Raw genomic sequence first — 57671 nt, 5'->3', positions numbered from 1 at the left:
CGTCGACGTCGAATTCCTCGGCCAGGGCCCGCACCTGATCAGCGGCCTCGGTCGGCGAACCGACGACGGCCCGTTGCAGGCCGGCCTGCACGACGGCCTGCGCCTGCGGCGTCATGGTGGTCGCCTCGGCGTCCTCGACGAGGTCGAGCGCGCCGAGCGGTTGCCCGGTGCGCAGCCGGCCCATCATCTGCAACTGCGGCAGCAGTAGCGCCTTGGCTTCCTCGCTGGTTTCGGCCACGACCGCGTTGACGGTCAGGAACGTGACGGGCTCGGCCGCCAGGTCACTCGGCTGAAACTCGTCGCGGTACACGGCCAGCGCCTCGGCCGTGCCGTGCCCCGAGAAGTGGTGGGCGAACACGTACGGCAGGCCCTTCGCCGCCGCGAGGTGAGCGGAGTACATCGACGAGCCGAGCAGCCACAGCCGCGGTTCGGTGACCGCAACCGGAGTGGCCTTGAGCACATAGTTCTCCCGCAGCAGATCACGCGGCAGCGGCACTCGAACACCACGCGCGCTCATGAGCGCGCGAACGTCGTCGAGATACTGCGGGAACGCCTCGATATCGCGATCGTCACGGCCTGCGGCCCCGCGCAGGGCCAGCGAGGTCACCGGATCCGATCCCGGTGCCCGCCCGATGCCGAGGTCGATGCGCCCCGGATGCGCGGCCTCGAGCAGCGCGAACTGCTCGGCCACCGCCAGCGGCGCGTGGTTGGGCAGCATCACGCCACCCGAACCGAGCCGCAGCTGGTCGGTGTGCGCGGCCAGATGTGCGATCACGACGGGCGGGCTGGTGGCCGCTACCGCGGGCATGTTGTGGTGTTCGGCGATCCAGTACCGGGTGTATCCGAGCCGGTCAGCGGTCTGCGCGAGGTGTGTCGTGGCGGTCAGGGCGTCGGCGGTGGTCTGGTCGGTACGCACCGGGACGAGGTCGAGGACAGAAAGCCGCATGACAGCGTCAACGTCATCGCCCGCCGGGTTCGTTCCCGAGGTCGCCGAGCGATTTGGCCGTGGTGAAGATGTCGTCGAGCATCGCCTCGGTGAGCCGGCCGGTGAAGGTGTTCTGCTGGCTGGGGTGATAGCAGCCCAGCAGCGTGACCTCGCCGTGCGCGGTGGTCAACGTCGCGGTGGCCCCGTGACCGAATTTGGGCGCGGGCTTCGGACGGTCGGCGATCAGGTCCAGTGCGGCCCGCCAGGCGAAGGTTCCGAGCGCGATGACGACCGCCACCGACGGCCCGACGAGACGCCATTCGGCCGCCATCCACGGCGCGCACGTGGTGCGCTCGGCCGGGTTGGGCGCATTGGCCGGCGGGGCGCAGCGCACCGCGGCCGCCATCCGGGTGCCGATCAACTGCATTCCGTCGGCGGCGTCGACGCACACCGCCTGGTTCGCGAGCCCCGCCCGGTGCAGCGCGGCGAACAGGAAGTCACCGGACCGGTCGCCGGTGAAGACGCGTCCGGTGCGGTTGGCACCGTGCGCGGCCGGGGCCAGGCCGACGATCATGATGCGGGGCGCCTCGGCTCCGAACCCTGGCGCCGGCCTCCCCCAGTACGGCTGGTCGGCGAAGGACTTGCGCTTGGCCACCGCGACCTCTTCGCGCCAGCCGACCAGCCGCGGGCAGGCCCGGCACACCGAAACCAGGGCATCGAGTTCGTCGACCGAGTTCGCCCGGGCGGCCAGGCGGCGCACCTGGGCGGCCGTCTTCGCCTGCGGTGTGGCTGGGCTCGCCGGATCACCTGGCCAGCCGCTGCCGGGCGGAACCGGCGAGGTGAACAAGTCCCCGGTCCGGGGGTGAGCCAGCTGCATCCCGTCCACTCTGCCCGAAAATCCGTCGCAAGACGCGTAGGTGCGCTGTTAGATTCGGCCGCGATACCCCATGACCGACACCAAACGCGGCCCACTGCTGCTGATTCTGTTCGCCGCGTTGATGGCAGGCGCCGGAAACGGTATCTCGATCGTCGCCTTTCCGTGGTTGGTGTTGCAGCGCAACGGATCCGCGCTCGACGCCTCGATCGTCGCGATGGCGGGCACGCTGCCGCTGCTCGTCGCGACCGTGATCGCGGGCGCCGCAGTCGACTATCTGGGCCGCCGACGCGTGTCGATGATCTCGGATCTGCTGTCGGCGCTGTCGGTGGCCGCCGTGCCGGTGCTGGCCCTGACGTTCGGCGTCGACGGGGTCAACGTCGCGGTGCTGGCGGTCTTGGCCGCGCTCGGCGCGTTCTTCGATCCGGCCGGGATGACAGCGCGCGAGACCATGCTCCCGGAAGCCGCCGGACGCGCGGGCTGGACCCTCGACCACGCCAACAGCGTGTACGAGGCGGTGTTCAACCTCGCCTACATCGTCGGGCCCGGAATCGGTGGCCTGCTCATCGCCACGGTCGGCGGGATCAACACCATGTGGGTGACCGCGCTCGCGTTCCTGTTCTCGATCGCGGCGATCTCGGTGCTGCGACTGGAAGGCGCCGGTAAGCCCGATCGCACCGAACTGCCGGAAGGCGTGTGGTCGGGCATCGTCGAAGGCCTGCAATTCGTCTGGCGCACACCGGTGCTGCGCACGCTGGCGATCGTCGATCTGGTGGCGACCGGACTGTACATGCCCATGGAGAGCGTGCTGTTCCCGAAGTACTTCACCGATCGCGATGAGCCGCAAGAACTGGGCTGGGTGCTGATGGCGCTCAGCATCGGCGGCCTGCTGGGTGCGCTGGGCTACGCCGTGATGAGCAAGTACATGAGCCGGCGCGCGACGATGCTGACGGCGCTGCTGACCTTGGGCGTGGCGATGACGGTCATCGCGTTCCTGCCGCCGCTGCCCCTGATCCTGTTGCTGTGCGCGGTGGTCGGTTTCGTGTACGGACCGATCGCCCCGATCTACAACTACGTGATGCAGACCAAGGCCCCGCAGCATCTGCGAGGGCGCGTGGTCGGCGTGATGGGCTCACTGGCCTACGCCGCGGGCCCGCTCGGTCTGATCGTGGCGGGCCCGCTCGCCGACTCGGTCGGTCTGCACGCGACGTTCCTCGCGCTGTCGCTGCCCATGCTGGTGCTCGGCCTGGTCGCCGTCGGGCTGCCCGCGCTGCGTCAGCTCGACCGGAACTAGCGGATCTCTTTCCAAAGTGCTTCGTACTGCTGGGCAGCCGAGCTCTGCGGCGCGAAAGCGGTGACCGGAGCCCGTTTTTCGGCCATCTGCTCGATGACCGAAAGCGCCGGGATGTCGGTGCTCAAGATCCCCTGGCGTTCCTGCGACAGTTGCGCGACGACGTCGCGGTGAAGCTTCTTGCGCCGGTCCACCATCGAGAAGAACGCCTTGACCGCCGGCTGCCTGCCGTCGAAATCGCCGACGAAGTCGACCAATTGGTCGTATGTACGCACCGAGAGCGTCGCCGGGATCATCGGGACGAGGAGCGTGTCCACCGCGTGCAGGACGCTCTCGGACACCAGCGAGATGCTCGGCGGGCAGTCGAGGAACACGACGTCGTACTCGTCTTCGAGTGGGGCGAGCAACTGCCGGATCCGGCGCGTCGGCCGCTTGGCGCTGTCCAATTGCACGTCCATGTTGCGGTATGTGAAATCCGCGGGCACGAGGTCGAGCAGATCGAAATCGGTTGCCTTGATGGCCTCGTCGAGAGTTCTGGTCCCCCGCACCAGCGCCTTGCTGCCGCCCTTGACCTTCGGCCGGATCCGGAACAGATACGTCGCCGCACCCTGCGGATCGAGATCCCACAGCAGCGTGCGATTACCGTCGCGCCCCGACAGGTGAGCCAGGTTCACCGCAGCCGATGTCTTGCCGACGCCGCCCTTGATGTTGTAGGTCGCGTAGATTTTCACCGGCGGATCAGCGCTTTCACTCGGTCTCTGTTCTCTTTTGCCAGGAATGGCTGCAGCCGGCCCACCAAGGCCGACCGTGCGCGCAGTTGATGCGCATCGAGTTGAGCGGCCAACTCGCCCATCGCCAGTACGGTGGCGGGAGGCGCCGAGCCTTCGTCCATCATGGCGGCCGCGAATTCGCGGACCGCCTCACGCTGCACCTCGCCGTCCTGGAAATCCCCGAGGGTGTCCTGCAGCGCCTTGAGTTCTTTCACGAGCCGGCGATGCGGTTCCTCGGCGTGCAGCGGCCGGAAAACTTCGAGCAGGTATCGCAGCTCCTTGCATCGCTTGCGCAGCGAATGCACGTCGTCGCTCGGTGATTCGGCAGTGATGGCCTCGCCGCGCTTGGCGACTTTGCGAAACACCTTGCCGACACGTTCCTGTGCCAGGTCCGAAACGGTTCGGCCGGAAGACGTTTCCTCGGCCACCCGGGCCAACTCGGCTTGCCAGTCCTGCATCAGCCGCTCGAAGCGGCGGGAACGCAGACCCCGCACGAGGATTCGGCGCTCGGCCGTGCGGTGCTTGCGCAAGAACGTTTGGAACGGCGCGAGATCTGCCGGATCGGCCGAGGTGAGCCCAGCCGCCATCCCGTCGAAATCGTGCAGGTAGACGTCGAGATCGCGCACCGGTGTGGTGAGGTCACCGAGCCACTTGAACTCGGGCACGAACCGTTCTGCCAAACCGTCTGGAAGCACATCGCCGACGAGCTTGAGAATCGACCGCGTGCGCCGCACCGCGACCCGCAGGTCGTGTAAGAACTCGATGTCGATGGCCGCGATGGTGCCGTCGACGTTGTCGGCGATGGCCTCGGCGAAGCGTTGCAGGACGGCCGCAACCGCCACTGCCGCGGGAGTTTCCGGCGTGAACTGTTCGGCCCGGCCTTGCGGTTTGCGCTCGGCGTGGGCCAGCGCGTCGTCGTACGACGTCGACTGCGCCGGGGTGAGACCGTCGACAGCCGACAGCCCCGCGGCGATGCGCTCACCGTCGCTGTCATAGCCGCGCAACGGCAGGACCTGAAGCCAGCCCACGCCGTTGTCGCTGTGTTCGATCAGCAGCCGTGCGACCGTCTTCTCGTCGGAATTGAGCACGCGGCACTCCTGCACGGTCCCCTGTACCGCGACCACCGGTATCAGCGCTCGGGGCTCGATGATCGGCGACAGCACCTCACGCAGCCGCCCGGCGGGCAGGTTCTCGGCCATCGCGGGCCACTTCGGCGCCACCGGACATTGCAGTTGCGTGCCATCCGGTAGTTGAGCGGTCAGCGGACGGTCGTCGACGAACCGCAGCGAGATACCCGCATCGTGCAATCGCCAGTCGAACGTGTCGATCCACGTGCGCGAGACCGCCCGGGCGGGCTCGGCGTTGAGCGTGTACTTCGGCTGCAATGCCTCGGCGACAGCGTCGATGGTGACCGCGCCCTGTGTGCTGAAGGCACGGGAGATCGTGACCATAGGGCAGAGATACTAGACATACTTCGTTAACGAACAGTTCATTCACGCTCGTAGCATCGAGGAGTGAGCAACGACGCATTGACCGGTCTGATCGCCCAACTGCCCGACGGCGTCGTCGTCACCGATCCCGACATCCTCGCCTCCTACCGGCAGGACCGGGCCGCCGACCCGGACGCAGGCACTCCCCTGGCGGTAGTCCGGCCGCGCCGGACCGAAGAAGTGCAGACGGTGTTGCGCTGGGCGAGCAAGCACCAGATCGCGGTGGTGCCGCGCGGCGCCGGTACCGGCCTGTCCGGTGGCGCGACCGCCCTCGACGGCGGCATCGTGCTGTCGACCGAGAAGATGCGCGACATCACCGTCGACACCGTCACGCGCACTGCCGTGGTGCAGCCCGGGCTGCTCAACGCCGAGGTAAAGAAAGCCGTTGCCGAACACGGCCTGTGGTATCCGCCCGATCCGTCGTCGTACGAGATCTGCAGCATCGGTGGCAATGTCGCCACCAACGCGGGTGGACTGTGTTGCGTCAAGTACGGGGTCACCACCGACTACGTCCTCGGCCTACAGGTCGTACTGGCCGACGGCACCGCTGTCCGGCTCGGCGGGCCGCGACTCAAGGACGTGGCGGGGCTGAGTCTGACGAAGTTGTTCGTCGGCAGCGAGGGGACGCTCGGCGTCGTCACCGAGGTCACGCTGCGGCTGCTGCCGCCTCAACATTCGCCGTGCACGGTGGTGGCCACGTTCGACTCCGTCGAGGCCGCCGCCGGTGCGGTGGTCAAGATCACCGGCCGGATCCGGCCGTCGATGCTGGAGTTCATGGACGCGGTGGCGATCAACGCCGTCGAGGACAAGCTCAGGATGGGGCTGGACCGCACCGCGGCCGCGATGATGGTGGCCGCCTCCGACGACCGCGGCGCCGCCGGTGCCGACGACGCCGCGTTCATGGCCGAGGTGTTCACCGAATGCGGTGCCACCGAGGTGTTTTCCACATCCGATCCGGATGAGGGTGAAGCGTTCGTCGCGGCACGACGGTTCGCCATCCCGGCAGTCGAGGCCAAAGGCTCGCTACTGCTCGAGGACGTCGGTGTACCGCTGCCGGCATTGGCCGATCTGGTGAGCGGAGTGGCCAAGATCGCCGAACAACGGGATCTGCTCATCTCGGTCATCGCGCATGCCGGCGACGGCAACACCCACCCGCTGATCGTGTTCGATCCGGCCGATGCCGACATGGCCGACCGCGCCCAGCTCGCGTTCGGCGAAATCATGGATCTCGCCGTCGGATTGGGCGGCACGATCACCGGCGAACACGGCGTGGGCCGGTTGAAGCGGCCATGGCTGGCGGGTCAGATCGGCCCGGACGCTATGGAACTCAACCAGCGGATCAAGCGCGCGCTCGATCCCGACAACATCCTCAATCCGGGCGCCGCGCTCTGAGCGTCATGCGTAGCCGAACGTCGTGAGCAGGTCGTTGGTGCGCCACCACACGGCCGCGGCGAACAGCAGCGCAAAGGCCACCGACACCCCCGCCTGAATGACGTTGCGGCGTTCGCGCGGGGCATATACGAAGGCCGCCGCGACGAGCGCGCCGGTGACCAGACCGCCGATGTGCCCCTGCCAGCTGATCGCGCCCGCCCCTAGCGCCGGCCCGGCGAACGTGAACACCAGGTTGAGGACGACGACCGCACCGATCCAGCGCACGTCAAGATTGAGTTGGCGGGCCACTATGAAGATCGCGCCGAACAGGCCGAAGATCGCGCCCGACGCGCCCGCGGTCGCGGACTCCAGCGGCGAGAGCAGGTAGACCAACACCGAGCCGCCCAGCCCGCTCAGCGCATAGAGCACGCCGAACCGCAGGCGGCCCAACCACGCCTCCAACGGCGGTCCGACGACATAGAGCGCCCACATGTTGAACAGCAGGTGCATCGCGCCGTAGTGAAGGAACATCGAGGTCACCAGGCGATACCACTGGTCGTGCAACGCGATTCCCGGCGGCCAGAGTGTGAACTGGCTCTCCAAGTTGCCCGAGGCCATCTGCAGCACGAACATCACGACGTTCACGGCGATGAGGCCGTACGTGAGCAGCGGCGCGCCGGAGCGCTGCACTCCGCCGAACTGCGTGCGCGGCGCCCGCACGGATTTGGCGCCCTCGTTGACGCACTCCACACATTGGTGGCCGACGGCCGCCGCCCGCATGCACTCCGGGCAGATGTAGCGGCCGCAGCGCGTGCAGCGGACGTAGGTCTGCCGGTCGGGATGCCGGTAACACGTCGGCGTCTCGGCAGGTGACTGCGGCGGGTAGGGGTAGCTCACCGGCCCGAGCCTAATGCGACGACACGAATAACTCGTTGCCCTATTGACACTCCACCGCTGACTGTCGTAGCAATAAGACATGACGGCTTATTTGTCTCACACCGCCTCCGACGCCCCGGCCCAGTTCGAGCTCGCGAACGCCGACACCTGGGCGAGCCCATGGGCGATGTATGCCGCGCTGCGCGACCACGATCCCGTTCATCACGTGGTCCCGGCCGAGCAGCCCGATCGGGACTATTACGTGCTGTCCCGGCACGCCGACATCTGGGCCGCCGCGCGTGATCACGAGACCTTCTCGTCGGCCCAGGGCCTCACGGTCACCTACGGCGAGCTGGAGATGATCGGGCTCGCGGACAATCCACCGTTCGTCATGCAGGACCCGCCCGTGCATACGCAGTTCCGCAAGTTGGTGTCACGGGGTTTCACGCCGCGCCAGGTGGAGGCGGTCGAGCCCAAGGTGCGCGAGTTCGTGGTGGAGCGGCTCGAACGGTTGCGGGCGAACGGGGGCGGCGACATCGTCACCGAGCTGTTCAAGCCCCTGCCGTCGATGGTCGTCGCGCACTATCTCGGGGTGCCCGAGGAGGACCGCGCGCAGTTCGACGGCTGGACCGAGGCGATCGTCGCAGCCAACACTGCCTCCGGCGGTATCACGGCGGCGATGGGTACCGCGGGTGAAGCCGTCGCCTCGATGATGGGCTACTTCTCCGAGCTCATCGAGCGCCGCCGCCGTGAACCGCAGGACGACACGATTTCGCACCTGGTGGCAGCCGGGGTTGGGGCTGACGGTGACATCGCGGGCGTGCTGTCGATCCTCGCGTTCACCTTCACGATGGTGACCGGCGGAAATGACACCACCACCGGAATGCTCGGCGGCGCAGTGCAATTGCTACATCAGCGGCCCGATCAGCGGCAGCTTCTGGTCGACGATCCCACGCTCATCACCGACGCGGTCGACGAGTTCCTGCGGCTGACCTCCCCGGTGCAGGGCCTGGCCCGCACCACCACGCGCGACGTCACGATCGGCGACACGACGATTCCCGCCGGACGCAAGACCCTGCTGCTGTACGGCTCGGGCAATCGCGACGAGCGTGAATTCGGCCAGGACGCAGCCGAACTCGACGTCCGCCGCAAGCCACGCAACATTCTCACCTTCAGCCACGGCGCCCACTTCTGCCTGGGGGCCGCGGCCGCACGCATGCAATCACGGGTAGCCTTGACCGAATTGTTGTCGCGCTATCCGGATTTCGAGGTCGATGTGGACGCTGTGGTGTGGGCCGGCGGCAGTTACGTCCGGCGGCCGTTGTCCGTCCCGTTCCGGGTGGGTACCTGATGGCCCGTGACTGGCTGGCCGCCAAGCGCACCGAAGTCGCCGCCGACGCGATCCTCGACGCGGCCGACGAGCTGTTCACCCGCCAGGACGCGGCGACCGTCGGCATGCACGAAATCGCCTCCGCCGCAGGGTGTTCCAGGGCCACTCTGTACCGCTACTTCGAAAACCGGGAAGCCCTCTACACCGCATACGTGCACCGCGAGGCCCGCAGGCTCTACCAGGAGGTCAGCGAGCAGGTCGGCGGCGTGACCGATCCCGCGCAGCGGTTGATCGAAGGCGTCGTCACCGCGCTGCGGGCAGTCCGCGAAAGCCCGGCGCTGTCGTCGTGGTTCGCGACCGCCCAGCCGCCGATCGGCGGTGAGATGGCCGAGCATTCGGAGGTGATCAGGGCGCTCGTGGAAGGGTTCGTCCGATCCCTCGGCGCCGACAACACCGACGACGGCATCGGCCGGCGAGCGCGGTGGCTCGTCCGGGTCATGGTGTCGCTGCTCGTGTTTCCCGGCGGCGACGAGGCCGACGAACGCGCGATGCTCTCGGAATTCGTCGCACCGCTCGTGGTGCCGGCAGCTCAGGCCACCCAGTAGGCCTGTGCCTTGATGGATTTGCGCGGGATGTTGTACTGCTCGCGGAACACGCGGGCGACTGCGCGGGTGGTGCGGTTGTTGCACGCGACCCAGCCGAAGTGGTCGGCCGCGTCGAACGCCGATGAACTGACCGCTTCCACGAGCGCCTCGTCGTCGCGGTCGACCCAGGTGATGTCGGCGCCACCGGCCACCGGAAGCTCACGATCGTCGTCATGCCCGGCCTCCAGGAACACCCGTGCCGGGGCGTCCCCGATCGCGTCGAGCAGCGAGTTGATCGCGGGCAGCGATGCGGTGTCACCAACGATGACGTAGCCCGCGGGCTGCGGATCGGGCAGCGCGAAGTTGCTGCCGAGCACCGTCACCTCAAGGACATCGCCAGGCTGTGCTGCGCGCGCCCAGCGGGTGGCCACGCCGTCGTGCATCGCGAAATCGATGTCGACGGTGCCCGCCTCCCGGTCGGGATTGGCCAGCGTGTAGCCACGCTGATGCGCCCTGGCTCCGTCCGGGAACCACCCACGCACCCACATCGTCGGATGCAGACGCTGCTCGGCGAGGAGCCGTTCCGCACTGAAGTGCAGTCGCAGGTAGTGCGGGGTGAGCTCGGTGCGGCCGGTGACCGTCAGCTGATAGTCGCCACCCCGCCACAACTTGACCAGCGCACCTTCGATCCCGCGCGACGCCTTCTGCTCGGCCATACCCTCACAACCTTTCACCGCTTTCTTAGGTTAGCTTACCCTAACCTTGCAGTTGCGGGTCAGGACCGAACGCGCGTGAACCGGTGCAGCAGCCAGGCCGCCGGAAGAGTGAACGCCATGGTGAGCACGAACAGGTTGACGATCGACCCGGTGTAGACCGGCGTTCGCATCACCTCGACCATCACGAGTTCCATGATGATCAGGTGGATCAAGAAGATCTCGTACGAGATCTCGCCGAGGAACACCATGGGCCGGCTGGCCAGGAAGCGGGTGTACCAGCCACGGTCGCCGAGCGCGGGCGGAGCCACCAGCAGGGCCGCGATGACCGCGTAGAAGCCGGTCTTGACCAGAGCCTCGCTCAGCACCGCGGGTGATGTCGTCGGCTCCCCCGCGATCGGTGTCGACGCGATGAAGTAGCTCACGACCGCCAGCGGCACACACACCATCGCGTACCCGCGCAGCTTCATCTGTGCGAGCACCGTCAGCGCCATGCCCGCGACGAACCACGCCAGATAGGTGGGCAACCACAGGCGTGCACCGTCGGGCAGCCCGGTGGTGTGGTGCACGATGATCAACCACACCGGCGACACCGCAGCCGTCACGGCCAGGCCCGTCAACAGCAGCCACGGCCGCCACTTCCGCCGGCACAACACGACCAGCAGCACGTACGCCAGCACGGGCAGCACCACGTAGAAGGCGGCCTCGACGGCCAGGCTCCACATCTGCGTAAGCCCTTGGTGCAGGAACGAATACAGGTAGTTGTCGGCGTAGATCTGCGTCAGGGTCAGGTTGCGGAACAAGCCCTCCCACGTGTGCCCGGGATTGGGCCCCGCCGTGCGGAAGTGGTACACGAGGTAGGCGATCAGGACCGTGACGACGTAGGCCGGCATGATCCGTCGCACGCGGTGCCAGGCGTAGCGGCGCACCGACGGTGCGGGTCCGCCCGTCGCGGACGCCTTCACCCACGGCCGGAACAAGAGAAACCCGCTGAGCACGAAGAAGATCGGCACGCCGATCTCGGCGCGCGAGTACACGAGACCCAGATAGCCCTGCGGGTATTTGCCCGTGGTGTAGGCCGCGTGCGTCAGCACCACGAGCAGCGCCGCGACCGCGCGGATGCCCGTGAGAGACGCGACCCGGCCGGACGGGGATCGCGGTACGTCAGCTGATTCCAGGCCGCCCTGCACGGGCGGTTCGTTCACGTCTTTCGAAAGCGTCACTTCGCCTTCCGGCGAGGCTTGCCCGACCCACCCGTCCGGTCCCGGTGCTCCGGCCGCTCGCGCCGCGGCGCACGATCCGGTTGCAGATTGATCAGGACGCCGGAGATGCGGGTGTTCTCCAACGCTTTGAGCGTCTTCTTCGGCAGCTTCTCCGGCAGCTCCACCAGCGAATGGTCGAGCCGGATGGTGATGTGGCCGAACTCGTTGCGATGCAGGCCGCCTTCGTTGGCGATCGCGCCGACGATGTGGCCCGGCCCGACCTTGTGCCGCTTGCCCACCGCGATGCGGTAGGTGGCCATGCCCTCACGCGGCGGCCGCTCCTTGCGCGGCGGGCGCTCCCCGCGGTCCTCACGCTCGCGACGCTTGTCCGGTGGCGGCTCGGTCATCAGGAACTCTTCGCCGTTGCGCGACTGAAGCGCCAGCGCCGCGGCGATGTCGGCCAGCGGCACATCGTTGTCGCGCTCGTAGTCCTCGATGAGGCGACGGAACAGCTCGATGCCGGGCGCGTTCAGCGTCTCGGAGATCGAATCGCGGAACTTGGACACCCGCTGCGCATTCACGTCTTCGACACTCGGCAGTTCGGCCTCGACGAGCTTGGACCGGGTGGCCTTCTCGATCGACTTGAGCAGATGGCGTTCGCGCGGCGTGACGAACAACAGCGCGTTACCCGACCGGCCGGCCCGTCCGGTGCGGCCGATGCGGTGCACGTAGGACTCGGTGTCGTGTGGGATGTCGTAGTTGAGGACATGCGAGATGCGCTCGACGTCGAGCCCGCGCGCGGCGACGTCGGTGGCGATCAGGATGTCGATCGTGCCGTCCTTGAGCGCGGTGATCGTGCGCTCGCGCTGCGCCTGCGGGATGTCACCGTTGATGGCGGCCGCCGCGAAACCACGGGCCTTGAGCCGCTCGGCGACCTCCTCGGTGGCCTGCTTGGTGCGGACGAACACGATCATCGCGTCGCCCTGCTCGACCTCGAGAACCCGCGTCAGCGCGTCCATCTTGCGCGGGCCGGCCACCTGGATGAACCGCTGCGTGATGTTCTCGGCAGTCGCCGTCTTGGCCTTGACCGTGACCTCGACCGGGTCATGCAGGTACTTGGTCGTGATCTTGCGGATGGCCGGCGGCATCGTGGCCGAGAACAGGGCCACCTGCTTGTACTCCGGGGTGTCGGCGAGGATCCGCTCGACCTCTTCGGCGAAGCCCATCGTGAGCATCTCGTCGGCCTCGTCGAGCACGAGGTAGTCGAGATTCGACAGGTCGAGGGTGCCCTTTTCCAGATGGTCGATCACGCGGCCGGGTGTGCCGACGACGACCTGCGCACCTCGCCTGAGCCCGGCCAGCTGCGGACCGTAGGACGCGCCGCCGTAGATCGCGAGCACATTGACCTCGGGCAGATGTGTGCCGTACCGGCCGAACGCCTCGGCGACCTGCAGGGCCAGCTCCCGCGTCGGGGCCAGCACGAGAGCCTGCGTGGCCTTGCTCGTGACGTCGATCTTCGACAGGATCGGGATCGCGAACGCCGCGGTCTTGCCGGTACCTGTCTGGGCCAGCCCGACCACATCCGAGCCGGCCAGCATCGGCGGGATCGTCGCGGCCTGGATCGCCGACGGCGACTCGTATCCGACGTCGGTGACTGCCTGCAGCACCGCGGGGTGAATCTGCAGGTCGGCAAAGGTTGGGTTGGTGTCGGCCGGATCCGAGTTGTTTTCCGGGCTCGGGTCCGGTTCTTGCGAGGTCATCAGGATCTGCAGTCTAGTGCCAATCCGGCGGTTAACCCGCAACGCCGATACGGGCCCCGGCGCCGCGCGCCTGCCCAGACCCGGCACCCGATCGCGGTAGGTTGCCCAGTTGTGAAACAGGTCGGACTGATTTTCGTGACCGTTTCAACGGCTCTGGTCACGCTCACCGGATGCGGCTCGGGCGATTCCACCGTCTCCAAGACCCCCGACGCCACCGCGAATCCGCCGGCCGCGGCCACCCCCAGTGCGGCCCCGATCGTGGCCGCGCCGACGTCCGCGGCGCCCGAGGCCGACCCGTGCGCGGTGAACCTCGCCGCCCCCGAGATCGCCAGGGCCGTCTCCGAGCTGCCCCGCGACCCGCGCAGCAATCAGGCCTGGAGCCCCGAACCGGTCGCCGGCAACTACAACGAATGCGCACAGCTGTCAGCGGTGATCGTGCGCGCCAACACCAATGCCGAACACCCCAACACCAGGGCCGTGATGTTCCACCTCGGCAAGTTCATCCCGACCGGCGTGCCCGACACGTACGGCTTCAACGGCATCGACAAGTCCGCCACCACCGGTGACACGGTGGCCCTGCAGTACTCGGGCGGCTTCCACGGCCTCGCCAGCGTCGTGAAGTTCCGGTGGAACGGCAACGGCGTTGAGCTGATGGGCAATACCGGCTGATCGTCCCCGCGGCCGTTTCGCAGGCCGAAAGTGTCGGGCCGCTCGCCTACAGTGGCAGCGTGTTCGTCACCGACGACGGCGTTGTGATCTACAGCGCGTCGGATCTCGCAGCGGCCGCCCGGTGCGAGTACGCGCTGTTGCGCTCGTTCGACGCTCAACTCGGCCGTGGCCCGGCCGTGGCGTCGGAAGACGAATTGCTCGCCCGCACCGCACAACTGGGTGGTGAGCATGAGCAACGTCATCTCGACGAGCTGCGCTCCGGCTCCGGTATCACGGTGATCGGCAGGCCTGCCTACACCGTGCCCGGGTTGACCGCGGCCGCGCACGCAACCCTGGCCGCCGTGGAGCGCCGCGAAGCGGTGATCTATCAGGCCGCGATGTTCGACGGCAGGTTCGCCGGCTTCGCCGATTTCCTGGTGTACGACGGCGAGCGCTACACGCTTCGCGACACGAAGCTCGCCCGGTCGGTCAAGGTCGAGGCGCTGCTGCAGCTGGCCGCCTACAGCGAAACCCTCGCGGCTGCGGGTGTGCCGGTCGCGCCCGAGGTGCAACTCGTGCTCGGCGACGGCGCCACCGCCGGCTACCCCGTCGACGAACTGCTGCCGGTGTATCGGCCCCGGCGTGCGGCGCTGCAGCGGCTGCTCGACACCCATCTGGCCTCCGGTGCGCCGGTCAATTGGGCCGACACCGGCGTGCGGGCCTGTTTCCGTTGCCCCGAGTGCACCATCCAGGTCCGCAGTCATGACGATCTCCTGTTGGTGGCCGGGATGCGGGTCACCCAGCGCGCCCGGTTGATCGATGCCGGGATCACCAGGGTCGACGAGCTCACCGCGCACGAAGGCCCGGTCGACGGGCTGCATCCACGCATCCTGACCGGGCTGAAAGCGCAGGCCCGGCTGCAACGCGCACCGCGCATCGACGGCAAGCCGCCGTACGAGGTCATCGACGCACAGCCGCTCATGGGATTGCCGAACCCCGACAAGGGCGATCTGTTCTTCGACTTCGAGGGTGACCCGCTGTGGACCGACGACGGCGTGCAGTGGGGCCTTGAGTACATGTTCGGGGTGCTCGGCACGGGCACGAAGGGGCAGGACGACTTTCACCCGCTGTGGGCACACAACCGCCCCGAGGAGCGCCAGGCGTTGCGCGATTTCCTGGCGATGGTCCGCAAGCGGCGCAAGCGTTACCCCCACATGCACATCTACCACTACGCCGCCTACGAGAAAACGGCCCTGCTGCGGCTGGCCGGGCGTTATGGCGAGGGTGAGGACGCCGTCGACGAACTCCTGCGCAACGGCGTCCTCGTCGACCTGTATCCGTTGGTGCGCAAGAGCATTCGCGTCGGCACCGAGAACTACAGCCTGAAGTCGCTCGAACCGCTCTACATGGGCGCGCAGTTGCGCAGCGGCGACGTCACCACGGCGACCGATTCCATCACCCAGTACGCGCAGTACTGCGCGCTGCGCGCCGAGGGCCGCGAGGACGACGCCGCGATCGTGCTCAAGGAGATCGAGGATTACAACCGGTACGACTGCACGTCGACCCGCAAACTGCGCGACTGGTTGATCAACCGCGCCATCGAATGCAGCGTCCCGCCGCTGGGCGCGCAACCGGTCGGCCCGAGTGTCGCGGTGGAACCCGAGGATCAACTGGCGCGCACGTTGCGCCGATTCGTCGGTGACGCCGATCGCAGCCCCGAACAGCAGGCGGTCGCGATGATCGCGGCGGCAAGGGGCTATCACCGCCGCGAGGACAAACCGTTCTGGTGGAGCCACTTCGACCGGCTCAACCATCCCGTCGAGGAATGGGCCGACGGCACCGGTGTGTTCGTCGCCGACACCGCGGTCGTCGAAACCGACTGGCACACGCCGCCGCGCGCCCGCAAGCCGCAGCGCCGGGTGCGGTTGACCGGCGCGCTGGCCACCGGCGAACTGAGCCGCGAGATGTACGCGCTGTACGAGCCACCCGCGCCGGAGGGTCTGCGCGACGATCCCGAGCGGCGGGCGTTCGGCTCGGCGCAGGTACTCGAAGCCGACGACCCGTCCGCGCCGACCGAGGTGTTGATCTGCGAACGGGAACCCAAGGGCGGCACGGTGTTCGACCAGTTGCCGTTCGCGTTGACGCCCGGTCCGCCGATCCGCACGACCGCGCTGCGCGAGTCGATCGAGGCCACCGCCAACCAGATCGCTGCCGGGCTCCCCCGCCTGCCCGACACCGCCGTCATCGACATCCTGCTGCGCCGGCCGCCACGCACCCGCAGCGCGGGACCGTTGCCGCACGGCGGCGACCGCGTCGAAGACCTGATCACCGCGGCGCTTTTGGAGCTGGACTCGTCGTACCTGGCGGTACACGGGCCGCCAGGCACCGGCAAGACCTTCACCTCGGCCGCCGTGATCTCGCGCCTCGTCAACGACCACCGCTGGCGCATCGGGGTCGTCGCGCAGTCACATGCGGTGGTGGAGAACCTGTTTCGCGATGTCATCGCCGCCGGAGTGGACGCGGCCGTCGTCGCCAAGAAGCCGCACGGCGCCGACGCATGCTGGACCGAACTCGACGAGAAGGACTATCCGGCGTTCATCTCGGACCACGCCGGGTGCGTGATCGGCGGTACCGCATGGGATTTCGCCAATCCCACGCGAGTGGAGCCGGGCAGTCTCGACCTCCTGGTAGTCGAGGAGGCCGGACAGTACAGCCTGGCCAACACGATCGCGGTGGCGCCGGCCGCGGCCAATCTGCTGCTGCTCGGCGACCCCCAGCAGCTGCCCCAGGTCAGCGCGGGCACGCACCCGGAACCGGTGGACACCTCGGCGCTGGGCTGGCTCGTGAACGGCCGCCACACCCTGCCCGCCGAACTGGGCTATTTCCTCGATTGCTCGTACCGCATGCACCCCGCGGTGTGCTCGGCGGTGTCGCGGCTGTCCTATGACGGGCGTTTGCGTTCGGTCGACGCGGTGACGGGCGCCCGCCGCCTCGACGGCTACGAGCCGGGCGTGCGGGTGCTGCTGGTCGACCACGACGGCAACGGCACCGACAGCCCCGAAGAAGCGCAGGTGATCGTCGACGAGATCGGCCGCCTCCTCGGCGCGCCGTGGACCGACGAGCACGGCACCACTCCGTTGACCCAACAGCACATCCTGGTGGTCACGCCGTACAACGCCCAGGTCGTGGCGGTTCGTCAGCGCCTGGACGCGGCGGGGCTCACCGAGGTGCGGGCAGGCACGGTGGACAAGTTCCAGGGCCAGCAGGCACCGGTGGTGTTCATCTCCATGGTGGCGTCGTCGATCGACGATGTACCGCGCGGAATCTCGTTCCTGCTGAACAGGAATCGCCTCAATGTCGCGGTGAGCCGGGCCAAGTACGCGGCGGTGATCGTCCGGTCGGCGGCGCTGACCGAGTACCTGCCGACCACCCCGGCCGGCGTGGTCGAGCTCGGTGCGTTCCTGCGGACGTGTGATACACCCACGGTGTGACCGAAACGCTTACCGAACGGCTCGCCGCAATCGTCGGCGCCGGCTACGTCACCACCGATTCCGATGTGCTCACGGGCCGGTCGGTCGACCACACCGGGCGCTACCGCGGCCGCGCCAGCGTGCTCGTGCGGCCCGGAAACGGCGACGAGGTGGCCGCGGTGCTGCGGGCCTGCCGCGACGCGCAGGCGTACGTGACCGTGCAGGGCGGCCGGACGTCGCTCGTCGCGGGGACGGTGCCCGAGAACGACGACGTGTTGCTGTCGACCGAGCGACTCACCGAGATCGGCGCGGTGGACACCGTCGACCGCCGCATCAGGGTGGGCGCCGGTGTGACGCTCGCGGCCGTACAGCGGGCCGCATCGGCGGCAGGCCTGGTGTTCGGTGTGGACCTGGCAGCGCGTGATTCGGCGACCGTGGGTGGGATGGCCTCGACCAACGCAGGCGGCCTGCGCACCGTCCGCTACGGAAACATGGGCGAACAGGTTCTGGGGCTCGATGTGGCGCTGCCCGACGGGTCGGTCGTGCACCGGCACAGCCAGGTGCGCCGCGACAACACCGGCTATGACCTGGCCTCGCTGTTCGTCGGCGCCGAGGGCACCCTGGGGGTGATCACCGGACTCGACCTGCGGCTGCATCCCATTCCGACCCACCGCGTGACCGCGGTCTGCGGATTCGCCGATCTGGACGCGCTCGTCGAGGCGGGTCGTGAGTTCCGCGACATCGGCGGCATCGCCGCACTCGAGCTGATCGACGCCAGGGCCAGCGCGCTCACCGCGGAGCATCTGGGGGTGCCCGCACCGGTCGACGGAGCCTGGCAGTTGCTCATCGAACTCGCGGGCGACACCGATCAGACCGAACGCCTCGCCGACGCGCTCGACGGGGCGGCGCTGTGTGGTGAACCGGCGGTCGGCGTGGACGTCAACGCCCAGCAGCGGCTGTGGCAGGTGCGCGAATCGGTGGCCGAGGTACTCGGATTATTCGGGCCGCCGCTGAAATTCGATGTGTCGCTTCCGCTGTCGGCCATCCAGGGATTCGCGACGGCGGCGGGCGAGCTCGTGGCCGAGCACGCCCCCGATGCGATCCCGGTGTTGTTCGGCCACGTCGGCGAAGGCAACCTGCACCTCAACGTGCTGCGCTGCGCGCTGGAAGCCGAACGCGGCCTGTACACGGCGATGATGGCGCTGATCGCGGACTGCGGCGGCAACGTCAGCTCCGAGCACGGCGTCGGCAGCCGCAAGCGCGACTATCTCTCGATGTCACGCACCGAGACCGACATCGCGGCGATGCGTTCGGTCAAGGCCGCATTCGACCCGTCGGGATATCTCAATCCGGCGGTGCTCTTCCGCTGAACGTGCGTCTGAACGTGCGTCATTCGTCGCCGGGGCGGAAATGCTTGCCGTAGGACGGGTTGTCGTCGGGATCCTCGTCATAGGGGCTTCCGTTCAGTTTGCGGAAGTGCCGCTGATGTTCGACGTGAAAACCGTTGTGGGCGTGCCCGATCGGCTCAGCTGACGTCTTCGGCGGCTCTTCCATCAGCTGCGCGAGGATGTGCTCCCAGCGATCCTCCCGCACGGTGGTGGGTGCAGGCGCCAACGGTTCGGTGACCTCGTCCGGCGGCTCATGGCCGGCCAGCAGGACCTCGACATATTCGTCGTCGTCGGGATAGGCCGGCAGGAACCGGTTGGCTTCACCGACGACGCGCAGCGCCTCGGTCTGTTCCTCGGCGTCGTCGTCGACGTCCGGCTCAGGCTCGGGCGCGGCGGACCCGTCGCCGAACCCCAGCAGGAACAGTGCGGCGACCACACCGAACAGGGCGACGAACGCGGGCAACAACATCGACTGCGACATGGCCGCGGCAAACGGCTCGTGCAGGAAGTCCGGCAGCTCGGCGGCCGCTCCCTCACCGCGCGGCATCTCGGTTGCGCCACCCGGCATCTCGGCACCGATCCGCGACGTCATGAATGCCGCGATGCCGGCACTGCCCAGCACGGAGCCGACCTGGCGCGTGGTGTTGTAGACGCCCGAACCGGCGCCCGCGAGGTCCGGCGGCAGATTGCGCGTCGCGGTCGCGGCCAGCGGCGACCAGATGAACGCCATGCCGATTCCCATCAGCAGCTGCGGCAACAGCAGCCGCCAGATCGGGGTGGTCGGGGTCATGTCGATCGACAACCAGGTCAACCCGATCGCCATGGCCGAGAACCCGAAACCGATGATCGGCATCGGATGCACGCGGTCGACGATGCGCCCGACCAGCGGCGCCAGCACACCGCTGGCGATCGCGGTCGGCGCGGTCAGCAGCGCCGACCGGATGGGCGACAGCCCACACACGGTCTGCGCGTAGAACATCAGCGGCAGGATCATCGCCGTCACCGCGAACCCGATCGTGGCGACGCCCAGGTTGGCGAGGCTGAAGTCACGGTCACTGAAGATGCGCAGCGGTATCAGCGGCTCGCGGGTGTTGACCGACTGCCAGATGACGAACGCCGCCATGAGTCCGACGCCCAGCGCGGCGGTGCCCCAGACCCAAGGCGCCCAGTGCCGCGACTGGCCCTCCTGCAGCGCGAACACGATCAGGAACATGCCCGCGCCCGACAACACGACCCCGGGCCAGTCGAAGTGGTGACGTCGGGTGGGCAGCGTCGGCACCAACCAGACCGCAAGCGCGAGGCCGACGACGCCGATCGGCACGTTGACGATGAAGATCCACTGCCAGCCAAGGCCGCCCACTAGAACGCCGCCGGCCAGCGGCCCGACGAGCGTCGCAACCCCGGCGGTGGCGCCCCACACGCTCATCGCGACCCCGCGCCGGTCGGCCGGGAAGATGCGCGTGATGGTCGACAGCGTCTGCGGAGTCAGCAGTGCCGCGCCGATGCCCTGCACCACGCGCGCCGCGATGAGCATCTCGATGCTGCCGGCCAGCCCGCACCACAACGACGCAGCGGTGAACACCGCGAGCCCGGCCAGGTACAGGTTCTTGGGCCCGTACATGTCGCCGAGCCGGCCCGCGACGAGCAGCGGGACGGCGTAGGCCAGCAGATAGGCACTCGTGACCCAGATGACGCCGTCGTAGTCGGCGCCGAGCTGGTCCATGATCGTCGGGTTGGCGACGGCCACGATGGTGGCGTCGACGAGGATCATGAAAAAGCCGACCATCATGGCCCACAACGCGTGCCACGGGTTGTGGGCCTCGATGCGGGCGGTCAGCGATGAGAACATGGCAAATCAGTAGGTACAGCAATTGGGCAGTGCCGGCTTCGACTGCCCAGCCGACGCTACGGACCCGCCGCTATCCGGACAAGTCCGGGGTGGTGCGGCCGCATCAGGCCGGTTCGGCAACCGCCTCGGACACCCGCTCCTCATCGCCGGCCTGCGAATCGTCGTCGCGATCGGCGCCACCCCCGCGCACCCCGACGAGCAGCAGCGCCACCAACGCGATCATCATGCCTACCGTCATCACCGCCGACAGCGCGAGCGCACCGTTGCCGAGCGCACCGACCAGCGGCGCGACCAACGCCCCGAGGCCGAACTGTGCGGCGCCCAGCAGCGCGGCCGCTGTCCCCGCAGCGTCCGGGTGCCGCGACAACGCGACGGCGGGCGCGTTGGGAATCACGAGACCCATCGCGGCGAGGATCGCCAACACCGGCACGAGGAAGCCGAAAAGACCGCCGACCCGGGCGACCGTCAGCCCGACGAACACGACGCCGGCGACCGAGGCCGCGGCCAGTGCCGTCAGGGTGATGGTCTGCGGGGTGAACCGCCGTAGCAACACCACGTTGAACTGTGTCGCACCGATCAGCGCGATCGCGCCCGCGGCGAACACCAGCGCGAACATCTGCTGATCGAGGCCGTAGCCGCCCTGCAGTACAAACGGCGCCGCCGAGATGTAGGCGAACAGACCCGACATGCCGAGCGCCGCGACGAGCACGAGGATCACGAACCGCGAGTCGCGCAGCAGTTCGCCGTAGGTCGCGACGATGCCGCGCACCTTCAGCGGGCGGCGATGCGGCGCGGGCAGAGTCTCGGGCAGAGCAAGCGCGCCCATGACCAACAGCCCGCCGGCCAGCACGACGAGCGCGACGAAGACCCAGTGCCACGAACCCTTCAACAGCACCGCCGCACCGAGCGACGGCGCGAGGACCGGGGCGACACCGAGCACGAGCATGAGCCGCGACATCACGGTCGCGGCGGCCGAACCGGCGAACAGGTCACCGACGACGGCGACCGCCACCACCGCCGCGGCCGACGCGCCCATCCCCTGCAACACCCGCGCCAAACCGAGCACGACGATGTTCGGGGCCAGCGCGCACAGCACCGACGCGGCCATGTGCAGCACGATGCCGACCATCAGCGGGCGCCGACGGTCCAGCGAGTCGGACAGCGGCCCCACGATCAGCTGCCCGAGCGCGAGCCCGACGAGTGTTCCGGTGAGGGTCAGCTGCGCGACCGACGACGAGACGGAGAGTTCCTCGCCGATCTTCGGCAACGCGGGCAGATACATGTCGATGGTGAGCGGACCGAGCGTGATCAGCGCGCCGAGCACCAGGATCATCTTGAGGCGGCTTGGCACGCTCGCGGAATTCGACTGGCCCACGTCGGGCGATGATGCCATGGAATTTATTAGCTGCGCATATCAATATTTTGTTCCCGGATGCGGCAGTGATGGCCGTCACTGTCGGGCACTCACGACAGGGCGCTGTTCGTTCTCTGGGCGCCAGGTGACGCGTTAGCCTGACAGTCAACCGCTGGGTTCTACACAGAGAGGCCCGATAGTGCGCGCTCGGTCGAAAAGCCATTTGCCGGCCACCGTCAACGGTGCAAACGGGGCGGCCGACGACCCAAGCACCGCCGCCAAGGTGCTGTCGGCCATCATCGCGAGCAGCGCGCGCGTCCAGGCGCCCGCGGTCAAGGCCTATGTGGACCGGCTTCGCAGTCACTCGCCGGACGCGACCCCCGCCGAGATCGTGACCAAGCTGGAGAAGCACTACCTCGCCGCGGTCATGGCGAGCGGCGCCGCGGTCGGGTCGGCCGCCGCGTTCCCCGGCATCGGCACCCTGGTCGCGCTGTCGGCGGTCACCGGCGAGACCATGGTGTTCCTCGAAGCCACCTCGGTGTTCGTCCTCGCCGTCGCCGAAGTCCACGGCATACCCGCCGAACACCGCGAACGGCGCCGTGCACTGGTCCTTTCGGTACTCGTCGGCGACGACAGCAAGCGTGCCGTCGCCGACCTGCTCGGCTCGGGCCGGACGAGCGGGGCCTGGCTGTCCGAAGGCGCGGCGACGCTTCCGCTGCCCGCCGTGTCACAACTCAACAACCGGTTGCTCAAGTACTTCGTCAAGAGGTATACGCTCAAGCGCGGCGCGATGATGTTCGGCAAGATGCTGCCGGTGGGCATCGGCGCTGTCATCGGTGGTGTCGGCAACCGCCTGATGGGTAAGAAGATCGTCGCCAACGCCCGCAAGGCGTTCGGCGCAGCCCCGCCGCGGTGGCCCGCAACGTTGCATGTGCTGCCGTCCGCTGAGTCCTGACGACCCGCGCAAACCTCCCAGCCCATTAAATGTGGTGCCGTGGTCGGCGCGCGCCGAAAGGCGATAGCCTTTATGCGGCGGTCGTGCGGGGTAAACCGCCAACAGAAAAACAAGAGCGGCGAGCCTCCTTGTCACGGCTTGCCGGACACAAGAATCGAGGCGAGTGCCTGCCGTGAGCAGTTCACCTTCCCCATTCGGACAGAACGAGTGGCTGGTCGAGGAGATGTATCGCAAGTTCCGCGAGGATCCCTCTTCGGTGGATCCGAGTTGGCACGAATTTCTGGTCGACTACTCCCCCGAACCGACGACCGACAACGCCGTCGCAAACGGCAAGACGTCGGCGCCCGTCGCGCCACCCACCCCGGCACCCGCGCCCGCACCTGAGAAGCCGGCCCCCGCCAAGCCCGCGGCGCCGCAGGCCCCCGCTGTCAAGCAGGCCGCGCCCGCAGCGAAGGCCGCACCGGCCAAGCCCGCCCCGGCCGCGGCGCCCGCCGACGGCGACGAATCCCAGGTTCTGCGTGGTGCGGCGGCAGCCGTCGTCAAGAACATGAACGCGTCGCTGGAGGTGCCGACCGCGACGAGCGTCCGTGCCATCCCGGCCAAGTTGATGATCGACAACCGCGTCGTCATCAACAACCACCTCAAGCGCACGCGCGGCGGCAAGATCAGCTTCACCCACCTGCTCGGCTACGCGATCGTGCAGGCGGTCAAGAAGTTCCCGAACATGAACCGGCACTTCGCCGAGATCAACGGCAAGCCCAATGCCGTCACGCCGGCTCACACCAACCTCGGCCTCGCGATCGACCTGCCCGGCAAGGACGGCAACCGCTCACTCGTGGTGGCGGCCATCAAGCGTTGCGAGACAATGCGTTTCGGCCAGTTCATCGCGGCCTACGAGGACATCGTGCGGCGCGCCCGCGACGGCAAGCTCACCGCCGAGGACTTCTCGGGCGTGACGATCTCGCTGACCAACCCCGGCACGCTCGGCACCGTGCACTCGGTGCCGCGGCTCATGGCCGGCCAGGGCGCGATCATCGGCGCCGGTGCCATGGAGTACCCGGCCGAGTTCCAGGGCGCGAGCGAAGAGCGCATCGCCGAGCTCGGCATCGGCAAGCTCATCACGCTGACCTCGACCTATGACCACCGGATCATCCAGGGCGCGGAGTCGGGCGACTTCCTGCGGACCATCCACCAGCTGCTGCTCGACGACGAGTTCTTCGACGAGATCTTCCGCGAACTGGGCATCCCGTACGAGCCGGTGCGCTGGCGCGTCGACAACCCGGATTCGATCGAACACAAGAACCCGCGTGTCATCGAACTGATTGCGGCATACCGCAACCGCGGTCACCTGATGGCCGACATCGACCCGCTGCGCCTCGACAACACGCGGTTCCGCAGCCACCCCGACCTCGACGTGTTGACGCACGGTCTGACGCTGTGGGACCTCGACCGCGAGTTCAAGGTCGACGGGTTCGCCGGCGCCGAATACAAGAAGCTGCGCGACGTCCTGTCGGTGCTGCGCGACGCGTACTGCCGCCACGTCGGCGTCGAGTACACCCACATCCTCGAACCCGAGCAGCAGAAGTGGCTGCAGGAACGGATCGAGGTCAAGCACGACAAGCCGACCGTCGCACAGCAGAAGTACATCCTGTCCAAGCTCAATGCGGCCGAGGCGTTCGAGACCTTCCTGCAGACGAAATACGTTGGGCAGAAGCGTTTCTCACTCGAAGGCGCGGAGACCGTCATCCCGATGATGGACGCCGTGATCGACCAGTGCGCCGAGCACGCGCTCGACGAGGTCGTCATCGCGATGCCGCACCGCGGCCGGTTGAACGTGCTGGCCAACATCGTCGGCAAGCCCTACAGCCAGATCTTCTCGGAGTTCGAGGGCAACCTCAATCCGTCGCAGGCGCACGGCTCGGGTGACGTGAAGTACCACCTCGGGGCGTCCGGCAATTACATCCAGATGTTCGGCGACAACGACATTCAGGTGTCGCTGACGGCCAACCCGTCGCACCTGGAAGCCGTCGACCCGGTGCTGGAGGGCCTCGTCCGCGCCAAGCAGGACCTGCTCGACACCGGTGAAGAGGCCGGCGGCTCGCCCAAGTTCTCCGTGGTGCCGCTCATGCTGCACGGCGACGCGGCCTTCGCGGGCCAGGGCGTGGTGGCCGAGACGCTGAACCTCGCGCTGCTCGACGGTTACCGCACGGGCGGCACGATCCACATCGTGGTCAACAACCAGATCGGGTTCACCACGGCGCCAACGGATTCCCGCTCCAGCGAGTACTGCACCGACGTGGCGAAGATGATCGGCGCGCCGATCTTCCACGTCAACGGCGACGATCCCGAGGCGTGCGCGTGGGTGGCCCGCCTCGCCGTCGATTTCCGTCAGGCGTTCAAGAAGGACGTCATCATCGACATGCTGTGCTACCGCCGCCGCGGGCACAACGAGGGCGACGACCCGTCGATGACCCAGCCGTACATGTACGATGTCATCGACACCAAGCGGGGCTCTCGCAAGGCCTACACCGAAGCGCTGATCGGCCGCGGCGACATCTCGATGAAAGAAGCCGAGGACGCCCTGCGCGACTACCAGGGTCAGCTCGAGCGGGTGTTCAACGAGGTTCGCGAGCTGGAGAAGCACGCGATCGAGCCGAGCGAATCGGTCGAGGCCGATCAGCAGATCCCGCAACGGCTCTCGACCGCGGTGGACAAGTCACTGCTCGCCCGCATCGGCGACGCGCACCTTGCGCTGCCGGAGGGCTTCACGGTGCACCCGCGCGTCAAGCCGGTGCTGGAGAAGCGTCGCGAGATGGCCTACGAGGGCAAGATCGACTGGGCGTTCGCCGAACTGCTGGCACTCGGGTCGCTCGTGGCCGAGGGCAAGCTCGTGCGGCTGAGCGGTCAGGACACCCAGCGCGGCACGTTCACGCAGCGCCACGCCGTGATCGTCGACCGCAAGACCGGCGAGGAGTTCACCCCGCTGCAACTGCTGGCCACCAACTCCGATGGCACGCCGACCGGCGGCAAGTTCCTGGTGTACAACTCCGCGCTGTCGGAATTCGCGGCCGTGGGCTTCGAGTACGGCTACTCGGTGGGCAATCCCGACGCCATGGTGCTGTGGGAGGCGCAGTTCGGCGACTTCGTCAACGGTGCGCAGTCCATCATCGACGAGTTCATCAGCTCGGGCGAGGCCAAGTGGGGCCAGCTGTCGGATGTGGTGCTGTTGCTGCCGCACGGCCATGAGGGTCAGGGCCCCGACCACACGTCGGGCCGTATCGAGCGCTTCCTGCAGCTGTGGGCCGAGGGTTCGATGACCATCGCGGTGCCGTCGACCCCGGCGAACTACTTCCACCTGCTGCGCCGCCACGGCCTCGACGGCATTCAGCGTCCGCTGATCGTGTTCACGCCGAAGTCCATGCTGCGCAACAAGGCTGCGGTCTCCGACATCCGCGACTTCACCGAGAACAAGTTCCGGTCAGTCCTGGAGGAGCCGACCTACACCGACGGCGAAGGCGACCGCAACAAGGTCACCCGGCTCCTGCTGACGAGCGGCAAGCTCTACTACGAGCTCGCGGCCCGCAAGGCGAAGGACAACCGCGAGGACATCGCGATCGTCCGCATCGAACAGCTCGCACCGCTGCCGCGGCGCCGGCTCGCCGAGACGCTGGACCGGTACCCGAATGTCACCGAGAAGTTCTGGGTGCAGGAGGAGCCGGCCAACCAGGGCGCCTGGCCGTCCGTCGGGCTCACGCTGCCCGAGGTGCTGCCCGACTACTTCACGGGCATCAAGCGGATCTCACGGCGCGCCATGAGCGCCCCGTCCTCGGGTTCGTCGAAGGTGCACGCGGTCGAACAGCAGGAGATCATCGACGAGGCGTTCGCCTAGAGCCTTCGCACCGCGAGCGACCGTGTCTGTACGTCGACACGCCGTCAACATCGGGCTTTTAGCGGTCGCTCGCGGCGCGGGTTCGAATCACCGCGCGCACAACACTGGGCACGTCACGGTGCGGCGGCTACCCATTTAGGGTGACTTTGACCCAGGTCGCCGAACCCGCGGCGACACCCACGTCGGACAAGACCGTACGTACCGCGGTACTGGCAAGCCTGGTCGGCACCACGATCGAGTGGTACGACTTCTTCCTGTACGCGACGGCCGCGAGCCTCGTCTTCAATCACGCGTTCTTCCCCGACCAGAGCTCGTTCGTCGGAACCATGCTCGCGTTCGCGACGTTCGCCGTGGGTTTCGTCGTGCGGCCCATCGGCGGTTTCGTGTTCGGCCACATCGGTGACCGGATCGGCCGCAAGAAAACCCTCGCGCTCACGATGCTGTTGATGGGCGCCGCGACGGCGTTGATGGGCGTGCTGCCGACGGCCGCCCAGATCGGCGTGCTGGCACCGATTCTGCTGCTGCTGTTGCGCGTCGTGCAGGGCTTCGCGCTCGGCGGTGAGTGGGCGGGCGCGGTGCTGCTGGCCGTCGAGCACAGCCCCCGCAACCGGCGCGGGCTGTTCGGCAGCATCCCGCAGGTCGGATTGGCGCTCGGCCTGGCACTCGGCACCGGCGTGTTCGTGGTGCTGCAACTTGCGTTGTCCGCCGAGGACTTTCAGTCCTACGGCTGGCGCATCGCCTTCCTGATCAGCATCGCACTGGTGATCTTCGGTGTGGTCGTGCGCTTCCGGGTCGCCGAGACGCCCGCGTTCGAAAAGGTTCGCCAAGAGGACGACAGGTCAGCGGTTCCGGTGCGCGACATCTTCAAACCGCCCGTGCTGCGCTCGACCGTCCTCGGCCTGTTGTCCCGTTGGGGCGAGGGTGCGGCGTTCAACACCTGGGGCGTGTTCACCATCTCCTACGCCACTGCCACACTGCATCTCGGCAAGGTTCCGGTGCTCGTCGTGGTCACCGTCGCGGCGTTGCTGATGGCGGTGTTGCTGCCCGTGTCGGGTCTGCTCGCCGATCGGTTCAGCCCGAAAACGGTGTACGCGACCGGTATCGCGGCCTATGGCCTGATCGTGTTTCCGGCGTTCGCGTTGTTCAACACCGGCAGCATCGCGGCCTATGCCATCGGAATGCTGTTGGCGTTCGGCGTGATTCACGCGTGGTTCTACGGTGCCCAGGGCACGCTGTATGCATCGCTGTTCCCCACCCGCAGCCGCTACACGGGTTTGTCCACGGTCTACCAGTTGTCGGGCGTGTACGCGTCGGGCCTGACGCCGCTGATCCTGACCGCGCTGATCGCAGCAGGCGGCGGCACGCCGTGGTACGCGTGCGCCTACCTGGCGGGTACCGCCGCGATCAGCGTCGTCGCGACGTTGTTGTTACGCCCCGAGCATTGATCACTGCGTGAGGATCAGCGGGCCGCCCTCGGTGATCGCGACGGTGTTCTCGGTGTGGGCGGTGCGCGATCCGTCGGCCGAGCGGATCGTCCAGCCGTCGCGGTCGAACACGATGCGGTCGGTCGTGCGCGCGAACCACGGTTCGAGCGCGAGCGTCATACCCGGCCGCAGCCGCATGCCGCGGCCCGCGCGGCCCTTGTTGGGCACGTGCGGGTCCTCGTGCATCGTGCGGCCCAGGCCGTGGCCGCCGAATTCGAGGTTGACGGGATAGCCGTAGTCGGCGGCGACGGCGCCGATCGCCGCCGAGATGTCGCCGAGCCGGCCGCCGGGCTGCGCGGCCGCGGTGCCCGCGGCCAAGGCCTCCTCGGTGGCCCGCACGAGCCGGGCGTCTTCCGGCGCGGGGGTTCCGACGATGACGGTGCGGGCGGCATCGGCCACCCAGCCGTCGATCGACACCGCGAAGTCCATCGTCAACACGTCTCCGTCGCGTAGTTGATAGTCGTGCGGAAGGCCATGCAGCACAGCGTCGTTCACCGAAAGGCAGATGACGTTGCGGAACGGCCCCGAGCCGAACGACGGATGGTAATCCCAATAGCACGACACCGCGCCGCGACGTTCGATCATGGCGCGCGCGTGCCGTTCGAGGTCGAGCAGATTCACCCCGATGTCGGCGATGCCGCTCAGTTCGTTGAGCACCTCGGCGACGAATGCCCCGGTCACCCGCATGCGTTCGATCTCGTCGGCGGTTTTCAGCTCGATCACGTTTCCTCCTCGGTATTTAAATACCAACACTAGCGGTATTTATATACCAACGGCTACGGTGGTCACGTGGTCCGCACCCCGCTCACCCCCGAACAGATCGCCGCAGGCCGTCGACTGGGCAAGACGCTGCGGGACGCCCGCGGATCGCGCACCCTCGACGACGTCGCCGCGCAGGCCGGTATCTCGCCGGAGACCTTGCGCAAGATCGAGACCGGGCGGCTGCCCTCCCCCGCGTTCGGCACCGTGGTGGGTCTCAGCGCGGCGCTCGGGATCGACCTGCAGGCGCTCGCCGATGCGTGGTCCGACGCGGGCGCACCCGCAGTCGCGAGCTAGCGGACGGCTGAGGCCGGGCCCGGACGAGATGCGGCGGACGATCTACGCCTGGCCGCCTCCAACGAGTCGCCGAGCGTCCACAACGCGACGCCGATGAGCACAAGATCCTTGAGCAGAAATTGACCCGGCATGCCGCTCAGGACCGGGAGTGGACCCGCGTACGTGGCGACGACCCCGGGCGTGGTGAAGAGAAAGCTCAATGTGCCGACGAACAGCACTACGGCGAGCGCGGAACCATACGCCGACACGGCCGGCCAGAAGGGTCGTATTGCGATCAGCACGGCCGCGACGATCTCCATGGTGCCGAGCGCCGCTGCGACGGTCCCGACACTGAGGAATTGATAGATCCACGACATCAGCGGGCTGTGCTCGATGAGGACGCGGCTCTCCATCTTGACGTACTTGCCGAAGCCGATCCACGCCAGAACTACGACCAAGCCGTAGCGGCTGACGGTCTGCCCCACTCGAGTCACCGAGCCAACTGCCATGATTTACCCTTTCGTCGATCAACGCGGACGTGTAGTGATACGGATCCGGTGATGCGTTACGCACCGCTCATCCGCCGCCGTCACAGACGCGTCACTTTCCGCCGCCCGCTAGGGCCCCGTACGCGAGACCGCGGGTACCGGCTAATCTCGGTGCCAACCAACGGACACGAGGAGTGTGGGTATGGAGGGCTTCGCCGGAAAGGTCGCCGTCGTCACCGGTGCCGGATCGGGTATCGGTCAGGCGCTGGCCATCGAGCTGGGCCGGTCAGGTGCGAAGGTGGCCATCAGCGACGTCGACACCGAGGGGCTCGCGGCAACCGAGGAGCGCCTCAAGGCGATCGGCGCCCCGGTGAAGGCCGACCGGCTCGATGTCACCGAGCGGGAGGCGTTCCTGCTCTACGCCGACGCCGTCAAAGAACACTTCGGCAAGGTCAACCAGATCTACAACAACGCGGGTATCGCGTTCACCGGCGACGTCGAGGTCAGTCAGTTCAAGGACATCGAGCGGGTCATGGACGTCGACTTCTGGGGCGTCGTCAACGGCACGAAAGCGTTCCTGCCGCATCTCATCGCCTCCGGCGACGGCCATGTCATCAACGTCTCCAGCCTGTTCGGGATCTTCTCGGTCCCCGGTCAGGCCGCCTACAACTCGGCCAAGTTCGCGGTGCGCGGCTTCACCGAGGCGCTGCGCCAGGAGATGGCACTGGCCAAGCACCCGGTCAAGGTGACCTGCGTGCATCCCGGCGGCATCAAGACCGCGATCGCGCGCAACGCCACCGCCGCCGAGGGGCTAGACCCCAAGGAACTGGCAGAGACCTTCGACAAGAAGCTCGCCAACACGAGCCCGCAGCGGGCCGCGACGATCATTCTCGACGGCGTGCGCAAGAACAAGGCACGCGTGCTCGTGGGCCCGGACGCCAAGGTCCTCGACGTCATCGTGCGGATCACCGGGTCGGGCTACCAGCGGCTGTTCCAGTCCGTCGTCGGCAAGACGATGCCGCGCTAATTGGCGCTCGTGGGTCCCTCAAGCCTGACGAGCGACCGCTGACGTACGCGTTTTGCGGCGTGTCGGCGTACAGACACGGTCGCTCGCGGTGCAAGGGGACTCAGTGGCCGAGGGGGTTGGCCTGTAGGAAGGCGTCGGCGACTGCGCCGGGGTCGGCGCCCTCAGCGACTTGGCGGCGCATGTCGGCCAGGGATCCGGTGTCGAGCACGCCGGCGATCTCGTTGAGCGCGAGGATCTGGCGCTCGTCGAGCTCGTTGCGGCGGTAGAGCGGCACCAGGTTCTCGGCCCGGATGAGCGCCGTCTCGTCGGCGAGCACCACGAGCTCGGAGGGGATGGCCGGGTCGGCCGTGGTCGACCAGGCCGTGTTGATCTTCCCGGCGCGCAGCGCGGCGAACAGACTCTCGTCGTCGGGGAACTCCCGCGTCTTGGGCAGCTCGCACGAGCCGACGGACGCGGGCACCCGCGCACCGGCGACCGAGCCGGGGCGGACCGCCGCACAGTTGCGCCGCAACGCCGCGAGGTCGGTGCCGTCCCATTGCGCTGCGGTCGCCTCGGTCACGACGACCGCGGGCTTGTCCTGTGCCGACATGGTGTAGTCACCGGCCGCGACGCCTTCCGGCAGCGCCGACACCAGATCGCGGTACACCTGTTCGTCGGCCCGCGCGGTGGCCGCGGGATCCAACGCCGTCAGGAACCGGCCGGTGAACCCGGGCAGCACCGTGACCGAACCGGAATCCAGGGCACCCATCGCCTTGTCGGTGTCGATGACCTGGGCGGGGGTTCCGTAATACCGAAGTGCGGCCGCATAGAGATGGCCGATGACGGCGGAGTCCGGGCCGGGGGCCGCCCCGACCGCCATCGCGGCCGGGGCTGGATTTGCACCGCAACCCGCGATCAGTAGCGCCAACAGCGCCAACGCCAGGGTACGGCGCATGCGCCGACTCAGGATTCGGATGCCGCCGCGACCGCGGCGGCGACAGCCGGACCGACGCGGGGATCGAGCGCGCTCGGCACGATGTGATCGACGGCCAGGTCGTCGCCGACGACCGAGAAGATCGCCTCGGCCGCGGCCACTTTCATCTTCTCGGTGATGCGGCGGGCACCCGCGTCGAGCGCACCGCGGAACACCCCGGGGAACGCCAGTACATTGTTGATCTGGTTCGGGAAGTCGCTGCGACCGGTCGCGACGACGGACGCGTACTTGCGGGCCGCATCCGGGTGGATCTCGGGATCCGGATTCGACAGCGCGAACACGATGCAGTTGGGCGCCATCGTCGCGATGAGTTCCTCGGGCACCAGACCGGCCGACACCCCGAGGAACACGTCGGCATCCTTGAGCGCCTCGGCCATGCCTCCGGTCAGCCCGCGCGGATTGGTCCGCCCCGCCAACTCGGCCTTGAACGGATTGAGGCCGTCGCGGCCTGTCGACACGATGCCCTGCGAATCCAAGACCGTGATGTCGGTGATGCCCTTGGCCAGGAGGATGTTGGTGCACGCCACGCCGGCCGCGCCGGCCCCCGAGACCACGACCCGCAACTCGTGCATGTCACGCTTGAGCACCTTGGTGGCGCCGAGCAGCGCGGCGAGCACGACGATCGCGGTGCCGTGCTGGTCGTCATGCATGACCGGGCAGTCCAGCGCCTCGATGACGCGGCGCTCGATCTCGAAGCATCGCGGTGCCGAGATGTCCTCGAGGTTCACCGCACCGAACGTCGGCCGCAGCCGGACGAGGGTCTCGACGATCTCGTCGGGATCTTTGGTGTCGAGCACGATCGGGATCGAGTCCAGCCCGCCGAACGTCTTGAACAGCGCGCTCTTGCCCTCCATGACGGGCAGCGAGGCGGCCGCGCCGATGTCGCCGAGGCCGAGCACCGCGCTGCCGTCACTGACCACGGCCACCAGGCGGTTGGCCCACGTGTACTTGGCGGCCAGGGTGTGGTCGGTGGCGATGGCCCGGCTCACCTGGGCGACCCCGGGTGTGTAGGCGATCGACAATGCCCGCTGGGTGTCCAGCGGCGACTTCAATTCGACCGAGAGTTTTCCGCCTTCGTGAGCAGCGAAGATCTCGGCGTCTTCGACGACTACTTGCGGGGTGCGCACCTCTGACTCGCGCTCACGCGAGGAAGCGACTGTGGATTCCGACACGGCGTCAGGGTACTTCAAGGCCAGATCTCACAGGGGCGGGTTCCCCGTTGGTGAGCGGTGCTTTACGCCCGTGACATGACCTCGGCAAATCAGCGCAGCCAGCCCTTCTGCTTGATGTAGGCGAGCGGGATCACCGCCGCCACCAACGTGAACAGCGTCGTGACCAGGAAACCGTGCTGCCACTCCAGTTCCGGCATCCAGGTGAAGTTCATCCCGTAGAACGTCGCGATCAACGTGGGAGGCAAGAAAACCGCCGTGATGATGGTGAACACCTTCACGATCTGGTTCTGCTTGACGTCGAGCCACGTCATGACCGACTGCTGGAGGTAGCGGACCTTGTCGTGTTCGAATCCGGCATGTTCCTTAACCCCGTCGATGTCGGCCAACAGAATGCCGATCAGCGCGTCGAGGCTCGTTGCCTCCTTCGGCGTTTCGGCCATCAGGTGCCGGGCCGCGCGAGCCAGCAACAGCTGGGATTCCTGGGTGCGCGAAACGATCTCCTCGGCCTCGTTCATGCGTGACAGGACGCCGCGCATGTCGCCGACGCCGATCTCCCGTCCCTTGGCGTCATAGCCTTCCGTGGCCATTTCGATTTCGTCGTTCATCGCCTCGAGGGCATCGCTCGCGTACTCGATGACCCGCTCGGACGCTTCGTTGAGAGCCCACAGCAACGCATACATCACCCCGTAGGAGAACTCGGCCAGTTCGGGCTGGCGCCGCATCTTGGCGATCGCCTTGTCGAAGGGACCGAAATGATCGCCTGGCTGCAACGTGACCACGTACTCGGAGCCGAGGGCGAACATGATCGCCTCACGCTCGATCTTCTCGCGGCGCTTGAAATTCACCACGACCGGCAGGTAGATGAAGTTGTCGGTCTCCCAGACGCGGCCCTTCGCCGCGGCGACCGAGAAGTCGACCCCGATCTGTTCGCGCAACTCGGCGGCCTTTGAGCTGTCGGCGGCCGAAAGCGCAATCCAGTGCCGGCCCAACACATCTGAGCGGTCGGCAGTACGAAGAGTCGTCATGGTTCCCTCCAGGGCGTGTTGTCGGTGCGGTTTACTGCCCGTAGGACTGGTGAGCCGGAGACACTGAGGACGATCCGACCTCGTGCTGCGGATGGGCATAGTGCAGCGCCAACAGCCCGGCACAGATCAGCAGATACAAACCCACCGTGAACCAGATGACCTGCCGCTCGAGGTTCGGCGTACGACGCCGCCGACGGTCACGGGACGGAAACAGGGTGATCACTTTCGGTTCTCCAATCACTCTGTGCGCCATGGGACTACAGGCGCACGCCAGCAAGCGCCCAGCCAGGAGCCCACAAGGAACCCATGAACGGACGCGCGAAAATTGTTGTGGCGACACAACTAACCCGTCAGATCAGCGGTCGGCGCCACTGATGTCAGACAGGTCCGGATCGGGTAAGACCGGTGTCAGCGCAAGGTTGACGAGAGCCCATCCACGAGGGCAGCTTCGAACTGGGCGCCGGTACTGTCGCCGGGCATATGCCGCTCACCTCGCTTCCTGTGTCGGCTCGACGGCACATCGGAGTCAGTGCCGCGATCATTGAAGACTCAGTCGGAAAGAATGTCAACCGGCCGGATTTGCCACGGTGCGCGCCGTGCGGACCGCGTAGCATTTTGCAGGTACCGAGCAACCGGTTCCACCGCAGTGAAGGGAGGCTCAGATGCCGTCATTCCGTGCACTGCCACCGTCGTTGCTGCGCCCGGGTGCGCGCGACCGGACCTCCCCGGCGGACGCCACGAACATCCACGTCCCGGTCGCGCGGGCGATGGTCGACTGCGGTGTGTACAGCGAGGGGCAACGCCTGCCCGGCAAGTTCACACACGCCGGTGCGGTCGAGAAGGTGCGTGAACTGCAGGCTGCCGACAAGAAAGCCTTCGTCTGGATCGGTCTGCACGAGCCCGACGAGTTCCAGATGCAGTCGGTTGCCGACGTGTTCGGCCTGCACGAACTCGCCGTGGAAGACGCCGTGCACGCGCATCAGCGGCCGAAACTGGAGCGCTACGACAAGACGCTGTTTCTCGTGCTCAAGACCGTCAACTACGTCGAGCACGAATCGGTGTCAAACGCTCGTGAGATCGTCGAGACCGGCGAGATCATGATCTTCGTGGGACCGGACTTCGTGGTCACGGTCCGCCACGGCGAACACGGCGGCTTAGCCGGGGTGCGCAAACGCCTCGACGCGTCGCCGGCAATCCTCAAGCTCGGGCCGTTCGCCGTGATGCACGCGATCGCCGACCACGTGGTGGACAGCTACCTCGATGTCACCGACCTGATGGAAACCGACATCGACGCGATGGAAGAGGACATCTTCTCGCCCCGCACGCAGACCAACATCGAGTGCATCTACCTGCTCAAGCGCGAAGTCGTCGAGATGCGCCGCTCCGTCGGCCCGTTGACGCTGGCGTTGGCCCGGCTCCTCACCGACCACAACGATCTCATCTCGGTCGAGGTGCGCCGCTATATGCGAGATGTCCACGACCACAACGTGCAGGCGTCCGAGCGCATCACGAGCTACGACGAGATGCTCAGTTCGCTCGTGCAGGCCGCGCTCGGCAAGGTCGCGATGCAGCAGAACGTCGACATGCGCAAGATCTCGGCGTGGGTCGCGATCGCCGCCGTGCCCACCGCGATGGCGGGCATCTACGGCATGAACTTCGACAACATGCCCGAATTGCGCTGGACCTGGGGCTATCCCATGGTCCTGCTCGTGATGGCCACGGTGTGCTTCTTGCTGTACCGCACGTTCCGGCACAACAACTGGCTCTAGCGTTCAGCTTGGGCTGGCGGCTCTTCGGGTGGGGTCCTGCACGTCCACGCCGTCGGCCTGCCATGCCTCGCGCATCGCGTCGGCACCCTTCAACCGCACCCACGCGGCCTCGGTGGGGGTTATCGGAGTGGCCGAGAGCACCCGCACCGGCGACAGCGGCTCGGGCAGCGCGATGTCGTCGATATCGCTGTCGCCCAACAAGAATGCGGTGAACGGCGCCGATTCGAACAACGGGGTCTCGAGGTCGACGAGCGCGTCGGCGTCGAGTATCAGACCCTCGACGGCCGGTGCCGCGGCCAGCACCGCGAGCGACTTGGCCAGCCCGGTCGGGGTGGCTCCTCGCAGCGACACCACGACCTCGGCCCGCGGGCCGTGGATGGGATCGGACACCAGCTCGGTCGGGTCGAACATCGGGTGACGCGAACAGCCAAGTGTCACATAGTGATACACCTCGGCGAAGTCGCTGCGCAGGTCGGGGCCGTACCGCAGCACGTCGATGCGTTCGGTGCCGAGGAAGGTGATGCTGGCGCTGACGGGCTCGGCAGTGATTCCCGCCGCGCTGAAATGCGCGTCCAGCCGGGCCCGAACGGCAGCCAGGACGTCGATCACTCTTTCGTCGGTTCCTCCGGCTTTTCGGCCGGCTCGGTTTCGCCGGCCGGCTCGGCGGGCGCCTCCGGTGCGGCTTCCTCGGACTTTTCGGCCGGTTCGGCGGCCTCGGCCGCCTCAGCGGCCGCCGTGAGGTTCAGCCCGGTATCGGCGTCGAAGATCACCAATTTGGAGGTGTCGAACGCCAACTCGATCTGCTGGCCCGTGGTCACGCGCGATTCCGACGACACCCGCGCGACGAACTCGTTGACGCCGACACCCGAATCCGCGGCCAGCTCGGCCAGCTGCGCGGCCTGCGCGCCCGCACCCTCGGTGGTGAAGTGCACGTACTTGTCGGCGCCGAGGGATTCCACGATGTCGGCCCGCACCGTGAAGGTCAGCGCCCGGATCCGCGCATACCCGTCGAGCAGCGACGAGTCCTCGAGATGCTCGGGCCGGATGCCCACGATGATGTTGTCGGGCTTGGGATGGCGCGCCAACAGATCGTGCACCTGCTGTGTGAGGGTGACCTCGCCGAACGGCAACCGCACCCCCACATCGGTGAACGTCGCCGGGAAGAAGTTCATCGCCGGGGATCCGATGAAACCGGCCACGAACAGGTTGGCCGGGTTGCTGTACAGCTCGTCGGGCGTGCCGATCTGCTGCACCTCACCCGCCAGCAGCACGACGACCCGATCGCCCAGCGTCATCGCCTCGGTCTGGTCGTGCGTGACGTAGACGGTCGTGGTGCCCAGCCGGCTCTGCAGCCTGGCGATCTCGGCGCGCATCTGCACCCGCAGCTTCGCGTCGAGGTTCGACAGCGGCTCGTCCATCAGGAATGCCTTGGGGCTGCGCACGATTGCGCGGCCCATCGCCACACGTTGGCGCTGCCCGCCGGACAGCTGGGCCGGCTTGCGGTCGAGCAGTTCGGTCAGATCGAGGATGTTGGCCGTCTCCTCGACCTTCGCCGCGATCTCGTCCTTCTTCAGCTTGGCCAGCGTGAGCGGGAAGGCGATGTTCTGGCGCACGGTCATGTGCGGATAGAGCGCATACGACTGGAAGACCATGGCGATGTCACGGTCCTTGGGCGCCTTGTCGTTGACGAGCTCACCGCCGATGCGCAACTCCCCCGACGTGATGTCTTCGAGTCCCGCAATCATGTTCAGCGTCGTGGATTTTCCGCAGCCGGACGGGCCGACGAGGATGATGAACTCGCCGTCGGCGATCGTCATCGAGAACTCTTTGACGGCCGCCCTGACACCGCCTGCGCCGTCGGGGTAACTCTTGGTCACCCTGTCCAACACGATTTCGGCCATCGCCTACCCCTTTACCGCACCGGATGTCAGGCCAGCGACGATCCGTCGCTGGAAGATCAGAACAAAGATGATGATCGGGATGGTGATGACCATAGCGCCGGCCGCGATCGAACCGGTCGGCTCCTCGAATTGCGAACTGCCCGTGAAGTTCGCGATCGCCACCGGCGCGGTGATCGCGCGCTGCGTGGCGGTCAGCGACAACGCGAGCAGCAGGTCGTTCCACGCGAAGATGAACACCAGAATCGCCGCGGTGACGATGCCCGGGGCGGCCAGCGGCGCGATCACCTTGCGGAACGCCTGCGCCGGCGTGGCCCCGTCCATCTTCGCGGCCTTTTCGAGATCCCAAGGGATTTCCCGGAAGAACGCCGACAGCGTGTAGATCGCCAGCGGAAGCGCGAACGTGATGTAGGGGATGATCAGGCCTGCCCACGTGTCGAACAGGCCGAGGGCGCGTTCGATGTTGAATATCGGCGTGACGAGCGAGATGTGCGGGAACATCGCGATCAGCAGTGCGATGCCGATCAGCAGCTGCTTGCCGGGGAAATCGAGGCGCGCGACAGCGTAGGCGGCCATGCCGCCGATGACGACCGCGATGAATGTGGTGATCAGACCGATGCCGATCGAGTTGATCAAGGCCGAACTGAACGCGTCGCCTTCGAAGATGGCGCGGTAGTTGTCGAGGGTGAACTCGGCCGGAATGAGCTTGCCGTCCTTGACACTTGACGTCGGCTTGAGCGACAGGCTCAGGATCCACAGCACCGGAACCAGCGCGTAGACGACCACGAGGATGTTGACGATCGTCCACCACGTGACGCGCCGGGCGCTCGTTGCACCTGACATTTCAGCGGCCCTCCTGCTCGGCTCCCGGCGCGGCGGCCCCGAAGATCTTGATGTAGATGAACGCGATGACGGCCACCGACAAGAAGATCAACACACTGATCGCCGAGCCGAGGCCGACGTTGAACGCCTTGAACAGGTTGTCGTAACCCAGGATCGACACCGAACCCGTGTTGTTGGCGCCGCCGGTCAGCACGTAGATGTTGTCGAAGATCCGGAACGCATCAAGGGTCCGGAACAACAGCGCGACGAGGATGGCCGGTTTGATCAGCGGCAGAATGACTTTGACCAGACGCTTCCACGCACCCGCACCGTCGACCTGGGCCGCGTTGAGCAGGTCTTGCGGCACCAGCGCGAGCCCGGCCAGCAACAGCAGCGCCATGAACGGCGTGGTCTTCCAGACCTCGGCCAGGATCACGATCGCCAGTGACGGCAGTTGTTCGGTCAGCGGCGCACTGCCCTCGGGCAGCAGGTTGGCGAGGTACCCGGTGCCCGGCGTCCAGGCGTAGTACCAGCTGTAGGACGCCGCGACGGTCACGATGCCGTACGGGATCAGGACCGCGGTGCGCACGACACCCTTGCCGAAGATCGTGCGGTGCATGACCAATGCCAGCGCCATACCGAGCACGAACTCGATGGCGACCGAGATGACGGTGATCGCCAGCGTGACGGCGAACGCGGTCCACCAGTACCGGTCGGTGAGCACGGTCTGATAGTTGGCGAACCCGACGAATGCGGTGTCGTCGGGTTCGGCAAGGTTGTAACGCTGCAGGCTCAGCCACACGGCATACCCGATCGGGTAGGCGGTCACCGCGAGCATGAGAAGGACCGCGGGAGCGATGAGGGCGAACGCGAGCCTGCGCTCGGATCTGCGGTTCTCCGTTGTGGTCACGGGATCAGGCCCTTCCCGTCGATCGCCTTCTGCACCGCGTCGGCCAGTTCGTCGGCGGTCTTCTCCGGATCGATGTCGGAGATGGGCGCGAGTGTCGCCGACATCCGGGTCGACACCGCCTGGTACACCGGCGTCGCGGGCCGCACGGCCGCGTCGGTGAGCTGCTGGCGGATGATGTCGTACTGCGGGTACTTCATCTGGAAGGCCGGGTCGTCGTAGAGCGATTCGCGCACCGCGGGCAGACCGCCCTCGATCGAGGTGTAGCGCTGGTTTTCGACATTGCGCAGGCACCGTATCGCCTCGAACGCCTCGGCCTTGTGCTGGCTGGTCTTGGCCACGGCCAGGTTCAGGCCGCCGAGCGTGACCCGGGCCGGCTCACCCGGCTGCACACCCGGATACCGGGCGAAGCCGAACACCTTCTTGCTCGCCTCGAATGCGACCCGGAACTGCTCGTCACTCGGTGCGAACGTGCCCACATCGTTGATGCTGCCCTCAAGGGCGGGATCTTCGTTGAGGGGCAGGAACGACACGCCGCCCTTGACGGCGTTTTCCAGAAGCGAAGGCAGCACGTAGGGCCAGTTGACCTCCAGCGCGGCCTTGCCCTGCTCGAGAGCCAGCCGGGCGGTCGTCTCGTCGGTCTGGGTCACCGAAGGGTCGGCTCCCGGCGCGGTCGCCACCGACTTGATGATCTGCAACGCCTTGACCGTCGCGGCACGATGCTCCTCGGTGTCAGTGAGGGTCACCCGCTGTCCGTCGTCGGAGAGCACCTGCCCGCCCGCGCTTTCCAGCAGCGTGTTGAACCACACCACCAGGCCCTCATACTGCTTGCCCTGGACGGCGATCCAGCTCGGCTCCCCCGCGGCGTGCAGCCGGGTCGCCGTGGCCACCATGTCGTCCCAGGTGCTGGGCGGCTCTGGCATGAGATCGGCCCGATACCAAAGCAATTGGGTGTTCGTGGTGATCGGGGCGGCATACAGCTTGTCCTGCCAGCGGGCCGTCTCCAGCGGCCCGGGCAGCGTGTTCTCCATCGCGTCGGCCTCGGCCAGGCCCGCGGGGTCGTCGGACAACGGCAGGGCCCAGCCGGCTTCGGCGAACTCTGCCGTCCACACCACGTCGAGCGCCATCACGTCGAGCGACTTGTCGTTGCCGGTGAGCCGGCGAGCGAGCTGCAACCGTTGATCGTCGGCGCCCTTGGGCAGGTTGCGCTGCTCGATCCGGAACCGCCCGCCGAGCTGCTCGTTGCAGCGCTTGGCGACGGCGGTGAAGGTGGCCGCCTCGTTGGCCGGCGTGTAGTAGTTGATGACGGTGCCACCGGTCTGCGAGCCGCAGGCCGAAACCACCGATGCTGTCGTCAGCGCGGCCACTGCCGCAGCACACAGCCGCCGAGCGTGCACCGCTCCGCCTCCCGTCCACTTCCGATGTCGCCGTCGAAGCGACTCCGGGCGGGCAACCTCCCGCGCGCAAACCGTAGAGCCAGATACGCGTGATATGCAACACTTTCGGCACTGCGCGTCGCGATCGTGACCTGCGCAGCTTTGCCAGCGCGTCCGGCGCGGGCGCCGTTCGCGGATCAGATCGTCAAGCGCGCCAGCAGATCCCGGCCCTGTTCTGCGCTCTGCGGATCGCACAGCACGTCATAGCGGCCGGCGACGAGCTGCATGGTCGAACTGAAATCTCTTGTGCCGCGAGCCATCGCGTACGGGATCGCCGAGGTGATCAGACCGAAGAACACGCCGGCGATCAGGCCGGTGAGCAGCGCACTCCACGGACTGGGGCTGAAAAAGCCGAGGATCAGGCCGATGAACAGGCCCAACCAGGCGCCCGACAGCACGCCGCCGCCCAGCACCTTCGGCCAGCTCAGCTTTCCGGTGACCCGCTCGACCTGCATCAGGTCCACCCCGACGATCGTCACCTGCTGTACCGGGAACTGTTGATCGGACAGGTAGTCGACCGCCCTCTGGGCTTCGGCGTACGTGGGGTACGAGCCGATCGGCCACCCCTTCGGCGGCGTCGGCAACGCCCCTCGCATCGCACTGCTGGACGCATTGCCCGGCGCCTGTCCGGGCTGGAATGGGCTCGTCATCGATCTTCACTCTCCTCTGTGCCGCCGGTTCTGCGCGACTTCTCTACCTACAGCAACGATCCGTCCCGGGAATTGGTGCCACCATGACGTGACCTGCGGCCCACCGTCCGTGCGCTAGGTTGAACAGCATGACAAACCCGGGCGGTAACGCGGGCGAAACGTCACCATCCGAGCCCGGCACCGGGCCGTCGGAGCCGTCGTCGAGCGGTTACGAAGCACCTCCCATCGAGCAGTCTCAGGATCGGCCGCAGGGTGGCGAAACGCAACCGTTCTACGAGGCGGGGCCGGCGTACCCGCCGGTGAATTACCCGGCCGACTATCCCCCGCCGCCCCCGGGCTGGGCACCACAGCCGCCCGCCGGGCCGCCGCCCTACGGCGCCCCGCCCACGCCGGATCCGCTTGCCCCGCTGGACTATCCGGCCGGTGCCGGGTTGCCGCCGCCGGCGTTCCCACCGCCGACGCCGCCGGGTTATCCGCAGCCAGGTGCCGGTTTCCCGCCGCCGAACTATCCCCCGAATCCCGGATATCCGGGCTACGGCTACCAGACCGACCCGTATGACCCGTACGGCCAGCCCCGGCCGATGGGAACCAACGGCATGGCCATCGCGTCGCTGGCCTGCTCGGTCGCCGGGCTGATCTGCTGCCTGCCCGCCGTGGTGGGGTTGATTCTGGGTTTCATGGGCATGCGCGAAACCCGCCGCACCGGTCAAGACGGATACGGACTCGCCTTGGCCGGCACCATCATCGGCGGGATCGTCACCGCGGGCACGGTGCTGTACGTGCTGGTCCTGCTCGTGATGGCGGCCGTCGGCAGCACCTGATCCCGATCAGCTGGGCGGACGGAACGGCTCGGCCTGGCGCGACATCCCGGCCGCCCGGCCCTTGCCCGCGATCACGAGCGCCATCTTGCGGCTGGCCTCGTCGATCATCTCGTCGCCGAGCATCACCGCACCCCTCGCGCCTCCGGCCTGAGAGGTGTGCCATTCGTAGGCGTCGAGGATCAGCTCGGCGTGGTCGTAGTCGGCCTGGCGCGGGCTGAAGATCTCGTTGCCCGCCTCGATCTGATCGGGATGCAGCACCCATTTGCCGTCGTATCCCAGCGCCGCCGACCGCCCGGCGACGCGCCGGAACGCGTCGGTGTCGCGCACCTTCAGATAGGGCCCGTCGATGGCGTTGATGCCGTGGGTACGCGCGGCGATCAGGATGCGCATGAGCACGTGGTGGTGCGCGTCTCCGACGTCGTAGCCGTCGGGTTGCTCGCCGACCACGAGAGTCCGCATGTTGAGGCTGGCCATCATGTCGGCGGGCCCGAGCACGAGCGCCTGCACGCGCGGGCCCGCGGCGATCGCGTCGACGTTGGTCAACCCCTGCGCGTTCTCGATCTGAGCTTCGATACCGATCCGGCCGACCGGAAGTCCGTGCGTGGTCTCCAGTTGGCTCAACAGCAGATCCAGTGCGTGGACATGAGCGACATCGGTCACCTTGGGCAGCACGATCAGGTCCAGGGCCGCACCGGCAGTCGAGACGACCTCGATCACGTCGGAGTAGGTCCACGGTGTCGTCCAGTCGTTGACCCGCACGCCGCGCAGTTGACCCGCCCAGCCGTCCTCGGCCAGCGCGACGGCCACCTGGGTGCGAGCCTGCGCCTTGGCGTCTGGCGCGACGGCATCTTCGAGGTCGAGGAACACCTCGTCTGCCGGCAGGGTTTTCGCCTTCTCGATCATCTTGGCGCTGCTGCCGGGAACGGAGAGGCACGTTCTGCGGGGCCGATACGTGTTGTCCACGACCACAGTCTCTACCCTTTGACTCATGGCGGCGGTGAACAGGGTGTACGCAGCCCGGCTCGCGGGGCTGGTGGTGCTGGGCCCCGACGGTGAATCAATCGGCCGCGTCCGCGATGTGGTGATCAGCATCAGCATCGTTCGGCAACAGCCCCGAGTCCTCGGACTGGTTGTCGAATTGCTCACCAGGAGAAGGATTTTCGTACCGATCCTGCGGGTGACGGCGATCGAGCCGGGCTCGGTGACGTTGGCGACCGGCAGCGTGTCGCTACGCCGGTTCGCGCAACGGCCCGGCGAGGTGCTGGTACTGGGCCAGGTGCTGGAGACCCGGGTCAAGGTCGTCGACCCGGATTTGCCGGAGCTCTCCGGGATCGATGTCGTCGTGGTCGATCTGGGTATCGAACAGACCCGGACCAGGGACTGGATGGTCACGCGCGTCGCAGTGCGCCCGCAACGTCGGCTGGGCCGGCGCAGCAACATCCACGTCGTCGACTGGCAGAACGTGCACGGCCTGACGCCCTCGGGTCTGGCGATGCCCGACCAGGGCGTGGCGTCCCTGCTCGAGCAGTTCGAAGGCCAGCGCCCGGTCGAGGTGGCCGAGGCACTGCGCGAGCTGCCCGCCAAGCGCCGATACGAGTTGTTCCGGGCGTTCGACGACGAGCGGCTCGCCGACGTGCTGCAGGAGCTTCCCGAGGACGAACAGGCCGAGGTGCTGCAACAGCTGAACACCGAACGCGCGGCCGACGTGCTCGAGGCGATGGACCCCGACGACGCCGCCGACCTGCTGGGAACACTGACGCCGGCCGACGCCGAGGTGCTGCTGGGCCGGATGGACCCCGAAGATTCCGAGGATGTGCGTCGCCTGCTGAGCCACTCGCCCGATACCGCGGGCGGTCTGATGACCTCCGAGCCGGTGGTCCTGGCGCCCGACACCACGGTCGCCGAGGCCCTGGCCCGGGTACGCGATCCCGACCTGACACCTGCCCTGGCGTCGTTGGCGTTCGTCGCGCGCCCGCCGACCGCGACGCCGACGGGCCACTATCTGGGCTGCGTTCACCTGCAGCGGCTTCTACGCGAACCTCCGGCCACGCTCGTCAGCGGCATCGTCGACGTCGACCTGCCGACGTTGGGCCCGCAGGACTCACTCGCCGCGGTGACGCGCTACTTCGCGGCGTACAACCTGGTGTGCGGCCCGGTCGTGGACGCCGAGAGTCATCTGGTGGGCGCGGTCTCGGTCGACGACGTGCTCGACCATCTGCTGCCCGACGACTGGCGCGAACGTGACGAGCCCGAGCTGCCGGTGACCGGGTCATGACGGAAACCTCAGCGCGCCAGCGGCTGGACACCCCGCGCGCGACGCGTGGCCTCGGGCTGCACTTCGACGTCGAGGCGGTCGGCCGGTTCAGCGAATCCATCGCCCGGTTCCTCGGCACCGGGCGCTACCTCGCGATCCAGACCATCGTGGTGATCGTCTGGATCGCCCTGAACCTGTTCGCGGTCAGCCTGCAGTGGGATCCCTACCCGTTCATCCTGCTGAACCTGGCGTTCTCCACGCAGGCGGCCTACGCGGCGCCGCTGATCCTGCTCGCCCAGAACCGCCAGGAGAACCGCGACCGCGTCGCACTCGAAGAAGATCGGCGGCGGGCCGAGCAGACCAAGGCAGACACCGAGTTCCTGGCCCGCGAACTGGCGTCGCTTCGGCTGGCGGTCGGCGAGGTCGCGACCCGCGACTACCTTCGCCGCGAGCTGGACGAGCTGCGGGACATGATCAGCGCACTGCAGCAACCGCCGGTGGACGGCGAACGCCCCAAGTCAGGCAAACCCGACAGTGCCGAGCGCCGGTCGAAACGCAGTAGCTGAGGGCAGGGTCGGCCATTGTCGCAACAAAGGAACCTGTACTAGGTATGGTGACTTGGTTCACAACGTGTTTGTGAGATACATAGCGGTCGGAGTGGAGCTAAGGACGGTCAAGTGCGCGTAGGGGGAGGAGCGGCTTTCCTGGCTGCTCGACGCCGTGCGGGCCGGCTCATGCGCCCGCCTGCCGCCACTCCGCTCGGCGGTTTTCTTCCCGAGCCCCGCTTCGGCGGCCTCGGCCAGGTGCCACGCATCTCCGCTCCCAGCGCACGGGGCGTCGTCGGCGTCGCGGCGCTGACACCCCTCATCCTCGCCGGCGCGGTCGGCGCCGCCGCGCCGCCGCATCCCGGCTCGACGAATGCCTCGGTCACGCCGCTGGCCGCGGTCGAACCGCAGATCGACCGTACGGGGCCCGCGGTGGTTGCGGCCGCGAAAGCGCCGACGATGTTCCGTATCGCCGCCTCGACGGCATCGGCTCCCCCGCCGGCCTTTGTGGTCAATACCCCTGGCGCCCTTGGCATTCCGGGCATGGCGCTGAACGCCTACCGCAACGCCGAGCGGATGATGGGCGCCGCCTACCCCGGCTGCGGTGTCAGCTGGAACCTGCTCGCCGGCATCGGCCGCATCGAATCCATGCATGCCAACGGCGGCGCCACCGACGCACGCGGCACCGCGGTCCGGCCCATCTACGGACCGGCGCTCGACGGCACCCTGCCGGGCAACGAGATCATCGTGCAGAGCGCGCAGGCGGGCCGGGTGGTCTACGCGCGCGCCATGGGCCCGATGCAGTTCCTGCCCGGCACCTGGGCCCGGTACGCGTCCGACGGTGACGGCGACGGCAAGGCCGACGTGCAGAACGTCTTCGACGCGTCACTGGCGGCCGCCCGCTACCTGTGCAGCGGCGGGCTCAACCTCCGCGACCAATCCCAGGTGATGACGGCCATCCTGCGTTACAACAACTCCGTCGCGTATGCCCGCAACGTGCTGGGCTGGGCCGCCGCGTACGCCACCGGCGTCGTACCCGTCGACCTGCCCCCGATCACGGGCTCGATCCCGCCGATCGGCGATTCGCATCTGGACGATCCCGAAGGCCTGGGGCCCGGCCTGCCGACAAGTGCGTTGGGCCTGCCCGCCGGCGACCCGCTGGCGCTGATCCCGTTGCTGAACAACAACGAGACCGCGAGCCGGGTGCCGTCGACGAACGTTCCCGGGTTCGCGCCGGGCCAGATCCTCGGTCCGTTGCCCGGGCCGGCGCAGGCCGCTCCGACACCGGCGCCTGCCGAGCCGCCGCGGTGGATTCCGCCGTGGGAGCAGCCGCCACGGCAGCCGACGTGCGTCGTGTTCTGCCTCGGTGAACAGGCTCCTCCGCCGCCGGCCGGCCCAGCGCCGCTGTTGCCCGGCCCCCCACCGCCGCCTGCCGCACCGGCGGCACCGCCTGCGCCCGCGGCGCCTCCGGCACCCACCGCGCCGCCCATCGTGCCGATGGCGCCGGCACCGGGCCCAGCGCTCGGACCCGCTCCGGGCCCCGCGCCCGGCCCGGCCTGACGAATCGACGCCCGTCAGCCGCCGTAGACTCGGCGGCGATGTCCGAATCTGCCAATGAGCTGCAAACCGCGGTCCGCTCCGCGCTGGCCAAGGTGATCGACCCCGAACTGCGGCGGCCGATCACCGAACTCGGCATGGTCAAGAACATCTCGATCGAGCCCGATCACGGTGTGCACGTCGAGATCTACCTGACCACCGCGGCCTGCCCGAAGAAGAACGAGATCGCCGAGTTGGTGTCGGCCGCCGTCACCGACGTGCCAGGCACCGGCGCGGTCAAAGTCACTCTCGACGTGATGAACGACGAGCAGCGGGCCGAACTGCGCAAGATGCTCCGCGGCGATTCGCGGGAGCCGGTGATCCCCTTCGCCCAGCCCAACTCGCTGACCCGCGTGTACGCGGTGGCCTCCGGCAAGGGCGGCGTCGGTAAGTCGAGCGTCACGGTCAACCTCGCGGCGGCGATGGCCGCTCGCGGCCTCACCGTTGGCGTTCTGGACGCCGACATCTACGGCCACTCGGTGCCCCGCATGATGGGCACCACCGATCGACCCACCCAGGTCGACTCGATGATCATCCCGCCCACCGCGCATGACGTGAAGGTCATCTCGATCGCGATGTTCACGCAGGGCAACACGCCCGTGGTGTGGCGCGGCCCGATGCTGCACCGGGCGCTGCAGCAATTCCTGGCCGACGTCTACTGGGGCGATCTGGATGTGCTGCTGCTCGATCTGCCACCGGGCACCGGCGACGTCGCGATCTCGGTGGCGCAGCTCATCCCCGGTGCGGAGATCCTCGTGGTGACGACGCCGCAGCTGGCCGCCGCCGAGGTAGCCGAGCGGGCCGGCGCGATCGCGCTGCAGACCCGCCAGCGCATCGCGGGCGTCGTGGAGAACATGTCGGGGCTTTTGATGCCCGACGGCACGATCATGCAGCTGTTCGGCGAGGGCGGCGGCCGGCTGGTCGCCGATTCGCTCACCCGCTCGGTCGGTGCCGAGGTGCCGTTGCTCGGTCAGGTTCCGATCGACAAGGCGCTGGTGGACGCGGGCGACGCCGGGGTTCCGCTGGTGTTGTCGGCGCCGGACTCGCCTGCGGGCAAGGAGTTGCGCAAGGTCGCCGATTCGCTGTCGGCGCGCAAGCGCGGGCTGGCCGGTATGTCGTTGGGCCTCGATCCCGCCGGGCGCTGACCCTACGTCGCGTCGGTGTCGAACACCGTCCCCGCGGGCTTCTCCGCGGGTTTCTCGGGCGCCTTGTCGTTGTTGGGCGGCGGCGTGGCAGGCGGCTGCTGAGCCGGCTTGTCGTCGAACTTGCCGGTCAAGATCGAGTCGTCGCCGTCGAGGAGATGCTTCGTGAGCGCAGCGCGCGGTGTCATACCGCGCAGCTTCTGCAGTTCGGCCAGCGGCTCACGCAGATCGTCGAATTCGGGGCCGAGGTCCTGCCGCAACTGGCTGGTGGCCCCGGTGACGTAATCGCGGGCTTGCCGCAGCGCGCCGGAGGTCCAGCGAATCGCACCGGGTAGGCGCTCGGGCCCCAGGATCACCAGCCCGGCGATCACGAGGAGCAGCATCTCGCCCCACCCGATATTGGCGAACATGAGTTACTGCGCTTTTTGGTCGTCGCCGATGGGCGTCACCATCAACGTCATCGGGCGTCCTTCGCGGACGACCTCGATGGGCGCTTCCTGACCGATCTTGAGCTGCCGGACCGCCACGACGAACTCGTCGGCATCGGCGACCTTGCGGTCCCCGACCTTAACGACGACGTCGTTCTCCAGGATCCCGGCCTTGTCCGCGGGACCGCCCGCGACCACGTTGGCGATCTGGGCGCCGGAGGCCACGCTGTTGCTGACCGACTTGGCGGTCAGCTGCAACGTCGGGTGGGCGATCTTGCCGTCCTTGATCAACGTCTCGACGACCTGCTTGACCTCGTTGACCGGGATTGCGAAGCCCAGACCACTTGCGCTGTCGGACAACGACTTTCCGGCCGTGTTGATCCCGATGACCTCGGAGTTCATGTTGATCAGCGGGCCACCGGAGTTGCCGTGGTTGATCGAGGCGTCGGTCTGCACACCGTCGATGACGGTGTCGGTGTCCGACCCGTCACCGGACAGCGGCACCGGCCGGTGCAGCGCGCTGATGATGCCGTGCGTGACCGTGCTGCGCAGGCCGAGCGGGGCGCCCGCGGCGATGACTTCCTCGCCGACACGAAGCTTCTCGGAGTCGCCCATGCGCGCGACGGTGAGGTTGTCGACGTTGTCGACCTTGAGCACCGCGAGATCGGTCTTGGGATCGCGCCCGACGAGGTTGGCGGGCACCTCCTTGCCGTCGTTGAACACGACGGTGATCTTGTAGTCGGCAGGTTTGCCCGCAGCTTCGGAGATCACGTGGTTGTTGGTGACGATGTAGCCGTTGCCGTCGACCACCACACCGGATCCCTGGGAACCTTCGTTGTTGCTCTTGGCTTCGATGGTGACCACCGAATCGGCCACGGCGGCCGCCACCGAGGCGATCCGGCCTGCCTCTGGCTCGGGCAGATCGCCGGTCTCCAGCGTGACTTTCGACGTCGTGAACGCCTCGACCGTGCCCGCGGTCTTCTGGCCCACCCAGCCACCCACGAACGACACGAGCAGGGCGGTCAGGATCAGGACGACGAGGGCGACCCAGGACACCCGCCCGCCGAACAGGACCTCGCGCAGCCCCAGCTTGCCCGCGGGCGCCGAGACGATCACCGGGGCCGACGGCGCCTGCGCCGGCGTGCCCAACGCAACCGAGGCCGCGGGATCGCGCCACGGATCGTCGACGTCGTCGTCGACACCGGCCCGCTCGGCGTCCAGCGCGCCCGCGTCGGTCGGATGACGCTGCAACGAATCGGCGGCGCCCTTGGGGCGTCCGAAGGCCTCCGCGAGCACCGGGTCCGGCGGCTGATCCTTGGGCGCGTACTCCCCTTGGTCCTGATACTTGTCGGCACCGAGGAATGAACCGTCGACACCGGATGGCCGGCCGAAGGTGCGTTGCGACGCGGCGTCGACGGGTGGCCGCTCAACAGGGCGCGGCGCCAGGCGGCCGCTATCGCCGGACTGGTCCTGGTTGGTCACCGGTGTATCACTCTCTATCGGAGCGCCCGCCCCAGCCAGGTAGGCCGGTGCCGGTCACTGATCGCCTATTGGTTCACCCTACCGGCGCTTGCGCCGGCCCCGCGCCGGGTCCTCAGCAAACTGGGCCTTGTCCGGCACCTCGGGTGGCGGCTGCGGAATGTGGTGCGGTATCTGCGACAACATCCCCAGCAAAGAATTCGGTATGGCGATCGGGCACGAGTCCCGCAACGCCGCCCGGGCCTGACTCTGGGCGTCGACCTCAGCCGCGCATTCCGGGCACAACGACAAGTGGTGCGCGGCGCGCAGATGCGCGCTCATGCGGAGCTCGCCGTCGACGAACGCGGCGATGGCCTCGATCGACAGGTGCTCGGTGGAGCCGAATTGGCGCGGCGCGCCTACCGGGGCATCACTCTGCGACGCGAACTGCGCCGGTAGCCAGGAGAAAGCACGACGGAACACATGTCCCGGGTCGACCATCACCCAGCTCCTCTCGGTACTCACAACGTCCTGTCCTGAATGTAGCGCGCGACGCTGTGTTCGACACCCGCCAACGCTCAGGCGGACTGAGCCGTTTCCGGGGAATGCTTGGCCAAGTAGTCACGCAGCGCCTGCCTGCCACGGTGGATACGGCTGCGCACGGTGCCCAGCTTGACGCCGAGCGTGGCGCCGATCTCCTCGTAGGACAGACCCTCGATGTCGCACAACACCACGGCCGCGCGGAACTCGGGCGGCAGCGAGTCGAGCGCGGCTTGCAGATCCGCGCCCAGGCGCGAGTCGTGATAGATCTGCTCGGGGTTCGGATCGTCGGCCGGCACGCGGTCGTAGTCCTCGGGCAACGCTTCCATGCGGATGCGTCCGCGGCGCCGCACCATGTCCAGGAACAGGTTCGTGGTGATGCGGTGCAACCAACCTTCGAACGTGCCGGGCTGGTAGTTCTGCACCGATCGGAACACCCGGATGAACGTCTCCTGAGTCAGGTCCTCGGCGTCGTGCTGATTGCCCGACAGACGGTAGGCCAGCCGGTACACGCGGTCGGCATGCTGGCGGACCAGTTCATCCCAGGACGGCATGGCCGCCTTGTCCCCGGTGGCGTCGAACACCGCGGTGCCGGTCAATTCATCAGAGGGCTCCACCCAGTCTCCTTCGGTGAACTGCTCCAGATGTGCCATGGACACCGGGGCGGGCTGGGCTGTGGTGATCTGCTGAGATGCGATGGTGGCGAGGTCCTCCTGCTCACAAATTTCACTCCGCTCAACACGACTGACGAGTTCGTTATTCCGATCGCGCTGCGCTGTGCGCCGGCGGCCGCCGTGTTCCATGGGAGATACCGTTCCCGATGCCGGTGTGGTTGGCATATGAGCAAACTGAACTTTCCCTGAGAAATCCGAGGATACGGCGTACAACCTGCAGAAACCAGCGATTATCGGGCGGCCATTTGCCGCCGGGCGCGGGCGTGTCGCAACGTCGGCGCACCCGTCTGGCCTACGCTGCGGGCATGGTCAGCTCCGAACCCGGCCGCGCCGAGGCGATCGTCACGCACGCCGAACGGTCGATCTCGGAAGATGCGATCGTGGCCGCGGCCAGGGAACGCGCCGACGACATCGGCGCCGGGGCCGTCACCCCGGCGGTCGGTGCGTTGCTGAGCGTGTTGGCCCGGATCACCGGTGGCCGGGCCGTCGTGGAGGTCGGGACCGGGGCCGGCGTGAGCGGGCTGTGGTTGCTGTCGGGCATGCGTGACGACGGCGTGCTGACCACCATCGACGTCGAACCCGAGCACCAGCGCATCGCCAAGCAGGGCTTCACCGAGGCCGGGGTCGGCCCCGGACGCACCCGGCTGATCAGTGGGCGCGCACAGGATGTGCTCACCCGGCTCGCCGACGAGTCCTACGACCTGGTGTTCATCGATGCCGAGCCGGTCGACCAACCGCAATTCGTGGTCGAGGGCGTGCGACTGCTGCGCTCAGGTGGCGCGATCGTGGTGCACCGCGCCGCACTCGGCGGCCGCGCGGGCGATGCGTCCGCCCATGACACCGAGGTCACCGCCGTTCGTGAGGCGGCCCGCTTGATCGCCGAGGACGAACGCCTCACCCCGGTCCTGATCCCACTCGGAGACGGACTGCTCGCCGCCGTCCGCGACTGACCCTTCCCGTTTTCCGCGGGACTGCGTTCCCGCGCAAGGGCGGCCTGCGACATCTTTACGGATTCCTGACGGGCCACACCCTTGACGCCCGACTAAACGCGCGTTTAGCGTACTAAACATGCGTTCAGTCGAAGATCGAACGGGAATCGCCCGGATCCGCGATTCCGCGATCGAGCAATTCGGGCAACACGGTTTCAGCGTCGGTCTGCGGGCGATCGCCGACGCCGCGGGCGTCAGTGCGGCCCTGGTGATCCACCACTTCGGCTCCAAAGACGGCCTGCGCAAAGCGTGCGACGACTACGTGGCCGAGGTGATCCGCGAGGCGAAGTCGGAGTCGCTGCAGACGGCCGATCCGGCGACCTGGCTGGCCCAGATGTCGGAGATCGAGTCGTACGCACCGTTGATGGCCTACCTCGTGCGCAGCATGCAGTCCGGCAGCGAGCTCGCCAAGACCTTCTGGCGCCGGATGGCCGACAACGCCGAGCAGTACCTCGAAGAAGGGGTCAGGGCAGGCACGCTCAAGCCGAGCCGCGATCCGCGGGCGCGGGCCAAGTACGTCGCTATCACGAACGGCGGCGGGTTCCTGCTGTACCTGCAGATGCACGACAACCCGACCGACCTGCGTGCGGTGCTGCGCGATTACGGCGAGGACATGGTGCTGCCCGCGCTCGAGCTCTACACCAACGGCATGCTGACCGACTCCACGATGTACGACGCATTTCTTGCCCAGCGCGAACAAGGCATCCCGTTCAGTGCCCCCGCCGAATCGGTCGACAACAAGGAACCAGCGTGAGGACAACGATGACGAACGACTCCGCAGCCGTCGAGATCCGCGGTCTGTCAAAATCATTCGGCCGCACCAAAGCACTCGATGGCCTGAACCTGACCGTGTCGCACGGTCATATCACGGGCTTTCTCGGCCCCAACGGGGCAGGCAAGTCCACGACCATCCGCGTCCTGCTGGGGCTGCTGCGAGCCGAACGCGGCACCGTGCGTCTGCTCGGTGGTGACCCCTGGCATGACGCGGTCGCACTGCACCGCCGGATCGCTTACGTACCGGGCGATGTCACGTTGTGGCCCAATCTCACCGGGCAGCAGGCCATCGACTTCCTGTGCCGACTGCGCGGCAACGGCATCGACACGCGCAGGCGCGATCAGCTGATCGACCGCTTCGAGCTCGATCCACACAAGAAGGCGCGGACGTACTCGAAGGGCAACCGGCAGAAGGTCGCGATCGTCGCGGCATTCAGCTGCAACGCCGAGCTCTACATCCTCGACGAGCCGACGTCCGGGCTGGATCCGTTGATGGAGAAGGCTTTTCAGCAGTGCGTGAAGGAGGTGGCCGAACGCGGCGCAGCAGTCCTGCTGTCCAGCCACATCCTGGCCGAGGTCGAAAAGCTCTGCGACAACGTGACGATCATCCGGACGGGCCGCACCGTACGTTCGGGCACGCTGGCCGAGCTGCGCCATCTCATGCGCACGTCGGTCACCGTCCGCACGCGTTCCGATGGCCGGGCGCTGCGCGACGTCCCCTACGTCCACGACTTCAGCGCCGACGACGGACAGGTGAAATTCTCGGTGGACCGCGGCGACCTCGAGTTCGCCATGGAACACCTGACCGATCTCGGCATCGAGGACCTCACCGTCACACCCGCCTCACTTGAGGACATGTTCCTGCGGGAATATCAGGGGGTGACGCCGTGAGCGCATCGGCCACCGCCACGGCCGCCCATCGCCGCACGGCGACCGGAAACTCTCCGTTCACCGGTGTCGGAAACCTGCTGCGGCTGGCGATTCGACGCGACCGGGTGCAGCTGACCGTGTGGATCGCGGTGCTTACGCTCATGATGGTGTACGCGCCGTACGCGATACGGCTCGCCTACCCCGAGGAGCCGCAGCGCCTCGCACGGGTCAACCTGCTCAAGACCCCGGCCGGAATGATGCTGGGCGGCCCCATGTTCGGCACCAAGGAGACCGACCTGGGGGTGATGATGGCCAACGAGTTGATGCTCACGCTCATCGTTGCCACGTCGATTCTGGCGATCCTCACCGTCATCCGCCATACCCGGGCCGAGGAGGAAAGCGGCGCAGCCGAACTCGTGCTGTCTTCGGTCGTCGGGCGCTATGCCCGGACGACGGCGGCACTCATCCTGGTCGGCGGTCTGAACGCGATTCTCGCACTGACGATGACGCTCGCGATGGCGTCGACGGGATTCGGGCTTGTCGACACCGCGGGCATGTGCCTGGGTGTCACCGCGGTCGCCATGGTGTTCGGTGCCGTCGCCGCCGTGACCGCGCAACTGTGGCGGCAGGCCCGCACCGCCACCGGTGCGGCGATGGCCACGCTCGCCGTGGCCGCGCTGGTGCGCGGAGTGGGCGATGTCATCGACAACTCCGGCAGTGCGCTGAGCTGGTTCTCCCCGATCGCCTGGGCGCAGCAGATGCGTGCGTTTGTCGAATTGCGTTGGTGGCCATTGGGTTTGCTGGTCGGGTTGGCAGTCGCGCTGATGGCCGTGGCAGGTGTACTGGAGAAGCGTCGCCAATACGACGACGGCACCATCCCGTCGACCGGGGAGCGGCCGAACGCGCCGCAGATCACCGGGCCGCTGAGCCTGCACCTGACTCTGCAACGGGGTCAGACGATCGGCTGGAGCGTGGGCCTGTTCCTTGGTGGCCTCACATTCGGCTCGATGACGAAATCGCTCATGGACGCGGCGCTTGACAACGAGCTGATCGCCCGGGTGTTCGCCGCGCAAGGAAACGACGGCGTGTACACCACCATGACGCAGTTTCTCGCGGCCGCCGCCACGGCGTATGCGGTGGGCGCCGTCCTGCGGGTGCACAGCGACGAGCAGAACGGTCTCGGGGAAGCCGTGCTCGCCGGCGCGGTGTCGCGCTGGCAGTGGCTGCTCGGCGCAGCGGTGTCCGCCGTGATCGGGTCGGTCATCCTGATGTTCTGCGCCGGGCTGGGCAACGGGCTGGGTGCCGGGCTCACGCTCGGCGAGCCCGGCACGATCGTGCGGTTGACGCTCGCCGGGCTGGCCTACGTGCCCGCCCTCGCGGTGATGGCCGCGATCGCCGCACTGGCCGTCGCGCTGCGTGCCCCCTGGATCGGCTGGTTGGCCGTCACATTCGTGATCACTGCGCTCTATCTCGGAGCCCTGCTACGGCTGCCCAGCTGGCTGATCGACTTGTCACCGGTCGGGCAGACCACGGCCCCGATGGACTACCCGGTCGTCGCACTGATCGTGATGCTCTCGGTAGCAACGCTTTTGGCATTTGGCGCCGGATGGATCTACCGCCGCCGCGACGCGGTGTGAGGCGGAAAGGAGAAGGCATGAAGCTGGTACTTCAAGCAGTGGCGTCCGGGGTTTTCGGTCTCGTGTTCTTCGGGCTGGCACTGTTCGGACCCGCGGGCACGTTCGACTACTGGCAGGCGTGGGTTTTCATCGGCGTGTTCTTGGTCGCCACCCTGATTCCCAGCTTCTATCTGGCCGTCAAAGATCCAGCGGCACTGCAGCGGCGCCTGCACGGTGGCCCGCTGGCCGAAACCCGGCTTGTGCAGAAGATCGCGATCTGGGCGATCGCCGTCGCGATTCTCGCGGTGCTCATCGTCAGCGCCCTCGACCGCCGCTTCGGCTGGTCGGATGTACCGACCGCGGTCGTCATCCTCGGCGACGTCCTGGTGGCGGTCGGCCTGATCCTCGCGCAGGCCGTGGTTTTCCAAAACAGCTTCGCCGGCGCCAGCATTCGCGTCGAGGACGAGCAACACGTCGTCTCCACGGGCCTCTACGGCCTCGTGCGGCATCCGATGTACTTCGGTGCCCTGTTGATGATGTTCGACACTCCCCTGGCGTTGGGCTCCTACTGGGCGATGCTGGCGACCATCGCCTCGGCGCCGATCCTGGGCGTGCGCATCAGTGATGAGGAAAAGATGCTGCGCACCGAACTCGACGGCTACGACGACTACACGCGCAAGGTCAGGTATCGGCTGGTGCCGTACGTGTGGTGACGGCCCGCACCCACCAACGAGAAGAGGAACGATGAAGACGGTTGTGCAAGCGCTCGCGTTCTCGGTTGTCGGATTCGTGCTGATCGCCGCGCTGCTGTTCGGGCCGGCAGGCACGTTCGACTATTGGCAGGCATGGCTTTTCATCGCGGTGTTCGCGATCCTGGGCACCGTTTACACGATCTATCTCAGCCTGAAGAATCCTGAGGTACTGCGACGGCGCATGCACTCCGGACCGACAGCCGAGACCAGACCGGCGCAGAAGCTCATCGTGTTGGGCATCTATGTGTGGTTTTTCGGGGTCGCGGTGCTCAGCGCCCTCGACCATCGCTTCGGTTGGTCTCAGGTGCCGACCGCGGTGGCATTACTGGGCAACGCCCTGGTGGCGATCGGTCTGGGTATCACGATGCTGGTGGTCATCCAGAACAGTTACGCCGCGGCCACCATCACAGTCGAGGCCGGACAGGAAGTGGTGTCGACGGGGCTGTATGCGCTGGTGCGTCATCCGATGTACTTCGGTGCGCTGATCATGATGATCGGTTTGCCGATTGCGCTGGGCTCCTACTGGGCGCTGATATTGATTGCCCCTGGCGTCCCGGTCCTCGCACTCCGAATCCTCGACGAGGAGAAGGCGCTGCGGCATGAGCTCGCCGGGTACACCGAGTACACGCAGCAGGTGCGGTACCGGTTGATGCCGTACGTGTGGTGACTCAGCGCGCGACGGCGACGATGCGAGTGGCCGCCTCGACCGCCGCGGCGCGGCGGCGCGAGATCACCGCCGGATCATCGGTCACGGCGTCGGGGTGCGGTGACTGTGCCCAAGCCAGCCCGATCGAGAACAGCAGGGCGAGCAGATCCCCTGAGTCCCAAGATGAGTCGACGTAGCCACCGGCCTGCGCGGCTTCGATCGCCGCGACCGCGTGTGCGGGGATGGGCTGCCCATCGGACTGAGGCTCGTCGAGCACGAACCCTTCCAGCTGAGCCCACATGATCATGCGGAGGTGTTCTGGCCTGCGCAGGCCGAGGTCGTAGACATCGCCGACGAACTCGGGGACGGCCTGGGGACGCAGGGTCACCGAGCGGAAAAACTCCGCGCCGTCGGCGGCGAACACCTCGCGGAACAGCGTCTCCTTGTCACCGAAGTGCGCGTACAGCCGTTCCTTGCTCGCCTGCGCCGCTCGTGCGATGCGGTCGATCCTGGCGCCGGCCAGCCCGTACTGCGCGAACTCGGCGCGCGCTGCGGTAAGGATCTCCTCGCGCAGTTCGGTCGTGGTTCTCACAGGAGAATCATAACCAGACGAACTAGTTCGTTCGGTACGGTGGAGTCATGACAGTTGAACTTGAAGATCGCCCGGATGCCGCGAGGCGGACCCGATGCGTCCTGGCTCGACCGGCGGCTACAGACCGATGCGCTGGAGTACCTCGACCGCGACGACGTCGGTGATGACGTCAAGCAGAAGGTGATCGCCGGCCTCGATCGCATGGGCACCCGCACGCAGCAGCACGACAAGAACGCCCGCATCGCACTGGATCTCGTGTCCGACATCCCCCATCCGCGCATCCTCGAGTTGGGCGCCGGGCACGGCAAGCTCTCCGCCCGCATCTTGGAGTTGCATCCCACCGCGACCGTGACGGTCAGCGATCTTGACCCGACGTCGGTCGCCAACGTCGCCGCCGGTGCACTCGGCGCCGACCCGCGGGTGACCACCCGGGTCGTCGACGCGACCGACATCGACGCCGAGGACAACAGCTTCGACCTGGTGGTGTTCGCCCTGGCATTCCATCACCTCCCGCCCGCGGTCGCGTTCCGGGCGATCGCGGAAGCCACC

General features: G+C 67.5%; 53 protein-coding genes (2 of these 53 only partly in view). 25 read left to right on the top strand and 28 right to left on the bottom strand.

All coding sequences use genetic code 11. The features are described 5' to 3' along the window. Both ACOI2T_RS09840 and ACOI2T_RS09835 read right to left on the bottom strand, forming a co-directional pair. A protein-coding gene (locus ACOI2T_RS09840) for an LLM class flavin-dependent oxidoreductase (RefSeq protein WP_067850917.1) crosses the window boundary here: on the bottom strand, positions 1–946 show its 5' portion. Its footprint begins 104 nt before the window's first position; 946 of the gene's 1050 nt are visible here — the first part of the coding sequence; it begins with the start codon at positions 944–946; its stop codon lies beyond the left edge, outside the window. Between the two features lie 13 nt (positions 947–959). Then, complete coding sequence (locus ACOI2T_RS09835; protein WP_409503112.1) at positions 960–1802, bottom strand: uracil-DNA glycosylase; 843 nt, start codon at positions 1800–1802, stop codon at positions 960–962. 70 nt (positions 1803–1872) lie between these two features. Between ACOI2T_RS09835 and tap the strand changes: the two genes are divergently transcribed. Continuing rightward, positions 1873–3093: a multidrug efflux MFS transporter Tap gene (gene tap / locus ACOI2T_RS09830; RefSeq protein WP_409503113.1), complete on the top strand. Its 1221-nt coding sequence runs from the start codon at positions 1873–1875 to the stop codon at positions 3091–3093. Here the strand turns inward: tap and ACOI2T_RS09825 are convergent. Then, a complete protein-coding gene (locus ACOI2T_RS09825) occupies positions 3090–3821 on the bottom strand; it encodes a ParA family protein (RefSeq protein WP_409503114.1) in 732 nt (243 codons plus the stop codon). The genes tap and ACOI2T_RS09825 overlap by 4 nt on opposite strands. Next, positions 3818–5311 (bottom strand): CHAD domain-containing protein, encoded by a 1494-nt coding sequence (locus ACOI2T_RS09820; protein WP_409503115.1) that lies wholly within the window; start codon positions 5309–5311, stop codon positions 3818–3820. The genes ACOI2T_RS09825 and ACOI2T_RS09820 overlap by 4 nt, the downstream gene beginning before the upstream one ends. A gap of 63 nt (positions 5312–5374) precedes the next feature. Between ACOI2T_RS09820 and ACOI2T_RS09815 the strand changes: the two genes are divergently transcribed. Then, complete coding sequence (locus ACOI2T_RS09815) at positions 5375–6742, top strand: FAD-binding oxidoreductase (protein ID WP_409503116.1); 1368 nt, start codon at positions 5375–5377, stop codon at positions 6740–6742. A 3-nt stretch (positions 6743–6745) separates the two neighbouring features. Here the strand turns inward: ACOI2T_RS09815 and ACOI2T_RS09810 are convergent, their stop codons facing one another. Next, entirely contained in the window at positions 6746–7618 is an 873-nt protein-coding gene (locus ACOI2T_RS09810) for a rhomboid family intramembrane serine protease (protein WP_409503117.1), read from the bottom strand. A gap of 79 nt (positions 7619–7697) precedes the next feature. Here ACOI2T_RS09810 and ACOI2T_RS09805 point away from each other — a divergent pair, with 79 nt between their 5' ends. Together ACOI2T_RS09805 and ACOI2T_RS09800 are read left to right on the top strand one after the other, a co-directional pair. Continuing rightward, complete coding sequence (locus tag ACOI2T_RS09805) at positions 7698–8948, top strand: cytochrome P450 (protein ID WP_409503118.1); 1251 nt, start codon at positions 7698–7700, stop codon at positions 8946–8948. Next, a complete protein-coding gene (locus tag ACOI2T_RS09800) occupies positions 8948–9532 on the top strand; it encodes a TetR/AcrR family transcriptional regulator (RefSeq protein WP_409503119.1) in 585 nt (194 codons plus the stop codon). The genes ACOI2T_RS09805 and ACOI2T_RS09800 overlap by 1 nt, the downstream gene beginning before the upstream one ends. Here the strand turns inward: ACOI2T_RS09800 and ACOI2T_RS09795 are convergent. Genes ACOI2T_RS09795 through ACOI2T_RS09785 form a run of 3 tightly spaced genes read right to left on the bottom strand, consistent with a single transcriptional unit; the run spans position 9517 to position 13186 of the window. Continuing rightward, positions 9517–10227 carry a siderophore-interacting protein gene (locus ACOI2T_RS09795; RefSeq protein WP_409503120.1) on the bottom strand — a complete coding sequence of 237 codons (711 nt, stop codon included), beginning with the start codon at positions 10225–10227 and terminating at the stop codon, positions 9517–9519. The genes ACOI2T_RS09800 and ACOI2T_RS09795 overlap by 16 nt on opposite strands. A 59-nt stretch (positions 10228–10286) precedes the next feature. Beyond that, positions 10287–11447 (bottom strand): acyltransferase family protein, encoded by a 1161-nt coding sequence (locus tag ACOI2T_RS09790; RefSeq protein ID WP_409503121.1) that lies wholly within the window; start codon positions 11445–11447, stop codon positions 10287–10289. Beyond that, positions 11444–13186, bottom strand: coding sequence for a DEAD/DEAH box helicase (locus ACOI2T_RS09785; RefSeq protein WP_409503122.1), 1743 nt, complete (start codon positions 13184–13186; stop codon positions 11444–11446). Before ACOI2T_RS09785 ends, ACOI2T_RS09790 begins: the two co-directional genes overlap by 4 nt. Before the next feature lie 135 nt (positions 13187–13321). On the opposite strand from ACOI2T_RS09785, the gene ACOI2T_RS09780 reads away from it, so the two are divergent. Genes ACOI2T_RS09780 through ACOI2T_RS09770 form a run of 3 tightly spaced genes read left to right on the top strand, consistent with a single transcriptional unit; the run spans position 13322 to position 18674 of the window. After that, positions 13322–13855 carry an LppP/LprE family lipoprotein gene (locus tag ACOI2T_RS09780; RefSeq protein ID WP_409503123.1) on the top strand — a complete coding sequence of 178 codons (534 nt, stop codon included), beginning with the start codon at positions 13322–13324 and terminating at the stop codon, positions 13853–13855. Positions 13856–13914: 59 nt separating this feature from the next. Further along, positions 13915–17325 (top strand): TM0106 family RecB-like putative nuclease, encoded by a 3411-nt coding sequence (locus ACOI2T_RS09775; RefSeq protein ID WP_409503124.1) that lies wholly within the window; start codon positions 13915–13917, stop codon positions 17323–17325. Continuing rightward, a complete protein-coding gene (locus ACOI2T_RS09770) occupies positions 17322–18674 on the top strand; it encodes an FAD-binding oxidoreductase (protein WP_409503125.1) in 1353 nt (450 codons plus the stop codon). Before ACOI2T_RS09775 ends, ACOI2T_RS09770 begins: the two co-directional genes overlap by 4 nt. 19 nt (positions 18675–18693) lie before the next feature. Here ACOI2T_RS09770 and ACOI2T_RS09765 read toward each other — a convergent pair whose 3' ends face one another. After that, entirely contained in the window at positions 18694–20541 is a 1848-nt protein-coding gene (locus tag ACOI2T_RS09765) for an MFS transporter (protein ID WP_409503126.1), read from the bottom strand. A gap of 103 nt (positions 20542–20644) precedes the next feature. Continuing rightward, on the bottom strand, positions 20645–21934 hold the full coding sequence (locus tag ACOI2T_RS09760) for a multidrug effflux MFS transporter (protein WP_409503127.1): 1290 nt from the start codon (positions 21932–21934) through the stop codon (positions 20645–20647). A 157-nt stretch (positions 21935–22091) separates the two neighbouring features. Between ACOI2T_RS09760 and ACOI2T_RS09755 the strand changes: the two genes are divergently transcribed. The 3 genes from ACOI2T_RS09755 to ACOI2T_RS09745 all read left to right on the top strand — a co-directional run bounded on the left by ACOI2T_RS09755 (position 22092) and on the right by ACOI2T_RS09745 (position 28184). Next, positions 22092–22850 (top strand): hypothetical protein, encoded by a 759-nt coding sequence (locus ACOI2T_RS09755; RefSeq protein WP_067850883.1) that lies wholly within the window; start codon positions 22092–22094, stop codon positions 22848–22850. 172 nt (positions 22851–23022) lie between these two features. Beyond that, complete coding sequence (locus tag ACOI2T_RS09750) at positions 23023–26739, top strand: multifunctional oxoglutarate decarboxylase/oxoglutarate dehydrogenase thiamine pyrophosphate-binding subunit/dihydrolipoyllysine-residue succinyltransferase subunit (protein WP_409503128.1); 3717 nt, start codon at positions 23023–23025, stop codon at positions 26737–26739. 140 nt (positions 26740–26879) lie between these two features. Continuing rightward, the gene (locus ACOI2T_RS09745) at positions 26880–28184 is read left to right on the top strand and encodes an MFS transporter (protein WP_085145852.1); all 1305 of its coding nucleotides are present in this window, start codon (positions 26880–26882) and stop codon (positions 28182–28184) included. Here ACOI2T_RS09745 and map read toward each other — a convergent pair whose 3' ends face one another. Then, positions 28185–28946 (bottom strand): type I methionyl aminopeptidase, encoded by a 762-nt coding sequence (gene map, locus ACOI2T_RS09740; RefSeq protein ID WP_409503129.1) that lies wholly within the window; start codon positions 28944–28946, stop codon positions 28185–28187. Between the two features lie 66 nt (positions 28947–29012). Between map and ACOI2T_RS09735 the strand changes: the two genes are divergently transcribed. Further along, entirely contained in the window at positions 29013–29279 is a 267-nt protein-coding gene (locus ACOI2T_RS09735) for a helix-turn-helix domain-containing protein (protein WP_067850877.1), read from the top strand. Here ACOI2T_RS09735 and ACOI2T_RS09730 read toward each other — a convergent pair. Beyond that, positions 29276–29767 carry a DUF417 family protein gene (locus ACOI2T_RS09730; protein ID WP_409503130.1) on the bottom strand — a complete coding sequence of 164 codons (492 nt, stop codon included), beginning with the start codon at positions 29765–29767 and terminating at the stop codon, positions 29276–29278. The two genes, ACOI2T_RS09735 and ACOI2T_RS09730, sit on opposite strands and share 4 nt — an antisense overlap. Before the next feature lie 181 nt (positions 29768–29948). On the opposite strand from ACOI2T_RS09730, the gene ACOI2T_RS09725 reads away from it, so the two are divergent. Further along, the gene (locus ACOI2T_RS09725) at positions 29949–30773 is read left to right on the top strand and encodes an SDR family NAD(P)-dependent oxidoreductase (RefSeq protein WP_085145850.1); all 825 of its coding nucleotides are present in this window, start codon (positions 29949–29951) and stop codon (positions 30771–30773) included. Positions 30774–30873: 100 nt separating this feature from the next. On the opposite strand, the gene ACOI2T_RS09720 is transcribed toward ACOI2T_RS09725, so the two are convergent. The 4 genes from ACOI2T_RS09720 to ACOI2T_RS09705 form a co-directional block, all read right to left on the bottom strand. After that, entirely contained in the window at positions 30874–31707 is an 834-nt protein-coding gene (locus tag ACOI2T_RS09720) for a glycine betaine ABC transporter substrate-binding protein (RefSeq protein ID WP_409503131.1), read from the bottom strand. An 8-nt stretch (positions 31708–31715) separates the two neighbouring features. After that, complete coding sequence (locus ACOI2T_RS09715; RefSeq protein ID WP_067850868.1) at positions 31716–32918, bottom strand: NAD(P)-dependent malic enzyme; 1203 nt, start codon at positions 32916–32918, stop codon at positions 31716–31718. An 89-nt stretch (positions 32919–33007) separates the two neighbouring features. Beyond that, positions 33008–33943 carry a magnesium transporter CorA family protein gene (locus tag ACOI2T_RS09710; RefSeq protein ID WP_409503132.1) on the bottom strand — a complete coding sequence of 312 codons (936 nt, stop codon included), beginning with the start codon at positions 33941–33943 and terminating at the stop codon, positions 33008–33010. Positions 33944–33974: 31 nt separating this feature from the next. Beyond that, positions 33975–34166 carry a hypothetical protein gene (locus ACOI2T_RS09705; RefSeq protein ID WP_067850864.1) on the bottom strand — a complete coding sequence of 64 codons (192 nt, stop codon included), beginning with the start codon at positions 34164–34166 and terminating at the stop codon, positions 33975–33977. Positions 34167–34605: 439 nt separating this feature from the next. On the opposite strand from ACOI2T_RS09705, the gene corA reads away from it, so the two are divergent. Then, a complete protein-coding gene (gene corA / locus ACOI2T_RS09700; protein WP_409503133.1) occupies positions 34606–35712 on the top strand; it encodes a magnesium/cobalt transporter CorA in 1107 nt (368 codons plus the stop codon). A 3-nt stretch (positions 35713–35715) separates the two neighbouring features. Here corA and ACOI2T_RS09695 read toward each other — a convergent pair whose 3' ends face one another. The 6 genes from ACOI2T_RS09695 to ACOI2T_RS09670 form a co-directional block, all read right to left on the bottom strand. Then, positions 35716–36321 (bottom strand): suppressor of fused domain protein, encoded by a 606-nt coding sequence (locus tag ACOI2T_RS09695; protein ID WP_409503134.1) that lies wholly within the window; start codon positions 36319–36321, stop codon positions 35716–35718. Continuing rightward, positions 36318–37613 carry an ABC transporter ATP-binding protein gene (locus ACOI2T_RS09690; RefSeq protein ID WP_409503135.1) on the bottom strand — a complete coding sequence of 432 codons (1296 nt, stop codon included), beginning with the start codon at positions 37611–37613 and terminating at the stop codon, positions 36318–36320. Before ACOI2T_RS09690 ends, ACOI2T_RS09695 begins: the two co-directional genes overlap by 4 nt. A 3-nt stretch (positions 37614–37616) precedes the next feature. After that, positions 37617–38453 carry a carbohydrate ABC transporter permease gene (locus ACOI2T_RS09685; RefSeq protein ID WP_067850856.1) on the bottom strand — a complete coding sequence of 279 codons (837 nt, stop codon included), beginning with the start codon at positions 38451–38453 and terminating at the stop codon, positions 37617–37619. Between the two features lies 1 nt (position 38454). Continuing rightward, positions 38455–39342: a carbohydrate ABC transporter permease gene (locus ACOI2T_RS09680; protein WP_067850854.1), complete on the bottom strand. Its 888-nt coding sequence runs from the start codon at positions 39340–39342 to the stop codon at positions 38455–38457. After that, a complete protein-coding gene (locus ACOI2T_RS09675; RefSeq protein ID WP_067850852.1) occupies positions 39339–40736 on the bottom strand; it encodes an ABC transporter substrate-binding protein in 1398 nt (465 codons plus the stop codon). The genes ACOI2T_RS09680 and ACOI2T_RS09675 overlap by 4 nt, the downstream gene beginning before the upstream one ends. A gap of 176 nt (positions 40737–40912) precedes the next feature. Continuing rightward, positions 40913–41425 (bottom strand): YflT domain-containing protein, encoded by a 513-nt coding sequence (locus tag ACOI2T_RS09670; protein ID WP_067850850.1) that lies wholly within the window; start codon positions 41423–41425, stop codon positions 40913–40915. A 128-nt stretch (positions 41426–41553) separates the two neighbouring features. On the opposite strand from ACOI2T_RS09670, the gene ACOI2T_RS09665 reads away from it, so the two are divergent. Continuing rightward, positions 41554–42246 (top strand): DUF4190 domain-containing protein, encoded by a 693-nt coding sequence (locus tag ACOI2T_RS09665; RefSeq protein ID WP_084356673.1) that lies wholly within the window; start codon positions 41554–41556, stop codon positions 42244–42246. A 6-nt stretch (positions 42247–42252) separates the two neighbouring features. On the opposite strand, the gene ACOI2T_RS09660 is transcribed toward ACOI2T_RS09665, so the two are convergent. Continuing rightward, positions 42253–43209, bottom strand: coding sequence for an HpcH/HpaI aldolase/citrate lyase family protein (locus tag ACOI2T_RS09660; RefSeq protein ID WP_067851027.1), 957 nt, complete (start codon positions 43207–43209; stop codon positions 42253–42255). 25 nt (positions 43210–43234) lie between these two features. On the opposite strand from ACOI2T_RS09660, the gene ACOI2T_RS09655 reads away from it, so the two are divergent. The 4 genes from ACOI2T_RS09655 to ACOI2T_RS09640 all read left to right on the top strand — a co-directional run bounded on the left by ACOI2T_RS09655 (position 43235) and on the right by ACOI2T_RS09640 (position 47786). Next, positions 43235–44521 (top strand): magnesium transporter MgtE N-terminal domain-containing protein, encoded by a 1287-nt coding sequence (locus tag ACOI2T_RS09655; RefSeq protein WP_067850848.1) that lies wholly within the window; start codon positions 43235–43237, stop codon positions 44519–44521. Beyond that, positions 44518–45066, top strand: coding sequence for a DUF1003 domain-containing protein (locus ACOI2T_RS09650; protein ID WP_085145840.1), 549 nt, complete (start codon positions 44518–44520; stop codon positions 45064–45066). Before ACOI2T_RS09655 ends, ACOI2T_RS09650 begins: the two co-directional genes overlap by 4 nt. A 111-nt stretch (positions 45067–45177) precedes the next feature. Further along, positions 45178–46605: a lytic transglycosylase domain-containing protein gene (locus ACOI2T_RS09645; RefSeq protein ID WP_234816929.1), complete on the top strand. Its 1428-nt coding sequence runs from the start codon at positions 45178–45180 to the stop codon at positions 46603–46605. Positions 46606–46643: 38 nt separating this feature from the next. Further along, positions 46644–47786, top strand: a complete 1143-nt coding sequence (locus tag ACOI2T_RS09640; RefSeq protein ID WP_085145838.1) for an Mrp/NBP35 family ATP-binding protein — start codon at positions 46644–46646, stop codon at positions 47784–47786. Positions 47787–47788: 2 nt separating this feature from the next. Here ACOI2T_RS09640 and tatB read toward each other — a convergent pair whose 3' ends face one another. From tatB to sigE, 4 genes are all read right to left on the bottom strand, one after another. After that, on the bottom strand, positions 47789–48193 hold the full coding sequence (gene tatB, locus ACOI2T_RS09635) for a Sec-independent protein translocase protein TatB (RefSeq protein WP_067850842.1): 405 nt from the start codon (positions 48191–48193) through the stop codon (positions 47789–47791). Positions 48194–48196: 3 nt separating this feature from the next. Continuing rightward, positions 48197–49693 (bottom strand): serine protease HtrA, encoded by a 1497-nt coding sequence (gene htrA, locus ACOI2T_RS09630; protein ID WP_067850840.1) that lies wholly within the window; start codon positions 49691–49693, stop codon positions 48197–48199. A gap of 78 nt (positions 49694–49771) precedes the next feature. Continuing rightward, positions 49772–50170, bottom strand: coding sequence for an anti-sigma E factor RseA (gene rseA / locus ACOI2T_RS09625; RefSeq protein WP_067850838.1), 399 nt, complete (start codon positions 50168–50170; stop codon positions 49772–49774). A gap of 77 nt (positions 50171–50247) precedes the next feature. Next, complete coding sequence (gene sigE, locus ACOI2T_RS09620; protein WP_409503136.1) at positions 50248–51012, bottom strand: RNA polymerase sigma factor SigE; 765 nt, start codon at positions 51010–51012, stop codon at positions 50248–50250. 176 nt (positions 51013–51188) lie between these two features. Here sigE and ACOI2T_RS09615 point away from each other — a divergent pair, with 176 nt between their 5' ends. The 6 genes from ACOI2T_RS09615 (at position 51189) to ACOI2T_RS09590 (ending at position 56551) form a co-directional block, all read left to right on the top strand. Further along, on the top strand, positions 51189–51833 hold the full coding sequence (locus ACOI2T_RS09615) for an O-methyltransferase (RefSeq protein ID WP_409503137.1): 645 nt from the start codon (positions 51189–51191) through the stop codon (positions 51831–51833). A gap of 118 nt (positions 51834–51951) precedes the next feature. Further along, on the top strand, positions 51952–52626 hold the full coding sequence (locus tag ACOI2T_RS09610; protein WP_067850833.1) for a TetR/AcrR family transcriptional regulator: 675 nt from the start codon (positions 51952–51954) through the stop codon (positions 52624–52626). A gap of 8 nt (positions 52627–52634) precedes the next feature. Then, on the top strand, positions 52635–53537 hold the full coding sequence (locus ACOI2T_RS09605; protein WP_409503138.1) for an ABC transporter ATP-binding protein: 903 nt from the start codon (positions 52635–52637) through the stop codon (positions 53535–53537). Beyond that, positions 53534–55153, top strand: coding sequence for an ABC transporter permease (locus tag ACOI2T_RS09600; protein ID WP_409503139.1), 1620 nt, complete (start codon positions 53534–53536; stop codon positions 55151–55153). The genes ACOI2T_RS09605 and ACOI2T_RS09600 overlap by 4 nt, the downstream gene beginning before the upstream one ends. Positions 55154–55170: 17 nt before the next feature. Further along, complete coding sequence (locus ACOI2T_RS09595; RefSeq protein ID WP_409503140.1) at positions 55171–55845, top strand: methyltransferase family protein; 675 nt, start codon at positions 55171–55173, stop codon at positions 55843–55845. Between the two features lie 31 nt (positions 55846–55876). Beyond that, positions 55877–56551, top strand: a complete 675-nt coding sequence (locus tag ACOI2T_RS09590; protein ID WP_409503141.1) for a methyltransferase family protein — start codon at positions 55877–55879, stop codon at positions 56549–56551. 1 nt (position 56552) lies between these two features. Here the strand turns inward: ACOI2T_RS09590 and ACOI2T_RS09585 are convergent, their stop codons facing one another. Then, positions 56553–57122 (bottom strand): TetR/AcrR family transcriptional regulator, encoded by a 570-nt coding sequence (locus ACOI2T_RS09585; RefSeq protein ID WP_409503142.1) that lies wholly within the window; start codon positions 57120–57122, stop codon positions 56553–56555. A gap of 75 nt (positions 57123–57197) precedes the next feature. Here ACOI2T_RS09585 and ACOI2T_RS09580 point away from each other — a divergent pair, with 75 nt between their 5' ends. Continuing rightward, positions 57198–57671 carry the 5' portion of a class I SAM-dependent methyltransferase gene (locus ACOI2T_RS09580; protein WP_421877249.1) on the top strand. It continues 261 nt past the right edge of the window, so 474 of the gene's 735 nt are visible here — the first part of the coding sequence; the start codon lies at positions 57198–57200; its stop codon lies off the right edge, out of view.

It is taken from the genome of Mycolicibacterium wolinskyi str. Jessa 2025 (assembly GCF_049241375.1).
GTDB classification, from domain to species: domain Bacteria; phylum Actinomycetota; class Actinomycetes; order Mycobacteriales; family Mycobacteriaceae; genus Mycobacterium; species Mycobacterium wolinskyi.
The sequence above is the reverse complement of the archived record's forward strand: the minus strand, read 5'-3'. Positions and strand labels throughout refer to the sequence as shown.

What these genes read in the sequence shown, in the direction of transcription:
- ACOI2T_RS09590 (WP_409503141.1), top strand. Translation starts at nt 55,877, where the DNA reads ATGAAGACGGTTGTGCAAGCGCTCGCGTTCTCGGTTGTCGGATTCGTG.
- ACOI2T_RS09610 (WP_067850833.1), top strand. Translation starts at nt 51,952, where the DNA reads ATGCGTTCAGTCGAAGATCGAACGGGAATCGCCCGGATCCGCGATTCC.
- sigE (WP_409503136.1), bottom strand. Translation starts at nt 51,012, where the DNA reads ATGGAACACGGCGGCCGCCGGCGCACAGCGCAGCGCGATCGGAATAAC.
- ACOI2T_RS09655 (WP_067850848.1), top strand. Translation starts at nt 43,235, where the DNA reads ATGGCGGCGGTGAACAGGGTGTACGCAGCCCGGCTCGCGGGGCTGGTG.
- ACOI2T_RS09800 (WP_409503119.1), top strand. Translation starts at nt 8,948, where the DNA reads ATGGCCCGTGACTGGCTGGCCGCCAAGCGCACCGAAGTCGCCGCCGAC.
- tap (WP_409503113.1), top strand. Translation starts at nt 1,873, where the DNA reads ATGACCGACACCAAACGCGGCCCACTGCTGCTGATTCTGTTCGCCGCG.
- ACOI2T_RS09785 (WP_409503122.1), bottom strand. Translation starts at nt 13,186, where the DNA reads ATGACCTCGCAAGAACCGGACCCGAGCCCGGAAAACAACTCGGATCCG.
- ACOI2T_RS09760 (WP_409503127.1), bottom strand. Translation starts at nt 21,934, where the DNA reads ATGGCATCATCGCCCGACGTGGGCCAGTCGAATTCCGCGAGCGTGCCA.
- ACOI2T_RS09615 (WP_409503137.1), top strand. Translation starts at nt 51,189, where the DNA reads ATGGTCAGCTCCGAACCCGGCCGCGCCGAGGCGATCGTCACGCACGCC.
- ACOI2T_RS09690 (WP_409503135.1), bottom strand. Translation starts at nt 37,613, where the DNA reads ATGGCCGAAATCGTGTTGGACAGGGTGACCAAGAGTTACCCCGACGGC.
- corA (WP_409503133.1), top strand. Translation starts at nt 34,606, where the DNA reads ATGCCGTCATTCCGTGCACTGCCACCGTCGTTGCTGCGCCCGGGTGCG.
- ACOI2T_RS09820 (WP_409503115.1), bottom strand. Translation starts at nt 5,311, where the DNA reads ATGGTCACGATCTCCCGTGCCTTCAGCACACAGGGCGCGGTCACCATC.
- tatB (WP_067850842.1), bottom strand. Translation starts at nt 48,193, where the DNA reads ATGTTCGCCAATATCGGGTGGGGCGAGATGCTGCTCCTCGTGATCGCC.
- ACOI2T_RS09595 (WP_409503140.1), top strand. Translation starts at nt 55,171, where the DNA reads ATGAAGCTGGTACTTCAAGCAGTGGCGTCCGGGGTTTTCGGTCTCGTG.
- ACOI2T_RS09710 (WP_409503132.1), bottom strand. Translation starts at nt 33,943, where the DNA reads ATGACGACTCTTCGTACTGCCGACCGCTCAGATGTGTTGGGCCGGCAC.
- ACOI2T_RS09730 (WP_409503130.1), bottom strand. Translation starts at nt 29,767, where the DNA reads ATGGCAGTTGGCTCGGTGACTCGAGTGGGGCAGACCGTCAGCCGCTAC.
- ACOI2T_RS09605 (WP_409503138.1), top strand. Translation starts at nt 52,635, where the DNA reads ATGACGAACGACTCCGCAGCCGTCGAGATCCGCGGTCTGTCAAAATCA.
- ACOI2T_RS09640 (WP_085145838.1), top strand. Translation starts at nt 46,644, where the DNA reads ATGTCCGAATCTGCCAATGAGCTGCAAACCGCGGTCCGCTCCGCGCTG.
- ACOI2T_RS09725 (WP_085145850.1), top strand. Translation starts at nt 29,949, where the DNA reads ATGGAGGGCTTCGCCGGAAAGGTCGCCGTCGTCACCGGTGCCGGATCG.
- ACOI2T_RS09685 (WP_067850856.1), bottom strand. Translation starts at nt 38,453, where the DNA reads ATGTCAGGTGCAACGAGCGCCCGGCGCGTCACGTGGTGGACGATCGTC.
- ACOI2T_RS09720 (WP_409503131.1), bottom strand. Translation starts at nt 31,707, where the DNA reads ATGCGCCGTACCCTGGCGTTGGCGCTGTTGGCGCTACTGATCGCGGGT.
- ACOI2T_RS09765 (WP_409503126.1), bottom strand. Translation starts at nt 20,541, where the DNA reads ATGTTCTCATCGCTGACCGCCCGCATCGAGGCCCACAACCCGTGGCAC.
- ACOI2T_RS09665 (WP_084356673.1), top strand. Translation starts at nt 41,554, where the DNA reads ATGACAAACCCGGGCGGTAACGCGGGCGAAACGTCACCATCCGAGCCC.
- ACOI2T_RS09805 (WP_409503118.1), top strand. Translation starts at nt 7,698, where the DNA reads ATGACGGCTTATTTGTCTCACACCGCCTCCGACGCCCCGGCCCAGTTC.
- ACOI2T_RS09835 (WP_409503112.1), bottom strand. Translation starts at nt 1,802, where the DNA reads ATGCAGCTGGCTCACCCCCGGACCGGGGACTTGTTCACCTCGCCGGTT.
- ACOI2T_RS09650 (WP_085145840.1), top strand. Translation starts at nt 44,518, where the DNA reads ATGACGGAAACCTCAGCGCGCCAGCGGCTGGACACCCCGCGCGCGACG.
- ACOI2T_RS09670 (WP_067850850.1), bottom strand. Translation starts at nt 41,425, where the DNA reads ATGACGAGCCCATTCCAGCCCGGACAGGCGCCGGGCAATGCGTCCAGC.
- rseA (WP_067850838.1), bottom strand. Translation starts at nt 50,170, where the DNA reads ATGGTCGACCCGGGACATGTGTTCCGTCGTGCTTTCTCCTGGCTACCG.
- ACOI2T_RS09795 (WP_409503120.1), bottom strand. Translation starts at nt 10,227, where the DNA reads ATGGCCGAGCAGAAGGCGTCGCGCGGGATCGAAGGTGCGCTGGTCAAG.